This is a genomic window from Flavobacterium sp. J372 (assembly GCF_024699965.1).
Taxonomy (GTDB): Bacteria; Bacteroidota; Bacteroidia; order Flavobacteriales; family Flavobacteriaceae; genus Flavobacterium.
Window position 1 is genome coordinate 2083795 of the sequence record NZ_JAJOMZ010000004.1, and the last position, 57061, is coordinate 2140855.

Genomic DNA, 57061 nt, shown 5'->3' on the forward strand with positions numbered 1-57061 from the left:
AAGCTGTACCGGCATAATGATACCATCGCTTGATGCGTATCTCATCAATAAAATGAACCTGCGGCAGGATATCGTGAGGCTTCCGGTAACAGAGATGGGCTGTGCGGCTGGTATTTCGGGTATTATTTACGCCAAGAACTTCCTGAAGGCCAATCCAGGCAAGAGGGCGGCAGTGATAGCTGTTGAAGCGCCTTCAGCGACATTTCAATTAGATGATTACTCTATGCCTAACATTGTGAGCGCGGCGATTTTCGGTGACGGCTCGGCGTGCTGCCTGCTGTCGTCTTATGAGGATGATAACGGACCTGAGATTATCGATGAGCAGATGTATCATTTTTATGATGCTGAGCACATGATGGGCTTTAAGCTTACTAACAGCGGTTTGCAGATGGTGCTTGATGTGGAAGTACCGGAAAAGATCGCATCGCATTTTGAAGACATCATCCATCCTTTCCTTGAGAAAAACGATTTAAGGATTGATGACGTTGACCACCTGATTTTTCATCCGGGCGGCAAAAAAATCATTAAAACGGTTGAAGAACTTTTTGCAGGCATGGGAAAAAATATTGACGATACAAAAGAAGTGCTTAAATTGTACGGAAATATGTCGAGCGCCACGGTACTTTATGTACTTGAACGAATTATGGACACAAATCCGGCTAAGGGTGAACGAGGCGTGATGCTGAGTTTCGGCCCCGGATTCTCGGCACAGCGGGTGTTATTACAATGGTAAAAACTTTTGAAAATACAGGTTATTGGGCTATTATTTTAGGGGGCAGCAGCGGGCTTGGGCTTGCTTCGGCTAAAAAACTGGCACAGGAAGGCATGAATATCATCATCGTCTACAGAAATGGCCGTGCGGAGATGGAAGCTATTGAAAAGGAGTTTGAAGCAATAAGGCAGGCAAACGTACAATTTGAAGCTTTTAATGCAGATGCCCTCAATCCTGAAAAACGAGAAGAACTGATTTCAACTATAAAATTAACGATTGGCAATAACAAAATCAGATGCCTGCTGCACAGCGTTGCAAAAGGCAGCCTGAAGGCAATGACAGGCGAAAACGCATTATCAACAGAAGACCTGAACATAACCATGAATGCTATGGCTTTCAGCTTTTATGACTGGGCAAAAGCATTACTAAATGCAGAATTATTTGCTGATGATGCACGACTCCTGGCTTTTACAAGTGAAGGCAGCAGTAAAGCATGGCCAAGCTATGGCGCAGTTTCAGCCGCAAAGGCAGCGCTTGAGGCATTGATGAGGAGTATGGCGTTGGAATTTGCTCCGGATGGCTTGCGCAGCAACTGCATTATGGCCGGGATAACTGATACCCAAAGCTTGCGGATGATTCCCGGCAGCGAAGCGCTTGCAAATCATGCCAAAGAACGAAATCCGTTTCAACGAATGACAACGCCTGATGATGTAGCCGATGCAGTATATATGTTGTGCCTTGATGAGGCAGCCTGGATAAACGGGGCGGTAATTCCGGTAAATGGCGGGGAACATCTTCAGTAATATGGAAGCATCAGCAATAATAGCGAAATTACCATATAGCAAACCGTTTTTGTTTGTGGATGAGCTGCTTCATGTAGATGAGAATGGAGCAGAGGGAACGTTTACTTTTGATGAAAGCCTTGACTTTTATAAAGGCCATTTTAAAGATAATCCTATAACGCCCGGCGTGATACTGACAGAGGCTATGGCACAGATTGGTGTAGTTTGCTTAGGGATATATTTGTTGAATGACAACTTAAATTCAGATATCGCAATTGCCTTAACTTCAGCTGAAACAGAGTTTTTAAAACCTGTTTACCCAAATGAAAAAGTCAGGGTAAAATCAGAGAAAATATATTACCGCTTTGGCAAACTGAAGTGTAAGGTTATAATGTATAATGAGACCAACGAAGAAATTTGCCGCGGCAAAATTGCCGGGATGATAATAAGCAAAAATGAGTAACCGCGTAGTGATAACAGGTATGGGAGTGGCGGCGCCGAACGGTGTGGGCCTTGCTGCGTTTGAACATGCCATAAAAAACGGCATATCAGGCATACGGCATGACAAGCGGCTTGAAGAGCTAAACTTTTCGTGCCAGATTGCGGGCGAGCCTGTTATTACCGACGAAATCAAATCAAAATATTTTTCTGAATTAGAACTGCGCGGATTTAACAGCAGCGGTATTATGTATGGCGTTATAGCCGGCATGGAAGCCTGGGAAGATGCCGGATTAGCTATTCCCGATAAAGATGCACCCGACTGGGAAAGCGGTGTTGTGTTCGGGTCATGCACATCAGGTATCGATAAATTTCGTGAAGGCATTTATAAAATTGACGACCTGCAGGTGAAACGGCTGGGGAGCACGCTTGCTATTCAGGTCATGAATAGCGGGATTAGCGCCTACCTGGGCGGGAAACTCGGCCTCGGCAACCAGATTACTACCAATGCATCTGCATGCATTACTGGGACAGAGAGCATCCTTATGGCATATGACCGTATAAAAGCAGGGTATGCAACCCGAATGCTCGCAGGAAGCACAGGCGACAGCGGCCCTTACATTTGGGGCGGGTTTGATGCCATACGGGTGTGTACCTACAAGCATAATGATTCGCCGGAGCAGGGCAGCAGACCAATGAGTGCAAGCGCATCCGGGTTTGTGCCGGGCAGCGGGGCCGGGGCAATGGTGCTGGAAAGCCTTGAGAGCGCCTTAGAACGCGGCGCGAAGATATATGGCGAAATACTTGGCGGGAGCATAAACAGCGGCGGACAGCGAGGCACAGGCAGTATGACAGCGCCTAATAACGACGGTGTTCAGCGTTGTTTCACTTCAGCTTTTAAAAATGCCGGCATTGAGCCAAATAAGATTGATGCTATAAACGGGCATCTCACCGCAACGGCAAAAGACAGTACAGAGATTGCCAACTGGGTTGAAGTTTTGGGTAGAAGAGGGACGGACTTTCCTTATATTAATTCACTTAAATCACTGACCGGCCACTGCCTTAGCGGGGCGGGGAGTATAGAATCTGTGGCAACAGTATTGCAGCTTAAGGGCGGGTACATATTCCCGAACATCAATTGCGAAGACCTTCATCCGGAGATTGAAGCTATGATTGATAAGTCTCGGATAACTAAAACATTACAAATGTCAGATATAAATATTATCGCTAAGGCCAATCTGGGCTTTGGCGATATCAATGCCTGCATCATTTTTAAAAAAATTCAATAATTGATATGGAAAAGACAGAACTTTTAAACAAGCTTAAAACCATAATAAAACCGTATAGCAATGATGAAGCGGCTTTTAACGCCATGACCGAAGACAGCGATTTCATTACTGATCTGAAGGTGAATTCGGCCAACCTGGTTGACATCATACTCGATATTGAGGAAGCGTTTGATATCACTATAGACAATACAGAAATGGAACGGATGATGGATGTGCGCACCGCTGTGGAAATCATAGAAGTTAAAATCGCCTGAAAATGATTGGCAATGATGTGGTGGATATAGAGGCCGCACGGCGCGAGAGCAATATATGGCGCAAAGGTTGGCAGGAAAAGCTTTTTACGGGGTATGAACGCACATTTATTTTAGCGTCAGGTAATCCGGAATTTGCGGTGTGGCTGTTATGGAGCATGAAAGAGGCTGCCTACAAAGCATGGAACAGGCATACAGGAATTCGAATATTTGCCCCGCGCAAGCTGGAATGTACTGTGGATACTTTTACAAACCTAAGCGCTTCCGGTAAGGTCAGGTTTGAAGATTATATGTTCAATACCCAATCTACATTGTCTCAAAGCTTCATTCATACCGTTGCAGCACAAAGTTTGAAAATGCTTGATCATATAGTTTATCTTCCTGAAGATAATGTTGTGAAAGACAGTAATGCAATGCCTTACTTTAAGGAAGATGAAGCCAGGCGTCCTGCATCAAAGAGCCATCATGGCCGGTATAGCATTGCAGTAGGCTTAATCGATATTTAAAAATTTCTTAAAGAACAATATATATAGTTTGCAGTCCGCTATATTTGTATAATTGTGCTATTACTATATATTAAGCTCTCAAATGTCTGCCCCCGATATAAATCCTGAATTGCCAATTGAACCTGATACCGTAAGAGTAGACTGGAAGCCCGGCAATTATAATGAACTGGAGCTTTACAAGAGCCTTGTTGAAGAATCTCCGGTTGCTGCAGGCCTCTACTACAGCCGAAACCTGAATATTGCCATTGCTAATAATGTAATACTCAATATTTGGGGCAAAGACAAGTCGGTTATTGGTATGCCGCTGGCCGAAGCGGTGCCGGAACTTGAAGGCCAGCCATTCCTCGCTATACTCGACAGTATTTTTGACAGCGGAAAAACTTACAACTTTACCGAAATGCCTGCCATACTGCCCATGGGCGGCGTTATGGGAACGTACTATTTCGACTTCACGTATAAACCCATGTTTGATGAGGATGGCAATGTATACGCCATACTTAACAAAGCTGTTGATGTTACCGACAGGGTAAAGGCAAAGCGCCTTCACGATATGAGCGAGAAGCGTTTCAGGCTTATTACAGAGCAAAGCCCAATGGCTATAGGGCTGCTTAAAGGCCGCGATATGATTATTGAACTTGGCAACGACAGGATATTTGAACTTTGGGGCAAACCGGCAACAGTAACCGGACTGCCGTTGGCTGAAGCGCTGCCAGAACTTAAAGGCCAGCCTTTCCTGCAAATACTTGATAAAGTTTATACCACGGGTGAAACCTACAATGGCTATGATGTATTGGCAAAACTCAATTATGATGGTAAGCTTAAAGATGTATATTTCGATTTTACCTATGCGGCCGTTCGCGACGCCGAAGGGAAGATAGACGGCGTAATGGTATTGGCCAATGAAGTCACAGAAAGGATAATATCTACACGGAAGCTTGCAGAAAGTGAAGCAAAATTCAGGACGGTAATGAATGTAGCCCCTGCTGCTATGGCACTGTTTATGGGGCGTGAGCTTAAAATTGAGATGCCAAACCAGGCTTTTAAGGATGTTATAGGCAAAGGAGATGATATTGAGGGTAAAACCCTTGGTGAACTGCTGCCGGAGCTTGAAAGCCAGGCATTCCTTAAAATACTCGACGATGTATTTACATCAGGAAAGCCGCACCAAATGTTTGGGGCGCCTGTAACATTTATAAGGAAAGATGGCCCGCAGATTGAATATTTCAACATAATTTTCACTCCGCTTTTTGATGAAGACAATAAGGTTTACGCGATACTCGACATATCAGTAAATGTAACTGAAGCGATACACAACCAGCAGGCAATAGCCGAAGCTGAAGCAGCTTTACGGGGCGCTATTGAACTTGCCGAACTTGCTACATGGAGCCTGAATCCGGTAACAGGACTTGTTTCATATTCTGAGAGGCTGCAGCAATGGTTTGGATTTGATACCTCAAGCGAACTTCCTGAAAATGTATTCAAGGCTGTACACCCGGCTGACAGGACCAGAATAGAAAAAGCTATCCAAAAAGCTTTACACCCTGAAAGTGATGGTATTTATGATGAAGAATATACCGTTATAAGCCTTAAAACCGGCAGGGAGCGAATTTTGCATGCCCAGGCAAAGGCATTTCTGGACGCTGAAGGCAAACCTTATTTGCTGGCCGGTACTGCACAGGATATTACAAACCAGCGGAAGATACAAACAGCTCTTGAACAGGAAGTTGCCGAGCGTACAATGCAGTTGGAACTAGCCAACAAAGGGCTGGAAGAGGCGAACAGGCAGTTGCTGACATCAAACGAAGAGCTCGCACAATATGCGTATGTAGCCAGCCACGACCTGCAGGAACCGTTGCGGAAAATTACAATGTTCTCTAACCTGCTTCATGAGCGTGACGTTGATAATGCACATACGGCTCTTATTGATAAGATAGTAAACGCTTCAAAGCGCATGTCATCGCTTATTAAAGATTTACTTGAGTTTTCAAGATTATTGAATACTGACGCCCGCTTTACCGAAACTGACATCACTTCAATAGTAAAAGCCATACGTGATGATTTTGAACTGTTGATAGAGGAAAAGCAGGCGGTTATAGAAGTGAATAACCTTCCGGTGCTTGAAGCTGTGCCGCTTCAAATGAACCAGCTGTTCTATAACCTGATCAGCAATGCCCTGAAGTTCATACCGCAGGGCAGGAAACCTGTTGTAAAAATTACCTGTGATATAGCATTGCCACAACTTGTGAATATGCACATTAATAATCCGCAAAATGTTCAGTACTATCTAGTGTCTGTTCATGATAACGGTATAGGCATAGATGAGCAGTACAGCAAACAAATTTTTGATGTTTTCAAAAGGCTTCACGGGCGCGACGAATATTCAGGATCGGGTATAGGCCTTGCCATATGCCGAAGAATCGTTACAAACCACCATGGCGCTATTTACGTTGAATCTGTACCGGGCGAAGGGACAACTTTCAGGATACTCCTGCCGAAGAAGCAAAGCTAGATACCCAGTTTATTTTTTAATTTAAGGAAAACTATAGCAGTTATATAAGCATTACCTGAAGCGGTATGCCTGTCGCTTTTGCGCACTTTAAGTGCATTGCAAAGCTCATCAAGGCTAAGTTGTTTTTCATCAGGAAGATCTTTCCATCGCTGGTAAAGTACGTTGGTATCCATCAGCGGATTGCGTATCCTCCCAAGGTCAAGCCTCTTTAGGGCCTGGTTAAGCATTTCTACATCAAGGTTTATATTATGGCTTACCAGCGTGGCATCTTTAATGAAAGTAAGGAACTGTATTAAAGCTTCCGCTTCAACAATTTTTTCATGCCCGGTTTCATTTATTTCGTCTGCCAGGGCAACAGACCGGGGCGTGAATTTTTCCTGCCTGATAAAAACTTCCAAAAAATCTCCTACTTCAACAGCATTGTTTGCCACTCCAATAGCCCCTATTGAAAGTATAACATCTTCCTTATAATCAAGGCCGGTTGTTTCCATATCAAACACTACATAGCGGCGTGCACCTTTGCTTTCATCTTTGTCGAAAAGCGAAGTATAGTTTTTCCAGAATTGCGGAGTGTTGCCGCCAGTAAGCCAGTCAAACGCCATAATTAGCTGATGTAGGTTAGTGAAAAGCGGTTCTTAATCAAATCCTGAAGGTCACTAATGGGCTGAAAACAGTTCTTAAGCTTTACTTTATCTGATTTAGATAACTCATTAAGATTAAGGTATCTGCCGTTTGAATCATCTTGCAGTCCAACCTCCGTACGGAAGCGTGTGAGCGTATTAAAAGCATCACTGCATTCCTCGTATAATTCTGCGTTTTGCGGCTCAAGTTCTGCCAGCTTCTTAAACCTTTGGAAAGTATTGGTAATTTCAATAAGGTTTTGGCTCAGGGCAAGTAAACGTGCAGCATCAGACAGTGGCTCAAGCGCTCTGCTCTTAATATCAAAGCTGTCTTTATGCTCGCCATCGCTTTCCACCAGAAACTGCCTGAAAAACCCAAGAGGGGCAGGGTTACGAAGGGTGTCAGCAGCAAGGTAAGCAAAGAACTTCTTATTCCGGTTGATGCTTTTGCCAATTGCTTCCTGCAAGGCATCTTCAATCTGCGGCACTCCGTACACATAATCAAAATCAAAGAAAAACAGTACTTAGCTCCACCGCTTTTTCAGCAGGCGTATTAATCCATGTATTGTATTGGTTCATCCAGTCCGATAATGATTTACACCAGTCCGGATTTTTTGCCATAAGCCCGTGCGGGCAATATTCATACCCAACTTTATTCAGGGTATAATTTACACGCTCACCTAATTCAAGAAAATATTTTTTCACGGTCTCATATTGCTCTGCCGGTACATCTTCAAAAACCAATGCATTATCCTGATCGGTAAGCAACAGCTGCTCTTTACGGCCCTGGCTGCCAATATTCATCCATACAAATCGGGCAGGAGGAGGGGTGCCCATGCGCTCAACGGCAATTTCAATGGCACGGCGCACAATAGCTATATTTATCTCTGCAACAATATTTGTAATGTGGGGTATAGGGATATTCTTGTCTATAGAATTCTGTATGAGGTCAGTCAACTTTTCGCGCACATACTTTAATTCCTGCGAACGCACAGCACGGCGTGTTTGTTTCAGCAGAACCCCCGGAGTGTTAGATTGTGCAGCAACAACATCATGCTCAGATATTATTCCTGAAACGGCAGTATTATCTGTACCATCACGCGTTACGCAGAGGTGGCCCACGCCGTGTTTCAACATAATCATTTGTGCTTCGGCAACTGATATATTTTCAGGTACTGTAATAACGGGCGTTGTCATAACGTCTTTTGCTGAAACTTCAATAGAGAAGAGGCCTGTTGCAATTTTGGAGCGCAGGTCGCGGTCGGTTATAATACCCAATGGCAGCTGGTTTTCCTGAATTATAACGCTGCCTATGGCGCTGTTTGCCATAGTTTTGGCAATAAACTTAATGACATCGTCCGGGTTAGCCGTTATAGGGTTGCGGGTATATTTTATCGGCTGAAAATACTGTATATCAGACACCTGTTCATTATTCAGCATATTTTCAGAGATAAGCTTTCCGCTGTGCTCTTTAGCGTGGGGATTGCGAGACTGTGACGCAAAGCTTTCAAGAAGAAATGATAACACCTCAGGATTCTGTGCCACATAGGGCTGAAATATACCTATAGGTACCGCATATATAATCGACTCCTCGCGTGCTTTAGCTGTCATCAGGTAATTATTCTTTGCAAAAAAGGGGCGTAGGCCAAGTATGTCACCTTCACCGCACTTGTCAATAAGGCGTTCTTCAGTATCTGAAGTTAATGACAGGCCGACAGCGCCATCTTTAACAATGTAAAAATCCGGGTGTGTAGCATCACCGCCTTTAAAAAGTGTCTGGTTTTTCTCAAGGTAAATCACCTTAGAATTTTCTGCTATGGTGACAAGATCGTTATAAGTAAGGCTGCTGAATGGCGGATGATAGCTTAAAAATCCGGCTATGCGTTCAGCTACAGGGTTTTTCATAGTTAGCCAATAAAGCTTAAATATAAAATTAATTTTTAAATATTGTACAAGAAATTGCTTACATATAAATCATAAAGATTTGTTAATGTAGGTAATAGCAAAAGGACGTTTGTCACTAAATTTACATTGCAAATTTTAAAATTTAAAAAGAAACCATGAAAGTATTCAAGAAACTAAGCCTGGCATTAATTGCAATAGTTACTATGTCGGCTCATGCACAGGACAAGAAACCATTAAGCCCGGCTGCGACTGCAACAGGAAAAATAAACGGCGCAAATATCACTATCAATTACAGCAGCCCTTCGGTAAAAGGCAGGACAATCTGGGGCGAACTCGTGCCTTATGGAAAAGTTTGGCGTGCGGGTGCGAATGCGCCGACAACTTTTGAAACGGATAAAAAGATAATGGTTGAAGGAAAAGAACTTCCTGCAGGAAAATATGCTTTTTATGTAATTCCGGAAAAAGATAATGCTACAGTAATTTTTGGTAAAGACCCAGCAATAGGTGCTAACAAATATGACATGGCAAACGACCAATTGCGTGTTACTGTAAAGCCTAAAAAATCTAAAACAATTGCAGAAAGCCTTGTATACGCTGTAAATAAAGATAACGTAACGCTTAGTTGGGAGTACTGGGAGATACCACTTAAAATTAAATAATATTGATGGCTGTAGATATACAGCCATTCTTCTAATATATTTTATTTTACATAATATACATTATATGTCATTCTAAAATTATTATGTTTGGTAATTAATCACAACATTTGATTAAAATAGCCGTTGTAAGGTAAATACTATAACTATCATAATGGATCATCCTGTCAAAATCCTCGATAAGAAATTATTATCTGATAATTGGGGAATTCTCGAAAAAGTAAAATACGAATATATATTGCCTAATGGTAATATCCAGGTTAAGGAACGCGAAGTTTACAATCGTGGCAATGGCGCTGTAATTTTATTATACAATAAGCAAAAACAAACTGTGATTTTGACGAGGCAATTCAGGCTGCCAACATGGTTTAACGGAAATGCTGACGGATTGATGATTGAGGCTTGTGCGGGCGTTATTGATGACAATGATCCTGAAGAGTGCATTCGCCGTGAAACTGAAGAAGAAACCGGATATACAATATCTGATGTAGAAAAGATTATGCAGGTTTATATGTCACCGGGTTCTGTTACAGAAACTATTACTTTTTTTGTAGCAGCATATTCTGAAAATATGAAGACCGGAATTGGCGGAGGCCTGGATAAGGAACAGGAAAATATTGAAGTGCTGGAACTTAATTTTACTGAGGCTGTACAAATGATTAAGTCAGGTGAAATTAATGATGCAAAAACGATAATACTCCTGCAGTATGCGCAGCTCAATAACCTGGTATAAGTATTAACAAAAACTTAGGCGAAACACGTTTCTACATTCGGTATTTTTGAAATAAATACCTGAATATGAACTCATTTAGCTTTACAATTTTATTTACTTTTTTTACGATAATCGCATGTAATGCACAAAAGATAAAACCTGAAGTGCCACGATACATAAAGGTTTCGGCAGGTTACCTTATGGTGCTGCGCCAAAATGATGATATACTGAAAGAGATTGAGAATCTTGCAGTTAAAGAAAATATTATGTCGGCCAACTTTACAGGTATGGGATTTGTAAATATGACTTTCGGCTTTTTTGATTTTAAAACAAAAAAATACAATCCTAAAACCTTTAATGATGTTGAGCTGGCCAATATGGTTGGCTCAATTGCCTGGCAGGATGGAAAACCTTCAATACATGCACACGGTACTGTTACCGGCCCTGATTTTATGGCATATGGGGGGCATATCCTGAGCGGAACTGTTGGCACAGGTTCATTAGAAATACTGGTTACAATCCACAATCAAAAACTGGAACGCATAAAGGAAAAAGACCTTGGCGCCAATGTGCTTTGCTTAAGCGGAACTTGCGGAGAGTAAGACTATTTTCTGTTAAATTTGTTTGAAAGCATCACTTACTGTGTTTTCAAATGTATTTTTGTAGAAACTATTTCCCTCAACCTATGAAAAGATCCGGCTCTGCCGACCTCCCATTGCATGGCGGCCGTGTTCCGCCCTGGCTGGCTGACCGTATGGCGAAGCTTGGGCTTGCAATTGTAGAAACGATTGCAATGGAATTTTCTACAGCCGAGGTTATAGCAAAACTAGCTAACCCATTCTGGTTTCAGAGTTTCGGCGCAGTAATGGGTATGGATTTGCATTCGTCAGGAATCACGACATCTGTTCTTGGCGCTCTGAAACGTTCAGTTAATCCGCATTCAAAGGAATTGGGAATATACATAACAGGCGGCAAGGGAAAACATTCATTACAAACTCCTAACGAACTGCTTGAAATTGGTGAGCGTACAGGATTGAATGGTAACGACCTGGCACATTTCAGCAGGCTTACCGCTAAAGTTGACAATACTGCTATACAGGATGGCTTCCAGCTATACCAGCATAATTTTATAGTGACGGTTACAGGAGAATGGTGTGTGGTGCAGCAAGGGCTGAATAATCATACACAAACAGCCAGGCGCTATCACTGGCACTCCGAGAATTTGCAATCATTCGTTAATGAGCCACATACATTCATTTATGGCGAGAATCAAGGCAAAATCCTGAACCTTACTTCATCTGCGGCAGCATCAACGCGTGAAAAATCTTTGATAATTGCCAATGAAGACCCGCAGCGTATCATCAAAGAAATTAATCATCTGAGTATGCCCGGTCATCATGATGTGAAGATGAAAGATGTGAACATGAAGCGCCTTGGTGCAATGCTTTGGGTAGCACATGAAAATAAACCGGAGGACTTTGAACAGCTTCTGCTGCTAAAAGGCATGGGTCCGCGTTCGCTGCAGTCGCTGGCGCTAGTAAGTGAAGTCATTTATGGTACCCCTACCCGCTTTGATGATCCTGCACGTTTTTCATTTGCACATGGCGGTAAAGACGGTGCGCCATTCCCGGTTCCGATAAAAGTCTTTGATGAAACAATTAATACGCTTCAAAATGCCATTAGTCGTGCTAAAATTGGTAATACCGATAAGCAGGACGCTATCAGGAAGCTGCATGACATTGCCAGGAATGCCGAAAAAGATTTTACCCCAAATGATAATTTTGATGCATTGGTTCAAAAGGAACGGGATGAATCATACTTATATGGCGGACGTACAATTTTTGGGCAAGCTAAGCCACCTATTGATAAAGGCGGGCAACTAAAGCTTTTTTAGCTCGATAGGCTGCTCATCTTCTTCATCAGCCTGGTACTTATTGAATATTTTACGGATTAGCGTGTTTAGCCGCGTCTTGTAATCTTCAGTAAGCCACTCTTTATAATTTTTTGTGGTTTTTGCAAGCAGCCGTGCGTACTGCTTTACCCGAAAATCAATATCAGGTCCTAACTCTTTAGCTAATTTTTGGGCTTCGCTAATGCTTTCACTGTTTTCAATGCACATGAACGCATGCTGGCGTATTGATTTTTCTATAACTGATTTAGGCCTTAGCCCCTCCTCTGCTGCCAGGTTATACTCCTGCTCTACATTAAAACTTACATCAAGTGTTTTTTCAAATTTAGCCCTTAGCTCTTCGGGCATTACATACACATGAGTGCTTTCAATTTCAGCATCACCTCTTATCCCCTCAAGGAAGAAGTCAGGTGAACGGAAAATATACTGCCAGTCAACCGGGTCGCTCCACAGCCCGAAACGTTGTGCGTTATTACCTAAGTCTATAACGGTAAATGTGTCTTTGCCCGGAAGTTTACGCGAGCCCCGGCCTATCATCTGGAAATAAAGGGTCAATGATCGTGTTGCCCGGTTAAGTATTATAGTTTCAACCGTAGGCTCATCAAAACCTGTGGTTAATATCGAAACCGATGTAAGGATAGCATCAGGTGTTTTATGAAACCAACTCAATATCTTCTTACGCTCCTGTTCAGGCGTACGGTTATCAAGATGTTTTATCGGGTAACCCGCCGCCCTGAAAGTTTCATAAACATATAGCGAGGTGTTGATACCATTATTGAAGATAAGCGTTTTTTTGCCCTTAGAGCGCTGCTCATATGATTGCAAAAGTAAATCCTGCATCATTGCGCGTGAATACAATTCATCACTCGAGCTTACTGTATAATCGCCGTTAATACCGAGTTTAAGCGAAGTAAGCTCTACATCATAGCCATACATAACAGCCTTAGCAAGATAACCTTTATCTATTAACGACTGAATGGGTTCGCCCGTAATGAGTTCGTCATAGGTTTCATGCATTGGCAGGTCTATATTAGAACTTAATGGTGTCGCTGTTACTCCCAAAAACTGTGAATTCTTAAAGTATGTAAACAGCTTCCTGAAAGAGTTATAATGGGCTTCGTCTACAATTACAAGCCCCACATAATCCATCTGGAACTTTTTATCCTTCAGCCTGTTATTAAGGGTTTCCACCATGGCCACGTAGCATGAATAGTCATTGTGGTAAGGCAGGTCTTTTACGTTACTGTCAATGATTGTGTTTTTTACACCAAATGTCTTTAACATTTTTGATGTTTGCTTGCTAAGTTCAATCCTGTGGGTAAGCACAAGTACCTTACGGTTATATTTCTCAATATACCTTCGGGCTATTTCAGAAAAGATAACAGTCTTCCCACCTCCTGTCGGCAGCTGGTAAAGCAAATGGTAATTGTCAGGCTTATCTTCAAAATGCTGAAAAATAGCATCAATATCTTTGGCTTGATAATCGTAAAGTTCTTTTCTGTCGTCTTCTACAGATTGATCCATCAGAGGGGTAATTAGTTTCCAAAAATATGTATTTACATAGATTTTACTGTTTAGAAAATCTTAATTGTTTCATTGATTTTTTATAAAGCGGAATATTAACATTTACAGATGTAACAGGGCATTGTTATTGATGTCATATATTTTTAGCCAACACCCTGATTTATGCTGAATTATGACAGCTTATCCATACCCGAAGCAACCTCATTGCAAAATGAATTGAGGCACAAAGTTTCATTGCAGACAGAAACGGGTAGCATAGCCACAATTGCCGGCGGTGATATCTCGCACAATAAATTTTCTGATACTGTTTATGCAGGAATAGTTGTATTGAGCTATCCGCAGTTGCAGGTACTCTCCTATTCGCTGGTCACAGCAGAAACCAAATTTCCTTACGTGCCGGGATATCTGGCATTCCGCGAGGTGCCTGCGCTATTGGCTGCCTGGGAGCAAATACCTGTAAAACCTGATGTAATGGTGCTTGACGGCAACGGAATAGTTCATCCCAGGGAGTACGGTATTGCCTGCCATTTTGGAGTGTTGGCCAATCATCCTGCAATTGGCTGCGCCAAAAGCATGCTTTACGGAGGTTATGCCCCTTTGGGATTAGAAAGGTTTAGCGAAAGCGCTATCACTACTCCAAACGGCATTAAAGGTTTTGCATTACGCACAAAAGCAGGAGTTAAACCTGTGTATATTTCGCCGGGGCACAAAATATCAACAAATGACAGCATTGATATTATTAAAAACTGTACTTTGAAGCACCGTATTCCTGAACCAACACGGCTGGCGCACAATTATGTTAACCAGTTTCGTATAGGCAATTTAAAAGCAGGCTACCATGTTGAAAATGTACAGCAGGGCCTTTTTGATTTTTAATTACTCAAAATTATCCCAAACCCGTTCAAAATCTTTCCAGTTTTCCCAACGCTGGGCTTTGGCAGCCTCATAAACAGCGCACATCCTTGCCTTAAACTGCGCATCCATGTTATTTGAAATGATATAATCTGATGCCTGCCTATATGAGCTGAAAATGCTGATGTAAAATGATGCATACCGCATCTGCCGCTTTGCTGTATATTTCTGGGCTGTCTCAATATTATAAAGCATAATGTCTGCAATTATGAAAGGGTCAACACCCAGCAACAAAAATTGCTTGATATATTTCTGAGCAGTTGACCGGCGAAGCTTTGCGCGCTTAGATTTTGTGGGGAAATATTCATTGCTGATTTTCAGTTTCGCCTCCTGCTCCAGTTTATCTTCCTTTGGATTGAATATAAAGTTATAATAAGCTTTTACATCTCCGAATTTTTCATACAGTGCCAGCAACTGTTCTTCCAGTTCTTCTTTGGGCGCAGCGGCAAGAAATTTTTTGAGGTCTCTTTTACTCATAAACTCAAAGATACCTATTGAAATATCATACTGCAATTAAATTTAAAAAAGTTGGGATAAAAACAGATAAGTTCTATTTTTGCATTCCTGAAAACAAGTTCAAAAAACTAAACTCTTATATTGTGGAAAATCCTACTGCGCAAAAACTGATTAACAAGATGCAGACAGACCTTTTTAAGAAAGGCTTTGACGCTGAAACACTAATAGCTGACCTTAAAAAACTGCGCGAATATTCCCTTGAAGAACAAAATCCGGTGCTTACCAAGGCATTACGCCTTACGTATGAGCACCTTGAAGAAAATGGTGCATTCCTTATAGGGATTCCTGATGATGAGCCGATTGATGAGGAAAGTGAGCTAACAGGCGGTGGTGCCAAAACATCTGCGGAGAATAACCTTGAGAGCCTTGAATACCTTCTTTCATTATTTTCAGACCTTAAAAACAAGAACAACTTACTTGACCTGAAAGAATATAACAAAGCACTTTTAGCTTTTTAATATCTTTAATAAGATTTACAAGCCGCAGTGACCCTGCGGCTTTTTTATTGCCTGAAACTTTCAAAAGTGAATGTGCAGGCTTACCTTTGCGCAAATCTCAATCAATTAAATGATACGCTTATTTAAACTCATCGCAACCCTTGAAGGTATTTCCGCAATTATATTGTTTTTTATTGCAATGCCTTTGAAGTATATATGGGATAATCCTGAAATGATTCGTCCTGTAGGCATGGCTCACGGAGTGCTTTTTACCATTTATATCATATATGCCACCTATCTTAAGTTCAAGTTGAACTGGGACTGGAAAATGTACATTATCATCTGCCTCGCATCTATCCCGCCGCTAGGCACATTTTATATTGAATGGAAATATTTCAGGACAGCTAAGGCTTAAGTATCCTGTCTTTTACATATTCAATTTTAGTTTTTCCGTGGGCTGAAGGGCGGCCGAAACTGTCAAGGTTTACCATTGTTATATTATCAACGGTGATGATCTTTTCCTGGGTCATTTTGTTACGCACTTCACTGCGCAGCGTAAGTGATGTTTTCCCAAAGCGTACTACATCAATCCCGATTTCAATGATATCGCCTTGCTTTGCCGATGCCATGAAGTTTATCTCGCTCATGTGTTTGGTAACAATACGCTGATTTTCCAGCTGAATGATACTGTAAAGTGCGGCCTCCTCATCAATCCATGCGAGTAATTTACCGCCAAACAACGTTCCGTTCGGGTTCAGGTCTTCGGGCTTTACCCATTTTCGGGTATGAAATCTCATAGCATTACTTTTTGTAAGGCCAAATTTACGATTTCTGCGTGGTCAAATGCCATTTCAGGCAGCTTTTTAACCGAAAACCATTTCGCTTCATCAGCATCATCAGCTCCAAGAGCTTCAGTATTTTCTTCTACAAAAGCAATATAAGCTATAGATATTGTATGCCCTCTTGGGTCTCGCCCCGGCTTACCAAATGCACCAAGCTGTACCATTGCGTTTGTCACAACACCTGTCTCTTCCAAAAGTTCACGCGCCGCAGCGTCAGGCAGGTTCTCACCTTCATCTACAAATCCGCCCGGCAATGCCCAATTGCCTTTAAACGGGTCATTTTTACGCTTGATGAAAAGTATCTCGCTCTTTTCTTTACTGCCTCTGAAGACAATTGCGTCAACGGTTATTGCTATATTCTGTTTTCTCATTTTTTGTTGATTAATCGATATTTCGACTCCCTCGATAACCTAAAGGACATCAATAGTTAAAATCGAAATATTTGAATATATTTATAAGTATCTTTGTGTTGTAAATATACGATACATAACAATGTCACAAATAAAAATAAGCGTGCTTGACCAAAGCCAGGTTGGACGGAATGAAACGCCGGCACAGGCATTAGAGAATTCAGGGAAGCTTGTTCAGCTGGCCGATGAGCTGGGCTTTGAGCGTTACTGGGTAAGCGAGCATCACAACTTTAAATTGGTAGCTGGTACTGCGCCGGAAGTACTTATCCCCTACCTTGCATCAAAGTCAACACAAATAAGAGTTGGATCAGGCGGAATTATGCTGCCTAATCACAGCGCATTGAAGATGAGTGAGAACTTTGGCCTTCTATCTACGCTTTATCCGGGCCGTATAGATTTTGGTATTGGCCGTGCACCGGGCGGTGACAGGCTTTCGGCACATTTGCTCAACCCTTCAAACACATTCAGCGAAAAAGATTTTTATAACCAGCTGCTCGAAGTTCAGGCTTTCCTGAAAGGTGATGACACGCCTGATACCGTACATGCCAAGGTAAAAGCATATCCTATCCCGGAAACTCTGCCAGAAATGTGGATACTCACGTCAAGCGGGGGCAGTGCACAATTTGCAGCACATTTTGGCATGGCGCTATCATTTGCGCATTTTATAAATCCGAATGGCGGTCCTGAAACAGTTGCTGTTTACCGTGATGCGTTTCACGCTTCGGACTGGCTGGCCGAGCCAAAAGTGAATGTTGGCATTTTTGCTTTTTGTAGTGAAGATGAAGAAAAGGTGGCCGACTGGATCGCCGATTTTGATTACCGTATGCTACATATAGAAATGGGCGCTACAGGTGATATACCATCACTTGAAGAAATAAAGGCTATAAATTATGACATGCACCAACGGGCACGGATAGCGTACAATCGCGGTAGGTTTATTGCCGGCACGCCTGATGTTGTTGAAAAGAAACTACGCAAACTGGCAGAAGATTATAACGTTGATGAGATTATGATAGCCACTTGGGCCAATGATTTTGATGATAGGAAGCATTCTTATGAGTTAATTGCGAAAATGTTAGGGTAGTCAGGGAATAATTTCAACTTCAAACCCTGCGAGATAAACACTTTTGTTTTGCCAATACCAGTCATCACGCTTCCAGAAACCTTCAAACTTATTTCTGGAATACATTTTAAACTTGCAGTCACTGCTTGTCCCTATGCGGTAAAATGCGGGTGCAGTAGGCACTATAGTTTTTTCAGAAATATAATACTCTTTAGGGAAAGAAGAAATTACTATGAATATACCGTCTTCAGGCATCATCATTCCGCCGTCAGGCAAATCAATTACAACATAATCTTTGCCCTTCGCCAGTCTTGCCTCTAACGGTTCACTATATATACTGTCCTGCGGTATTCCCACTTCAGGCATTACCGTCCATAGGTTCACCTGAAAAGGGCTGAATTTTGCTTCGTCAAAAGTCGTAAATTTTCCCGAATCAAGGCTAAGTGTCCTGTAGCCTGTCGGGTGCAGTACAATCTTCTTTAAAAGCTTTTGCTTGGTTATATCCTCATTAGGTATGTAAACACCCATCTCAGTATCAAACTGTATATGATTGCCGGTGCCGGCATTGTGTGGTAAAAGGGTATTCAGGCTACGCTTCGGCAAAATCATTATTTTCTGCCTTACCCCAACAGAAACGTTTTCCAGGGAAATGATATCCGGCTTTAGGAATATAGTGTCGGTTAAAGTGCCGGACCAGCTTTCATATCCCAGATGTGCGATTGATATTTGATCAATATTTTTCGGTAATGTTATCTTGCCTTTTGCATCGGTATAGAAGCCTTTGCCGTTATCACTTTCAATGAAACACTTTTCTATAGGTATTCCCGTTTCGCCATCCACAACTACAATTTTATGCGACTGCGCAAAGCAAGAGATTGTGAATAATTGTAGTGCCAGCCATTTTTGCATACTTATAAAATTGGTATGCGCTAAATTAGCAAAAATGAAAAAGAAAAGCTCCCGGATATTTTTCATAACCGGGAGCTAAGTATAGAGTCGCTGGATGTTAATAACGTTCGTTGGTCTCTTCAAAGTCTTCATCGTCACTTGATATTGACTGGTTTTGGTCTTCATCAAGGTCAACATTATCATGCAGGATATAGTCATCCTGGTTAAAAGCATCAGAAAACACGCTGTTACCACCTTCTTCATTCCACTTATCCTCACCTCCGCTGCTGGTAAAATCAAGCTGGTCGCTGTTAAGTGTTGGGTCTGTTTCCTGTGTATAGGTTACGCCTGGCTGCTCCATCGCAAGATATTTGTCAGTGTCAGACTTATCTTCACTGCTGCTTTCCTCATCACCGGTATCAGGGCGTGCATCATTCAGGCTGTCACTGCCGGTATTGTCAGTATGGAATTGTTCCCTCCCGCTGCCGTTATCTTGTCCGTACGGATCACCCAGCTCACTGTTTTCTGTATTTTTCTTTGTATTATCCATAGCAATAAATTTTAAAGCAGCACTATAGCGCTGAGCTCATTCAGTTTTAAAAGCTTCAGGTTCGTTTTAATAAGATTCTTAAGATACTGGTTGCACGAAAGATCTTGCGGCACTTTAGCCTCATTTTCAAATTGTGCCACAGCCTTTGAATAAGAGGCTGTATTGTTTGCATTAAGCTCTGCGGTATGTGTATAATTGTATTCCATGGCAGTTAAAGTGTTGGTTTAATAGCGAAGTTTAACTATCCCTAAATTACTCACATTTTTCGTAATTAATATCAAACAATATATTAAATTAAAGCTAAAAAATTTATCCTGTATGTAAAGATGCTGATGCTTACACAATTAACACAATATTTAAAATTGTTATGTAAGGTTTTGCTTATTTTTATTCAAAACCTTATTTATGGATATTACATTCACAAACAATCCTAAGTTATCTCTTTATATACCTTTTATATATATAGCCTGGCAGGATAATACAATTTCACGCAATGAATTTAAGCTCATCAATAGCCTGATACATAACCAGGAGTGGCTTACAAAAGCTGAAAAAGATTTTCTGGTGTCGAAGATAAACTATGACACACCTCCCGGACGTTCAGAACTATTTCAATGGAGAGGCGCGATAGATAAAATTCTGGACTCGCAAAGCCCGTCAAGCCTAACGGAATTAGGCATTTTAATTGCAAACCACGAACGGCAGTCACTTGACGAGGAAACGCTAAAAATACTAATTCCGCTTTTTGCAGATACTGAAGCAAGATTTGGCGTAGATGGCCGTGAGGTTATAGCTGATTTAAAACGTAAATCTGATACTTTCACTCATACTCATAAAACGATTGAAAGTTTTGATGTAGCTGCAATGACGTCGCTTCTTGATGGCAATCAGGGTTATACCATTAATAAGGTGAGAGAGCTTATAGGCAGTCCGGATTTTAAACCAGTAAAACAAACTGACACTAAAGCCTACCGTGAGAAAGTACTGCAATGGAGTAAAATTCTTGCAGCTGAAGGCCTCGGGTCATATGCTTACCCAAAACAAGATGGCGGAAAAGACGACATTGAAGGTTACTTCGCTATAATGGAGACACTTAGCTACCATGACCTAAGCCTTGTTATAAAATTTGGCGTACAGTTCGGCCTATGGGGCATGAGCATCCTTTCTTTGGGCACTGATAAGCATTACCGAAAATACCTCCGAAGCGTAGGTTATTTAGAATTGCCCGGTTGTTTTGCCATGACAGAGACACATCACGGCTCTAACGTGAAAGGCCTGCAAACTACTGCGACCTACAATCATGACAATAGGACTTTTACCATACATACACCTACCAAATACGACCGCAAAGAATATATTGGCAATGCAGCTAATCACGGGCAGATGGCGACCGTTTTTGCTAAACTGGTAATTGACGGTAAAGACTATGGCGTTAATGCATTTATAGTACCTATACGGGATGAAAACATGAATGTGATGCCCGGTGTCACTATTGAAGATTGCGGTGAAAAAATGGGACTAAACGGCGTTGACAACGGTATTATTACATTTGAAAATGTAGTTGTTCCTTATGAGAATATGCTCGATAAATTTGCTTCTGTAAATGAAGCAGGCGAATTTGAAAGTCCTATACCAAGCGATAACCGAAGATTTTTCACTATGCTCGGAACATTGGTTGGCGGGCGCATAGGCATTCCGCGTTCGGCGCTGTCAGCTGCTAAAACAGGTTTGGCAATTGCCATAAAATATGGAGATAACCGCAGGCAGTTCGGGCCGGGTGAAGGTATTGAAGTGCCCATCCTTAATTACCGTATGCATCAGTTAAGGCTCATACCGCGCCTGGCTGATGCTTATGCTTTACATTTTGCCTTGCAATATCTTACCAAACGTTTTGTAAACCGTACAGAAGAGCAAATGCAGGAAATTGAAGCGCTTGCTGCCGGAATGAAAGCTTACACAACTTGGTACACACGTGATACTTTGCAGGAATGCCGTGAAGCCTGCGGTGGTAAAGGCTACCTGAGCGAAAACCGGATAGACGACCTGAAAAACGATACTGAAATTTACACCACCTTTGAGGGTGACAATACTGTGCTGATGCAGCTTACAGCTAAAAATCGACTGGGTGAATTCAGAAAAGAATTCGGCGAGATGAATGCATCAGCAATAATAAATTATGTCCTGGGGCAGGCAAAAACTGCCATTACTGAAAAAAACCCTTTTGCAACCCGAAATACCGATGAATCACACCTGAAAGACCCATCGTTTCATTTACAGGCATTTCAATATAGAGAGAGGCATATTCTCAGTTCAGCCGCCCGCCGCTTTAAAAAACTGGTTGATGACGGACTTGATGCTTTTGATGCGGCTAACGTAATGCACCCGCATATGCTTCAGGTATCTGAATCTTATCTTGAACGTGTAATACTGGAACAGTTTGCCGCTGTGGTAAATGTGACTATTGACGAAGGCTTAAAAGAGGTTTTAACGCGCCTTTACAATCTCTTTGCGCTAAATAAGCTTGACAAGCACAAGGACTGGTATCTTGAACAAGGCTATATGGAAGGTGTAAAGACCAAGGCTATACGAAAAATGGTAAGCCAGCTGTGTTGGGAAATACGCCAGGATGCTGTGCCATTGGTTGATGCATTTGCCATACCTGAAAACTGCCTCGCCCCGATTGTGACTACAAAGTCTGCTGAAGCGGGAGAGTAATAACTACGAATTATAACTTCAACAATTTTTAATAGTAATTAATAATACCTTCGGGAGCAAACCGGCAGGTAAGGTGAAGGCGGCCTTGGTTGTATATCCGCCCTGCTCCGGCAGCTCCCGAGAAGGTATTGCAGTAATTAGTATAGTTGGGGGCTAATTATGCTTAGAATTTAAAATTAGGAACTTTGCTCTGTCAATGACATTTATAGCCGACTGTTCTGCATCATTATTAACCATCATCATTATCATAGCGTACACAGCGGCTTCGTCATAAAATTTTTCAACATCAACTCCTTTATCACTCCACTCCTGCTGTTTTCCTTCCCTGAACATAGTTGTCGTTATCATAAGTTAATTGCTTTTGATGTTGTAAAATTCTATAAATGGCACCACCCGGCTATACGTATAAATTCGGAATTTTAATCAGCAGGTGTTTTTACATTCAGTTATCGGGTTCTAAATGTTAAGAAATCGAGTTGTTATTTGGAATTTGTTATTTCCCTGCTCAATCGTTTTAGCATTATCATTCCTTCAATTTTTGGTGCGGGTTTTGCATTATATTTGCACAAAACCATGCTATTGCTATGAATGAGTGTATTTCCGTATTCGATATGCTGAAAATAGGCGTTGGACCGTCAAGTTCCCATACACTGGGGCCATGGCGCGGCGCCGAACGTTTCCTGAATGAACTTCGGGCGGAGGGCTTATTCGAAAAGGTTGAGCGTGTAAAAGTCGATCTTTACGGTTCATTGTCGCTTACAGGTAAAGGGCACGCAACAGATCTTGCTGTAATGCTTGGGCTTAGTGGCGCTGACCCGGAATATGTTCCCATAGATGATATTTCAGGCATAATTGACGATATAGCAATGAACCGCCAGCTTTTTCTTGGGGGTATTAAAGTGATACCTTTTATCATAGGTAAGGATATTGTTTTCAACAAAGATTTCCTTCCATTCCATGCTAACGGATTTACTTTTACAGCATATACCAAAAGCAGCGAACATACTTCTACTTTTTATTCAATAGGTGGTGGTTTTGTAGTTAAGGAAGAGCGGGTTATGGCAAAAATAAAAGCAGAAATAAAATGCGCATTCCCCTACCCAGTTGATAAAGCTGATGAACTTTTAGCTTATACTATTTCACAACAAAAGAAGATATCTGAAATAGTATATGAAAATGAGAAATCAATTCGCACAGAAGATGAAATTCACCACGAATTGATGCGGGTGTGGAATACTATGCTTGAATGTATGTATACAGGCTGCCATACCGAAGGTACGTTACCCGGCGGGCTCAATGTGCGGCGAAGGGCTTATGACATGCACAAAAACCTGATTGGTGAAGCAGATTACAATTCGCCGCAGGAATGGCTGCACACTATACGAAAGACTGAAGTAAAATTCAGGCAAATATTAAAATGGGTAAGCTGTTTTGCCCTCGCGGTAAATGAAGTAAATGCCGCCCTTGGCCGTGTTGTTACTGCCCCAACCAATGGCAGTGCCGGGGTTATACCTGCCGTGCTTATGTATTATATGGTGATAGAAAACCACGAGGCTGACGAGCGGCATATAAAACAATTCCTGATGGTGGCCGGTGAAATTGGTAGTATATTCAAAAGGGAGCTACAATATCAGCTGCAATGGGTGGATGCCAGGCTGAAATTGGCGTATCATCTGCAATGGCTGCTGCAGCGCTTTGTGAAGTAATGGGTGGTACCCCCGAACAATGCCTTATGGCTGCTGAAATTGCAATGGAGCATCATCTTGGCATGACGTGCGACCCGATAGGCGGACTGGTACAGGTGCCTTGTATTGAACGAAATACAATGGGTGCGATTAAAGCCATTAACGCCGCTGAACTTGCGCTGGAAACTGACCCTAAGAATGCTAAAGTGCCACTTGATAAGGTTGTTGACACAATGTGGAAAACCGCTCAGGATATGAACAACAAGTACAAGGAAACATCTGAAGGAGGCCTTGCCGTGACCGTAAACAACGCGGATTGTTAATAGCCCCCCTTTACCCCAAACAGAGAATTCCTATCGTTGTTCCTCCTTCGGGGGCTGGGGGGCTCTCCTCGTATCAACGATATAAATTATCTTCCAGATATTATCTTCTTTATAAAGCATAAACGAATTTACGCCTTTGTGGCTCAGCTTGCCATTGATGTAAAATTCATAAGGTGTCCATACATGCGCCATACTTCCGTCCTGCTGTATGTTGTAGCTAAGCAGCCTCTCCTCTATCTTCATGTCTTTAGGGATTGATGCGATAGATTTATAAAATTCTCTGGTATCATCCTGCGAAAGTTTCTTTTTGAGCCGTCGGCAATTGTTTGCAATATCATTGTTTTGTGCGTAACCGACTGAATTTTTAAAGTATCAGCAGTATGCATTCCTTCAAAAAATGTCTGTATAGATTTTTTAATGTCGCTCTCTTGTGCAAAAGCAAAATTAACTGCAAGTATTGCTGCAAAAAGTGATAGTTTTTTCATGCTTGTTATGTTTTACTTATAAGTGATGAAATATTTATAATTGTTACATGTCATGCTGCAATAAAAGCAGAACACCGGCTGCGGTTATACCCCAATTTATTACTTTTACCTTTCCAAATTATTACAATATGTCTGTCGCAAAAAAGATTACAAGCGTATCACCACCCGGTCACTTATAGAAATGAAAGCCAATGGCGAAAAAATTTCCATGCTTACGGCATATGACTTCACCATGGCAAAAATTGTAGACACTGCCGGTGTAGATGTAATTTTGGTAGGTGATTCAGCATCAAACGTTATGGCGGGGCATGAAACAACGCTGCCTATAACGCTTGACCAGATGATATACCATGCATCGTCAGTTGTGCGTGCCATAAACCGTGCACTTGTAGTGGTAGACCTTCCCTTCGGAAGCTACCAAAGTGACCCTAAAGAAGCCTTGCGTTCATCTATACGCATCATGAAAGAAAGCGGCGGGCATGCTGTAAAACTTGAAGGCGGCAGCGAGATTAAGGACTCAATAAAGAAAATCCTGAACGCAGGTATACCCGTCATGGGCCACTTAGGCCTTACACCACAGTCTATTTATAAATTCGGGACTTATAACGTTCGCGCAAAAGAAGAAGCCGAAGCTGAAAAACTGCTTGAAGATGCGATGATGCTGGAGCGTATCGGTTGCTTTGCCCTTGTGCTTGAAAAGATACCTGCTGCGCTTGCTAAAAAGGTTGCTGACAGTATTTCTATCCCGGTTATAGGCATTGGCGCGGGCGGCGGTGTTGATGGGCAGGTGCTTGTAATACACGATATGCTGGGTATGAACAATGAGTTCAGTCCGCGCTTTCTCCGCCGGTATATGGATTTATATGATGGAATGACAAAAGCCATAGGCCAATATGTAACAGATGTAAAGAGCAGTGATTTCCCGAATGAAAAGGAGCAGTATTAGGAGTGATTGTTAGTATTTTAGTATTTTGGAATATTAGACGTTATGCATAGATTTAAAGATTTAGAGGTATGGAAGCAAAGCAGGATTTTTTGTAGTGATGTATATTCGGTGACGTCATCATTTCCTGAATCAGAAAAATTCGGGCTAACAAATCAGCTTCGTCGTGCTGCTGTTTCAATTCCATCTAATATTGCAGAAGGCGCTTCACGAAGTTCTTCGAAAGATTTTTTCAAGGTTTTTAGAGATTGCTATTGGGTCGGCTTACGAATTGGAAACACAACTTTTAATTGCATCAGATTTAAAATTTATCCAACTTGAAAGTTTAGAATTATTAATTACAAAGATTGATGCGATTGTAAGAATGGCTTCAAGATTGCGTTCTACTTTGCCCGCATAGTCTAAAATTCTAATAATCTAAAATTCTAACAATCTTGAAGACAATCAGCACCAAAGAAAACCTTCAGGTTCTTTATGAAGACAACCACATCATTGCTGTTAATAAGCGTGTTGGCGATATCGTGCAAGGTGATAAAACCGGTGATAAGCCATTAAGTGATGTTGTAAAAGAGTATATTAAGGGCAAATACAATAAGCCTGGCGAGGTTTTTTTGGGTGTGGTACACAGGCTTGACAGGCCTACAACAGGTATTGTAGTTTTTGCACGCACGTCTAAAGCACTGACGAGGCTTAACGAACTTTTCAAAAATCGTGAAACACAAAAAACATATTGGGCTGTAGTTAAAAATAAACCTCCGCAAAATTCTGCTACCCTGACCCACTACCTTAAACGAAATGAAAAGTCAAACACGTCCAAAGCGCATGTAAATGAAGTACCTGACAGTAAAATCGCCAAACTTGACTATAAGGTAATTAAAGAACTTGACAGTTACACGGCTCTCGAGATTAACCTTCACACCGGCCGCCATCACCAAATCCGCGCACAGCTTTCAGCAATTGGCTCGCCTATAAAAGGTGACTTAAAATATGGCGCATCACGAAGCAATCCAGACGGCGGTATACATCTTCATGCAAGGAGACTTTTCTTTATACATCCTGTGTCTAAAGAAGCGATAACAATTATTGCGCCCGTACCTGATGATAAGGTTTGGAGTGCAATATAAATCCGTATAAAATTTTCTTAAATATTGTTTTATTTGTTAACTTTCAGGTAACGAAAACAAATGATATGAAAACACCATTACTATTACTAACTACTATGTTATGCGCAGGTAGCGCCATTGCACAAGAGCACTTTACCGGCATAAGTACCTCGAGAAGGGGTGGCTTGCTAAATGCATCTTTAAACCCGGCAGAGCTTACAAACCAGCAAACGGCATTTGATGTTAATGTATTTAACTTTGGAATTAATGTAGCGAATAATAAAATTTCATTCGGCGACCTTGTAAGCGGCAATGATTTTGACAGGCTTATATTTGAAGGTGGCGAACCCACAAACTTACGCCTTGATGCCAAAATATTAGGCCCGGCACTTTCAGTTAAAAGAGGCAGCTGGGCTTTTGCATTTACAACAGGCGCTAATGTAAAAGCCGATTTTGTTGATGTTGATACAGGTTTGGGTAATGCTGTAACCAATGGCAATATACCGGGAATAACTGAATTTTATAATATCAACGCAGGTTACAATCAGCGAGTTTCAGGTACATCATGGGGTGAGATTGGCCTTACTGTTGCTCACGACTTCTTTAATAATGATTTGCATAAATTCAGCGGAGGTGTTACGGGTAGACTGCTTTTCCCCGGGACTTATGCCAATATAGCATTAGGACAATTTCGTGGGCGTATTGATAACATAAATGATAATGTATATCTTAATGATGCCAGTGCAAATATTAATATTGCTTATTCTGGTTCACTTGCAGAAGATTTTACGGACAGCGGAAACTTTACCGATTTCTTTGCAGGCGGTTTGAATGGGTTTGCAGCTGATATAGGTGTAAATTATCAGTTGAAGGACATTGTTTCAGATGACAGCACAGCTGTTTCGAATTACAGGCTTAATGTTGGGGCATCAGTGCGTAATTTGGGGAGTATGACATTTAAAGATGATAACAACCGCAATACCAATTATGTGTTGGATATACCTAACGGGGTAGCTCCTGCAGGGCTTAACCTTAACCAGTTTGAAGACGTAAGCGATATAAGACAAATTGAAGATATACTTCGCAACTCGGGCTACCTTACAGGCGAAAGTGTTAGCAGAGACTTCAAAGTAAAATTACCTGCTACACTATCATTATATGCTGATGTAAAAGTTATAAGCCGTTTTTACTTTACGGCTTTTACACAACAAAGATTATCTGATGATAGTGATAATGAGCAGATTACAGCCCAAAGAATATGGACATTTACCCCCCGCTACTCTACCAAATGGTTTGAAGCTTACGTTCCTGTAACAAATAGCGATATTTCAGATACTAATGTTGGAATTGGTTTTCGTGTCGGAGGGTTCTTTATTGGGTCGGGATCAGCAATAACAGCGCTTCTTAGCGACGCAACACAGGCAGATGCCTATTTTGGCTTTAGGTTTGGGATTTAACACCTTATTGATTTATAACTGCATATCCGCCACACCAGGCGGATTTTTTTATTTTATTAAAAAAATTTTTACGTTAGTGTAACATATCCAGTATACGGCAGTCATTACTATAAACCGGTTAACCAAGTTGTACAACAAGCATACAGATATAGATATCTTAATTTCTCTTTGCAGGAAGGGAGACCGCAGTGCGCAGTTTGAAGTGTATAACCGGTATTACAAAGCAATGTTCAATACAGCGCATCGCATAGTGAATGATACACATTGGGCTGAAGATGTTATGCAGGAAGCTTTTTTGAAAGCTTTTACAAAACTCGACAGTTATAAAGGTGAGGTTGCATTTGGGGCATGGCTTAAAAAAATTGTGGTAAACCACAGTCTTGACAATTACAAGAAGTTGAACAAGCAAGCCATGGATTGCCTGGACGACATTTTGTATAAAGTTGAAGATAATGAAAGTGCTGAAGCAGAAGCAAAAATTGATTTTGAACAAACACAGGTGCAACAGGTTACAGCGGCAATTCAGCAGCTTAACGAGAATTACAGGCTCATACTCAACCTACATTATATTGAGGGTTATGACCAGGAAGAGATTTGCACTATACTTAATATAACAGCAGGCAATTGCCGCACAACAATAAGCAGGGCCAGGACAAGCCTTCTTCAAAAACTGAAAGGATGATGAACATGAACGAGAAAAAAATTGATGAACTTTTTAGCCGCCTGCACGGCCAATGGGATGAACATGAACCTGAAGACGGGCACCAGCTGCGTTTTCTTGACAAACTTCAGCCAAAGGTTCAGGTTAAGAAAAAAGCCAAAATCTGGCCGGCACTTTCTATAGCTGCAACGATAATTTTATTGCTTGGCATATTCTTTATCTATGAGCAGGGTACACAAAACGTTTCATCACAAGAAGCTTTAGCAGGAATATCACCAAAAGCCCGTGAAGCACAAGACTATTTTGCTTCAGTAATACAAAGTGAACTTGCTAAAGTTGAGAAAGAAAAATCACCTGAAGCAAGACGTATTGTAAAGGATGCCCTTTTCAGGATGCAAAAGCTGGAGAAAGATTATGATGAGCTTGCCCAGCAACTAATAAAAGATGGCGAAAACAGGCAATTGCTTAGCGCCATGATTACCAACCTGCAGACAAGGATATCATTTTTGCAGGATGTGATGACACAAATTGAAAACACTAAAAAGCTAAAACAACAGCAAAATGAAACTAATCAACTGTAAACTAATTATTATAGCCCTTTTGTTCCTGCCTTATGGAATGTGGGCTAATGATAATGGAAAGTTTAAAAAAGAAAAACAATACGCAAGGCTTATAATGTAAGCGGGAATGTACTTATGGATATTGGCCATAAATATGGCATGATAACAGTTACCACCTGGGACCAGAACAGGGCAGAAATAGATGTTCTTGTAAGAGTTACAGGAAATAATGAAAAAGAGGTAAACGAAAGATTTGATAAAATCGGGGTGGACTTCAAAACAGGTAATAATTCTGTGATTGCACGTTCATCAATGGGAGGTTACGCTTGTAATCAAAATATTACCACTCAAGTTAACTTTATAGTAAAGATGCCTAAAAGCGGGCGCGTAAAACTTGACAACGAATACGGCCATATAAGGCTTAGTGAGGTGGATGGCCCAAGCACGATAACCTGCAGGTACGGGCAGATAAATGTCGACGCCCTTAATAATACTGCGAATACAGTTAAAATTGAATACTCCGGCGGGTGCAGGATAGGTTATATGAAAGGTGGCAGCCTTACCGCACAATATTCAGATATTATGCTTGCCAATTCTGAAAAAGTTACAGTTACAGGGGAATACAGCAATGTAAAGATGAAAAATGTTGATGACATGAAGTATAAGTGCAGCTATGGTGAGATTAATGTTGAGAATGCTGATATTGTTACCGGCCGTGGAGATTATGCAACATCACGATTTACCGTTATAAAAAAGCTGGCTAACCTTACTGCTGATTATGGCCACATAAATATTGGCAACGTAGAAAGAACTGTGAAAAATATTGCCATCACATCAACCTATACATCGGTTAACATAGGCTATGATGACGATTATCCGTTTGATTTTGAAGTTTACCTAAAATATAATGGCCTACAAGCACAGGGATTAAAATATACAACCAGTATTGAAAAAAATGAAAACTCCTATTATAAAGGTTATAATAAAAACAGCGGCATAAATAAGATCTTCATCAAATCTGAATATGCTCCTGTAAAATTTATCAGAAAGTAAAATCACATACAACCATTTCAAATTTAATTACGTCTTAATATAAATCATCAATCAAAAATCAATCATCATGAAAAAAGCAATTTTTTTATTAGCTGTGCTATGCTGCACACTAACCGGTGCGGCGCAGCAGAAATCTGACGTTACTCTTGGCAACGGCCATCTTGAACGTAAATCACGCGATGTACAAAACTTTACAAAGCTTAAGGTATCAGGACCTTTTCACATAAACCTGATACCTGACGAAAAGCCTAAAGTTACCATTGATGCCGAATCAAACCTCCAAGATTTGGTTGAAACGGAAATTGACAACGGTACACTTGTTATTAAACCAATTGACGGCAAGCTTTACAGAGCCAGCAATGGCAACAAGATTACAATCAAAGTATATTATTCTAATCTTGAAGAAATTGCAATGCTTGGTTCCGGTAGCCTTAAATCGTCAAAACCATTAAAAGGTGATATGAAAATAACACTTGACGGTTCGGGAAACGCAGACCTAAAGTTGGAGTGCAAAAACGTACAAGCTAATATTTTAGGTTCAGGAAACATCAGCCTTTATGGTTCAACAGAAAATTTTAAATGTAAAGTTGTTGGTTCGGGCGAAGTTAAAGCAGAAAGCCTTGATGCACAGACAGTAGTAGCAGTTGTGTCAGGCTCCGGCAACGCAAAAGTAAAGAGCCGCAAGGCATTAGACGGTACAATATCCGGTTCAGGTAATATAGCGTTTTCAGGCGAGCCTGAACAAAAAGACCTGAAGCGTACAGGTACGGGAGAGTTTAAGGTTATGTAGCTTTTCCACTTCGAAGGAAAGCCGTCTCAGTTGAGGCGGCTTTTTTCGTTTTGCATATTTTGAAATAAAAAAACTCCGGATATAATCCGGAGTTCAATTTTATTTATATTGGAGCTTATTTTATGAATTCAATTTTTTGTGCCTCTTCAAGGTTCACACTGTCAAAAAAGCCCTGTTCATTCATCCACTCATCGCTAAATACTTTGCTCATATAACGCGAACCATGGTCAGGGAAGATAAGTACAACGTTACTGTTAGCATCAAATTCACCTGCTTCAGCATATTGCTTTACAGCCTGTAATGCAGCTCCGCTTGTATAACCTACAAAAAGGCCTTCGGTTTTAGCAATGCTTCTTGCTGCATGGGCGCTGTCTTCGTCATTAACTTTAATGAATTTGTCAATCGCGTCAAAATCTGTTGCTGTAGGTATAAGGTTTTTACCAAGGCCCTCTATCCTGTATGGGTAAATCTCCTCACTATCAAATTCTTTGGTTTCATGGTATTTTTTAAGTACCGAACCAAAGGCATCAACACCAAGAATTTTGATGTTTGGATTTTTCTCTTTAAGAAAACGCGCCGCTCCTGATATTGTGCCGCCCGTACCACTGCAGGCTACAAGATGTGTGATCTTGCCATTTGTCTGTTCCCAAATTTCAGGGCCTGTGGTTTTATAATGAGCGTCTATATTAAGGTCATTAAAATACTGGTTAATGTATACCGAGCCTTTTATTTCTTCATGAAGCCTTTTGGCAACACTGTAGTAAGAACGGGCATCATCTGCAGATACATTTGCAGGGCACACATAAACTTTTGCACCCATAGCACGTAACATATCAATCTTATCTTTTGATGATTTAGAACTTACAGCAAGTATGCAGTCATAACCCTTAATAATACTTACCATAGCCACACTAAAGCCTGTATTACCCGAGGTTGTCTCGATAATTGTGTCGCCTGGTTTAAGGATTCCCCTTCTTTCAGCTTCTTCAATTATATATAGTGCAATCCTGTCTTTAGTAGAATGGCCCGGATTAAAAGCTTCTACTTTTGCGTAGAAATTCCCTTTTAAACCTTCAGTAACCTTATTGAGCTTAATTAGTGGTGTATTTCCAATTAATTCCAATACATTATTATAGGCTTTTATTTCTTCTTTCATAAAAAATAAGTTAGTCAAGGCGCTCTGCGTTGGTTTGGTTAGCAACCTTAAGACCTTGCAAAGCTAACAAAAAAAATCAATTAGTTTTTAATTCCTTCCAAATCGAGTAAAAAACTGTACTCTTTTGCAACCTCTTTTAATGCCTCAAATCGCCCTGAAGCACCGCCATGCCCTGCGTCCATGTTTGTATCCAGGAAAAGCAGGTTATTATCAGTCTTCATGGTTCTTAGCTTAGCAACCCATTTAGCCGGCTCCCAGTACTGCACCTGAGAATCATGAAGGCCTGTAGTTACAAGCATGTTAGGGTATTTTTGAGCTTTTACATTATCATATGGCGAATATGACTTCATATACTCATAATACTGCTTATCATTCGGGTTGCCCCATTCGTCATACTCCCCCGTAGTAAGCGGTATGCTGTCATCAAGCATTGTCGTGATTACATCAACAAACGGTACCTGTGCAATAACACCACGGTACAGTTCAGGAGCCATATTCACCACAGCGCCCATAAGCAATCCGCCGGCACTGCCGCCTTCAGCATATAAGTGCTCAGGCGAGGTATAATTTTCAGCTATTACAAATTTCGAGCAATCAATGAAATCGGTAAATGTATTTTTCTTTTTAAGGAGCTTACCATTTTCATACCATTCGCGTCCCAGGTCTTCCCCACCCCTTATGTGTGCTATAGCATAAATAAAGCCCCTGTCAAGCAGGCTTAGTCTTATCGATGAAAAATATGCATCCATAGATGCTCCGTAAGATCCGTAAGCATAAAGCAGTAATGGATTTTTACCATCTTTCTTAATGCCTTTGCGATATACCATAGAAATCGGAATCTTCGTACCATCCTGTGCAGTAGCCCAAACACGCTCTTCAACATAATTGTTTTTGTCGAATTTACCCCCAAGTACTTCCTGCTCTTTCAATATAGTCTTTTCTTTTGTCTTCATGTTGAAGTCAATAACTGATGATGGCGTGGCAAGTGACTGGTAGCTATAACGCACAATATCCGTGTCGAAATCTACATTCGTAGTTGTACCGGCCGAATATGTCTCGCTGTCAAACGGCAGGTAGTACTCCCCTTTTCCGTTCCATGGCATTATGCGCAGTTTGTAAAGGCCGTTGTTTCTTTCGGTTACAACAAGGTAATTTTTAAAGATTTCAATATCTTCAAGCAATACATCTTTACGGTGAGATATAAGGTCTTTCCAGTTTTCTTTAGTTGTAGCTGTTTCGGGCGCGGTCATCAGCTTAAAGTTGGTAGCCTTATCTTTGTTAGTCACTATGTACCATTTGTCGCCATAGTGCGCAATGCTATACTCCAATCCGCGGGTACGTGGCTGGAAAACTTTAAATTCACCATCAGGCTTTTTAGCATCAAGTATACGGTATTCAGAGGTTAATGTGCTGCCGGAGCCGATAACTAAGTATTTCTTTGATTTTTCTTTATAAACAAAAGTATTATAGGTGTCATCTTTTTCATGAAATACCAATACATCGTTTTTTACATCAGTCCCTAATTTGTGCTTATAAATTTTATCTGAACGCAGCGTAACAGCATCTTTACGTGTATAGAAAAGTGTTTTATTGTCTCCTGCCCATGTAGAGCCTCCTGTTGTATTCTCAATCTTTAGCGGGAGTACCTCATTGGTTTCAAGATTCTTTACCTGTATGGTATATTGCCTGCGCGATACAGTGTCTATGCCAAAGGCAGCCCACTTGTTATCTTCGCTTATATTCATTCCGCCGAGATGGAAATAAGCATGTCCCTTTGCAAGTTCATTACAGTCGAAAAGAATTTCTTCTTTTGCGCTCATACTGCCCTTTTTTCGTGAATATATAGGATAATCTTTTCCTTTTTCAAATCGGGTTATATAGTAATATCCATTATAAAAATAAGGTACAGATGAGTCGTCTTCCTTTATCCTTGCTTTCATTTCCTGAAAAAGATCTGCCTTCAGCTTGTCGGTGTGGGCCGTCATCTTTTTGTAGTACTCATTTTCTTTATTCAGGTAATCAATTACTTCTTTATTTTCGCGCTCATTGAGCCAATAGTAATTATCTGTACGCACATCACCGTGCTTTTCAAGTGTTTTAGGCTTTATAGCAGCCTTAGGCGGAGTAATGTTTACGCTCATTTGAGGTTTGCTGGTTTGGGCATTTGTGGCAAAAATAACACAAACGCAACTTACAAAAAGGTGTTTTTTCATTCTTTTAAGAATTGGGATATAACTTTGCAATTTAATACATTTGTAAATATATATTAACAATAAATTCTGTAAAAATGTTCGGAGATATCATGGGTATGATGGGTAAACTGCAGGAAACCCAGAAAAAAATTGAAGAGACTAAAAAAGGCTTGATACCGTACTTGTTGATGAGCAAAGCACTGATGGCCTCATGAAGGTTACGTTAACTGCAAATCGCGAAATAAAATCTGTAAATATTGACGATTCTCTGCTTGAAGATAAAGAACAGCTTGAAGATTATTTGGTGCTCGTGCTTAATAAAGCCATAGCTAAAGCAACATCTGTAAATGAAGCCGAGCTTGGCGCTGTTGCAAAAGACGGGATGCCGAATATTCCGGGGCTTGATCTTTTTAAATAATAAATTAAACCAAATAAAATTGTGAAAAAGTTAAGTAAAATCTGCCTTCTGGCAATCCTCGGATTATTGTCCTGTAATGATGATGACAGCGGCACTCCTGCACCAAATGAGCCTGTACAACTTACTGAAAATGTAGAAGTGTATAATGGCGCTCTTATTGATGACAGCTATGCCTTAGCTATAGAACTGGGGCAAAAAAAGTGTATTTGCTCAACAAGCAGGGCGAGAAAAAACGCGAATGGAATTTTGACCTCAATACCGGTAATGATGTTGAGCTTCTGGATAACGGGAAACTAATGGCTATGTTCCGCTCACCTAACACAGCGTTTTCTTTTGGAGGATTCGGAGGCGTTTTAAAAGTAATTAACCCTGACGGAACTACTGACTGGGAAATGACTTATGCTGATGAAAACAAGCTTGCCCACCATGATTTTGAGCGATTACCAAACGGCAACTTTCTTTTAATCGCGTGGGAAAAAGTATCTGCGGATGTGGCACAGCAAAACGGTGCAAATACACAAAACCCTATTTATCCTGAAACAATTGTTGAAATCAACCCTGCAACTATGCAGGTTGTATGGGAGTGGCACAGTTTTGACCATATAGTGCAAGATCATGACAGTACAAAAGATAATTTCGGTGTGGTTGCAAATAATCCGCAACTGATCAATATAAATTACCAAATGGCCGAAAATGGCAATATTATGCATGCCAACGGTATTGATTATGATGCCCAGCGTGATGTTATTTACCTCTCTGTAAATTTCTTTAGCGAAGTTTGGGTTATAGACCATAGCACCACAACAGCTCAGGCAGCATCACATTCCGGCGGTAATTACAATAAAGGCGGAGATTTGCTATACCGATTTGGCAATCCGGAGGCTTATAACAATACCCATGGTACACGTATGTTCTACAGCGTTCACCATCCTAATTTACTCGGTACAAATGTGCCCGGAAGCGGAAACATACTTATTTATAACAATGGCAGTAATATTTCACAGTCAAAAGTATACGAATTGAAAATGCCCACCACTTTTAACCTACTGCCAAACACAAATAATGAACCTCAGGTAATATGGAGTTTTACCGACCCTGAACTTTTCTATGACAGGGTTTCCGGTGCTGTAAGGCTAAAAAATGGCAACACACTTATTTGTGAAGGCGGTTATGGCTTTTGGGAAGTTGCACCCGACGGTACTGTAGTTTGGAAATACAAAGGCGAAGTGCCGTTTTGGCGAGTATACGGTATTGAGAAAAATTCTCCGGGCATACAGGCTTTAGGATTGTAATTAACCTCGAGTTAGAAAAATTTAAAACGCCCGGGAGAATTAATTTCTGTCGGGCGTTTTTTATGGATTTATAGTGTAAGTTTACTAAACGTTTCCAGCACATACTGGTGCATTACTTCCTTATAGTCCAGATGGGTAACAATACGCATTTTGCCGTGGCCCATTGTGCTTATATGGATGTTCTTCTGCTTCAGCTTTTCTATCAGCGCTTTTTCATTGTATTGTGGTTGTATTGCAAAAATAAGTATGTTGGTCTCAACGGGTTCTACGCTTGCAATCCAAGGCAATTGCTCAAGGAAATGTGCAATTTCTTTGGCCCTTCGATGATCTTCTTCAAGTCGGCTTACGTTGTTTTGAAGGGCATATAATCCGGCTGCGGCAAGATAGCCTGCCTGCCTCATACCACCACCCAAAATTTTGCGAATGCGCAACGCCTTATCCATATCCTTTTTGTCGCCTATAAGCAGCGAACCTACCGGCGCACCAAGTCCTTTACTCAGGCAGACTGATATTGTATCAAATAACTCCCCAAACTGTTTAGGGTGCTGCCTTTTGGCCACAATCGCATTCCAGATCCTGGCGCCGTCAAGGTGGTATTTCAGGTTGTTTTGTTTGCAGACTTCGCGAATCTGCTTCATCGCTTCAATATCATAGCAAGCTCCCCCACCCTTGTTGGTAGTGTTTTCCAGGCTTACAAGAGATGTAAGCGGGCTGTGGTAAAAATCAGGAGGGTTTATAGCTACAGCTACCTGTTGGGCCGTGATCATGCCCCTGTGGCCGTCTACAAGCGCACAAGATACACCGCTGTTAAAAGATGCACCACCCCCTTCATAATGAAAAATGTGCGCCCATTTATCGCAAATAACCTGCTCACCCGGGTTGGTATGCAGCTTTATAGCAGTTTGGTTGGCCATGGTACCCGATGGAAAAAATAAAGCAGCCTCACGCCCGAATAGTGATGCTACGGTTTCTTCAAGCTCATTTACGGTTGGGTCGCTCTTGTACACATCATCACCCACTTTTGCCCTGAACATATGCTGCAGCATTTCGTGCCCGGGACGTGTTACCGTATCGCTTACTAAATTTATTTCCATACTTTTTGAAAAGGATAGCTTACTTTTGCAATACAAAACTACATTAATTTATGACAAATACCGAACAAATAAAAGGTATTATAGAGCGCCTTGGTGCGCTGAGGAGGTATCTTTGACATCGATAGAAAGCTCATTGAGATAACCAACGAAGAAGAGAAAACCTACGCCCCTGATTTTTGGAACAATGCCAAAGAGGCTGAGCTAATCATGCAGGGCCTGCGCTCAAAAAAGAAGTGGGTAGAAGATTACAATAAAGCCAATAACCTGGCAGAAGAGCTACAGATTGTATACGAGTTTTTTAAGGAAGGCGATGCCACCGAAGAAGAACTTGATAGCCAGTATGAGCAGACTGTGGAGCACCTTGAAAACCTTGAATTCCGCAATATGCTTAGCGATGAGGGCGACAGCATGAGCGCGGTATTGCAGATTACTGCAGGAGCCGGGGGCACTGAGAGTTGTGACTGGGCCAGTATGCTTATGCGCATGTACATGATGTGGGGCGAAAAACAAGGCTACAAGATTAAAGAGCTAAACTACCAGGCGGGTGACGTGGCGGGAATAAAAACCGTAACGCTTGAGTTTGAGGGAGAATATTCTTTCGGCTGGCTTAAGGGCGAAAATGGCGTACACAGGCTGGTACGCATATCTCCGTTTGACAGCAATGCCAAGCGCCATACTTCGTTTGCATCTGTGTATGTCTACCCGTTGGCTGATGATACAATCGAAATTGAAATTAGCCCGGCAGACATTTCCTGGGAAACCATGCGAAGCAGCGGCGCCGGAGGTCAGAACGTAAACAAGGTGGAAACTGCAGTACGGCTGCGCCACCACCCTACCGGAATTATTATTGAAAACTCTGAAACACGCTCACAGCTTGATAATAAAACTAAGGCAATGCAGCTCTTAAAATCTCAGTTATATGAGATTGAACTTAAGAAACGGCAGGCCATGCGTGATGAAATAGAGGCTAACAAGATGAAGATTGAGTGGGGTTCACAGATACGTAACTATGTTATGCATCCCTACAAATTAGTAAAAGATGTACGGACACAATATGAAACCAGCGATGCTGAAGGAGTAATGAACGGAAATCTTGACGGCTTCCTGAAAGCATATCTTATGATGATGGGGCAGCGGACAGAAGATTAAGTACATTAACCATATAATCCGTACAAAAACTTATATTGTACGGATTATTGTTTTTAAAGGTTATGTTTTATCACCTGTTAGGTTACAACATTTTGCCATTTAACAGTTTATTACAAATAATGTGTTAATTTCGTACTACACCACTTTTAGGAGTTGTAAACCTCTTTATGCCGTATAAGCAAATAGTATCTTTAATCCCGGAAAATGATGCCGCCAGGCTAGAAAAGCTCTATGAGTATCGTATACTTGATACACACAGCGAAGATACTTTTGATAAAATAGCCCTTATGGCTGCCCAGATATTTGACGCCCAAAGCGCATTTATTGTTTTTGTGGATAAAGAGCGTGTTTTTATTAAATCAAATTTAAGCGCACTCCCTTTGTCTGAAGTGCCGCGGAACGAAAGTCTTTCGTCGGTAACAATATTACGTGACGAGCCAACCGTTATTAACGACACAACTAAAGAGAATTTCCTAATCAATAACCCTATTATCGCCCTTGAGGGAGGTATCCGCTTTTTTGCAGGTGTGCCTCTAAAAACTCCTGAAGGATATAATGTGGGCGTAATATGTGTATGTGATTCAGAACCACGTGATGCTTCTGAAAAACAGCTTGACATGCTTGGGTCTCTGTCAAGAATAGTGATTGACAAGCTTGAAAACCGCCTGCGCTACCGTAAAACTGTTGAGTCTCATGTTGACCTGATGAACATAGCGCTGCACGAGATAAAAAATCCGTTGGCATCCATAAACCTTGCGAATGATATCATGGCTAAAGATGCCACATCTGTAATACGCATGACCGATATGATAAAATCGGCAGTCGGGAGGATACAAAGTAAGTTAACCAGCTTACTGAAACATCATGAGCATGAAGAAACGGAGCTTAAACTCTCTATTGAGGAAATTGACCTTAAAAAATGTTTGTGAGGCTAATACATAATTTTGAATTACTTGCTTTTCGTAAAAATCAGCGTATAATTCTTGATTGTGAAGATGACGTACCACTTATATCTGCCGACTGGGGCAAAATAAGTGATGTTATGCATAACCTTCTCAGCAATGCGATAAAATACTCATATCCTGATTCAACCATACATATTATCTGCCGCAATGATGATGACAGGGTTTATATTGAGGTAAAAGATGAAGGACAGGGATTAAGTAGTGACGACCTGGAGAGGCTTTTTACAAAATTTGCAAAACTAAGTTCTAAACCAACAGGCAGGGAAACCTCAAACGGCCTGGGGCTTTCAATAACAAAGTCTTTGGTTGAGCTGCACAACGGGTCTATCGAAGCTATTAGTGAAGGTAAAGGCAGAGGTACATCTTTTATTGTAAGGCTGCCGTACCAGTATCATAAAATATCTAACATGGCCGGGGTGGCTTAAATTTAAATCTGTATCTTTAGGATAAAATAAAAAACTGATTGGGCACTAAAAGCGACATACAATATATAAAGCCGAAATCTATCATTCCTGAAAATGAAAAAGAAAGGCTTGAAAAGCTACGCGATTATGACGTGCTTGATACATTTCCGGAAGAGGTGTTCGACAATCTTGGCCGGCTCGCAGCACAGGTTTTTGATACACCAAGCGCATTTATAACCTTTGTAGATGAAAACCGGGTTTACTTCAAATGCAATATAAGCCCATTACAGGCCAGTGAAGTACAGCGCGGCGACAGCCTTTGTTCACTTGCTATATTACAGGATAATGTGATGGCCTTTAATGATACACATGATGTACCTGAGCTGATGGAAAACCCATATGTGGCTGCTGAAGGCGGTATACGTTTTTATGCCGGGGCTCCACTTAAAACGCCTGAAGGCTATAATGTTGGTACTATTTGCGTTACAGACTCTGTTGAACGTACAGCGACACCAGCACAGCTGGAAATGCTTTCAACCCTTTCACAGATAATTATTGACAAGCTGGAGAACCGCCTGCGTTACCGAAAAAGTATTGCCGTACAAAACAATCTTATGAATATTGTGCTGCACGAAATAAGGAATCCGCTGGCATCAATAAATCTTGCAAATGACATTATAAGGGCTAAAAATCGTGCTTCTGAAAAAATGACGCTGTCTATAAAACAATCTGTTAACCGTATACAAAAGAAATTATCAGGGCTTTTAAGGCAGGCAGAACTTGATGCTACGCAAGAATTGCTATTTGAAGATATTTCGCTAAAAGAACTGCTGGTACATATCATGGCCAATTTTGAACTGCTTGCTTCAAGAAAACAACAAAAGTTTGATTTAAGCCTTACTACTGATATTGTACTATATGCTGACAGGGCAAAAATGACCGATATACTCAACAACCTTATCAGTAACGCAATAAAATATTCATACAAAGGCTCTGTGATTCATATATCAGCTGAAGAAAATGATAAAGAAATTATCATTGAAGTACGAGATGACGGCCAGGGCCTTGAAGATGCTGATGTGCCAATACTTTTTAAAAAATTTGCCAAGCTCAGCTCCCGGCCTACAGACAAAGAATCATCATACGGGCTGGGACTTAATGTAACAAAATCATTGGTTGAGCTTCATAGCGGCACAATCGAGGCTGCAAGTGAAGGTAAAGGCAAAGGTACAGCCTTTATAATAAGGCTTCCTAAGCTACATAAAACAGAATAAAAAAACTGCTGATTACAATCAGCAGTTTTATTTTCTCTGTAAGGAAAATTATCAGGTAGATTCTTAAAACAAACTTATCAATGAGTATACCAAGGCTGCAATAACAGCTGATACCGGTATTGTAAGTACCCATGCCCAAAGCAGGCTTATGGTTACCCCCCATCTTACTGCAGAAACCCTTTTAGTGATACCCACACCGATGATAGAACCGGTAATGGTATGCGTTGTTGAAACAGGTATACCTAAATGCTCTGATGTATAAAGGGTTATAGCGCCCGCTGTTTCGGCAGCAACACCCTCAAGCGAAGTCACTTTTGTAATTTTTGACCCCATGGTTTTTACAATCTTCCAGCCACCGCTCATTGTGCCAAGTCCAATCATAAGGAAACTTACCAGTGGCACCCAGCCCCAATGCGACACAAAATATTTAAATGGATCTTCCGCATTAAGATAATTAGGGTCAACATCAATATTTGTATGATAGTAAATAACTGCCGCCCCAATAATACCCATCACCTTTTGGGCATCATTAGCGCCATGCCCAAGGCTGAATAGCGCTGACGATACAAGCTGCAGCCTTTTAAACCATTTATCCGCTTTTGACGGAACCGCTTTCCGGCATATATGCAATATTATAACCGTCAGAAAATAAGCAACAAACATACCAATGAGCGGTGCACAAAATATAAAAAGTATGATAGGGATTACCTTTGCGTAGTTAATTACAGTATCAAGATCTCCCCCTATTTTTATGGCATGAGCAAGTGCAGCACCCATAAACCCACCGATGAGCGTATGGGATGATGATGATGGTATACCCAGTTTCCAGGTTGCAAGGTTCCACGTAATAGCAGCAATAAGCCCGGCAAATATAACTTCAAGCGTGATAAAATCAACACTTACTGTTTTAGCTATAGTGTTACCAATCTTAAACTCACCAATCCAATACTTTGAAATAAAATACGCAACAAAGTTAAAGAATGCAGCCCAAAGCACTGCCTGAAACGGCGTAAGTACTTTTGTTGCTACAATGGTTGCAATAGAGTTTGCCGCATCATGGAAGCCATTTATGTAGTCAAAAATGAGGGCAAGGACAATGATTATGATAAGAAGCGTCATATATAGTCAGGTAGATTAGCTTCTTTATGAATGTTTTACAGCTATAGATTCAAGCACATTTGCAACGCTTTTGCACTTGTCAGTTGCTGTTTCAAGAGCCGAAAGCACTTCTTTATACTTGATGATGTTTTTTGCGTCAGTCTCATTTTCAAATATATCGGCAACAGCTTTATCAAAAACGTTATCAGATTTATTTTCAAGCTTGTAAATCCTTTTACTTGCATCGGCAATACCTTTAAGGTTTTTCATGTCTTTAAGGTCAACAATAGCCATCTGTATCAGCTGTACAGCTTCAAGATTAATCTCTGTCATTTTCCTGATAGATTTCGTAATCTTTTCTACCTGGTACAGGCGCATACGGCTCGCGGCACCATACATATAGTCAGCCACATCGTCAATTGCCGAAATTAAGGCGTGTACATCTTCCCTGTCAAACGGCGTGATAAAGTTTTTACTAAGCTCAATGTTGGTTTTATGGGCAATTTCTTCAATTACGCTTTCAAGTTCCTCTATTTTCAGGTAATATGCATCCCTCTCCTTTTTTGGCGCATTTACAGCTTCATGCAGAGTAATAGCCATATCGGTAAGGTTTTTAGTAGCTTCTTCAAATAGCGGGAAGAACTTTTTATCTTTAGGGACAAGAAATTGAAAAATACTGTTTAATGATGCCATTAGTATGTTTTTAAGCGGCAAAGGTATTCAGGCTATGTTAAGAAATAGTTAAGCAATTATAAACAACAAGTTATCAAATAAATTAGTGCAAACAGTAATAAAGATTGCATTAATTTACGGCATTCTTGTATTATCAATCGATTTCGTATTTTAGCAGGCAAATTGCCTTTAACCCAGCAAATGTATAACCAATTATGGATATTAACTTCAATAAAAACGAAGACCACAACAAACTTCTTCTTTCAGAAATGAAACAAAAACTTACCAGGGTAAAACTTGGCGGAGGAGAAAAAAGAATAGAAAAACTTCATGGAGAGGGGAAAATGACTGCCCGCGAGCGTATAGAATACCTCCTCGACAAAAACAGTAAAAGTATTGAAATCGGAGCTTTTGCAGGTGACGGAATGTATGCCGAACATGGCGGATGCCCATCTGGCGGCGTGGTGGTTAAGATTGGATACATCCGCGGTAAGCAATGTATAGTTGTTGCAAATGACGCTACCGTAAAAGCTGGGGCATGGTTCCCTATTACAGGTAAAAAAAATCTGCGGGCACAGGAAATTGCCATGGAGAACCGCCTTCCAATAATTTATCTGGTTGACAGCGCCGGGGTATACCTGCCAATGCAAGATGAAATTTTTCCTGACAAAGAGCATTTTGGACGTATATTCCGTAACAATGCCATAATGAGCAGTAAAGGCATAACTCAGATTGCCGCTGTTATGGGCAGTTGTGTGGCAGGAGGGGCATACCTGCCAATAATGAGTGATGAAGCTCTTATTGTAGATAAAACTGGGAGTATTTTTCTTGCAGGAAGTTATCTTGTAAAAGCCGCGATAGGTGAAAGCATAGATAATGAAACGCTTGGCGGCGCCACAACGCATTGTGAAATATCAGGCGTTACCGATTATAAAGCCAAAGATGACAAGGATGCTCTTGACACAATTAAAAATATTGTAGACAAAATCGGTGATTTTGATAAAGCCGGATACAGCCGTATAAAACCTGAAAAACCTGCATTGCCGGAGGCTGATATTTATGGGATATTGCCTAAATCACGTGCAGAGCAATACGACATGATGGAGATTATTACCCGCCTTGTTGACAATAGTGAGTTTGAAGAATATAAAGCCGGATATGGACAGACAATAATTACCGGCTACGCCCGTATTGACGGATGGGCGGTAGGCATTGTGGCCAACCAGCGCAAGGTTGTAAAATCTAAAAAGGGCGAAATGCAGTTTGGAGGGGTTATCTACAGTGACAGTGCCGACAAGGCTACCCGTTTTATAGCCAACTGCAACCAAAAGAAAATTCCGCTTGTATTCCTTCAGGATGTTACCGGATTTATGGTAGGCTCAAAAAGCGAACACGGCGGCATAATTAAAGACGGCGCCAAGATGGTAAATGCCGTGAGCAATTCGGTAGTGCCTAAATTTACAGTAGTTGTGGGCAATTCTTACGGAGCCGGCAACTATGCCATGTGCGGTAAAGCTTATGACCCTCGGCTTATCTTTGCATGGCCAAGCGCAGAGCTTGCCGTAATGGGCGGTACGCAGGCAGCTAAAGTCCTGATGCAGATTGAAGCATCATCACTGAAAGCAAAAGGCGAAGAAATCACCCCTGAAAAAGAAGAAGAATTATTCAATAAAATTAAAGTACGCTATGATGCACAGGTGTCGCCTTATTACGCTGCATCGCGTATATGGACAGATGCTATAATAGATCCGCTTGATACCCGCAAGTGGATATCTATGGGTATTGAAGCTGCTAACCACGCACCCATTGAAAAGCAATTTAATCTTGGTGTGATACAGGTATAATTATGAAAAAGATATATTTACTATTGGTTATTGCAATTTCTGCTTTTACTACTGATGTATCAGCGCAGGCAAAAGGGACGATAATAAAACTTGAGAATGTTAAGTCAAAGCATGTTGCGCCACGCAATGTAGAAATATACCTGCCCTCCGTTTATTTTACTGAACCCAAACGCAGGTTTCCGGTTCTATACATGCAAGACGGGCAGAATGTATTTAATTCTGAAACCGCCGGGTATGGAATCGCGTGGGAAGCAGGCAGGGCGGCCGACAGTTTGATTAATTCCGGCAAAGTTCAGCCCTTTATAATTGTTGCAGCATGGAATACAATTAATACTAGGTATATGGAGTATTTTCCTGAAAAGGCTTTTAACTACTTCAAGCCTGAAGATAAAAAAACCATAGATGACCTTGCAATAAGCATGGGTGTTGAACCAAACTGGCTGGCTGATGAATACCTGAAATTTATTGTTGAAGAGCTAAAGCCTTATATTGACCAAAGCTATAACACACTTACCGACCAGATAAATACCGCTATTTGTGGGAGTTCAATGGGTGGATTAATATCCATGTATGCCATAAGTGAATATCCCGGCGTTTTTGGACAGGCAGCTTGTATATCAACACACTGGCCTGTTCTTTTTGATAATACAAACATGGGCCCGTCGCAAGCTGTACGAGATTATATGGCTAAAAAACTGCCATCACCAAAAAATCACCGCATATGGTTTGACTATGGTACTGCCACACTTGACCAATACTATGAAGTCCACCAAAAAATGGTTGATGAAATGATGAAAAACAAAGGCTATAAATTTGGCCTGAACTGGGAAACCCGGAAATATGAAGGTGCGGAGCATAATGAAAAAGCATGGCAGAAAAGATTCGGTGACATACTAACATTTCTGTACGCGAAAAACAAGTAAAATGAAATTTACAGAAGCTGAACTGCAGCAACTTGCAAAACAACTGCGATGCCCTGACGAAAATGATGGGTTAAAGGTCGCAGAAATGATGAATGTTACAAATGCAAACATGATATCAAAAGCTATAGCTTCTTTAAATCTTCAACCAGGAGATGCAGTACTTGAGTTAGGTCCCGGCAATGGAAAACATATTGAGGAAATATTTAAGATTGACAATATAAAATACTTTGGGGCAGATATTTCTGAAACTATGGTAGCTGAATGCAATAGACGGTTTAAAGTATTTAACAACGTAAATGTAGTATTAGCTGATGGCCTGACACTCCCCTTTCCTGACAGTTCTTTCAACAAGATTTATACAGTAAATACCATCTATTTTTGGCAAGATGCTAGTAGTTACACTTCGGAAATTTTCCGTGTTCTGAAATCAGGGGGATTGCTCAGTATTGCTTATATACCTGAACGAATTATGCAAAACATACCTTTCGCTAAATATGGGTTTAACCATTATAGTGAAAGCCGGCTGAAAAGCTTACTTCTGGAATCGGGCTTTATAATCCGGGATGAAATGATAGAAAATGAATTAATTACAGGTAATACCGGTCAGCAGATTCAGCGTGAATTTGTAATAATCACAGCATCTAAAGGTTAGCACGTAACTTTTTAGTATTTTTCATGACCAATACTCAAACAACACCTCATGAAAAAATTTATACTGGCAGCGGTCATTATACTCCCAATGCTTTTATCGGCACAAAGCATTACACGCCGTGACACCCTGCAGGGTGGCCTTCGCCCCGAACGTACAAGTTTTGACGTACAGCGATATGACCTTAATATTACCATTGATCCTGATAAGCGCTACATTTCAGGATATAACGATATCACATTTGGTGTTGTTGAAAAAACACAGAAAATACAGCTTGACCTCTTTGAAAACATGAAGGTTGACAGTATTGTTTTTGAAGGTAAGAGGCTTACGTACAAACGTGATAATGATGCGGTTTTTATAACTTTCCCAAAACAACTTAAGAAAGGTAATGAATATGCATTGCGGTTTCATTATTCAGGCAAGCCGCTGGTAGCAAAGCGCGCACCTTGGGATGGCGGCTTCGTGTTCAGCAAAGACGGCAACGGAAAGCCGTGGATTGCAGTAGCAGTACAAGGCACAGGCGCAAGCCTTTGGTATCCGGTAAAAGACCACCAGACTGATGAGCCAGACCGTGGAGCAAGCATTAAAGTGGCTGTGCCAAACGGGCTTATGAATGTGAGCAACGGCCGCCTGAAAGGCAGTACCGACCTTAAAAATGGTTATACACGCTGGGACTGGGAGGTGAAAAATCCTATAAATAATTATTGTATTACTGTAAATATTGCAGATTACGCTCACATTCACGAAAGCCATAACGGACTTGATCTTGATTATTATGTATTGAAAGCCAATGAGGAAACTGCCCGCAAACACTTTGAGGAAGTTAAGCCGATGATGGATTGTTTCCAGAAACATTTTGGGCAGTACCCATTTTATGAAGACGGATATAAACTGGTGGAAACACCATATTTGGGTATGGAACACCAAAGTGCCGTAGCTTATGGTAATAAGTACAAGAAAGGCTATATGGGATATGATGCCACAATGACGGGCATCGGGATGAAGTTTGATTACATCACCATACACGAAACCGGGCATGAGTGGTTCGGCAACAGTATCACTTCAAAAGACATTGCCGATATGTGGATACACGAAGGCTTTACCACGTATAGCGAATCAGTTTTTGTGGAATGCCGTTTTGGATATGACGAAGCCATGAAATACATCAACGGACAGCGTAACAGCGTAAGCAATGATAAGCCTGTAATTGGCATTTTCGGTGTAAATAAGCATGGCTCCGGCGATATGTATTACAAGGGCGCGCTAATGCTGAATACACTTCGGCATATAATTAATGATGATGCCAAATGGTGGGCTATGATATTAAAATACAGCGAAACTTTCCGCAAAAAAATAATTGACACCGAAACTGTTGTTGAATTTTTCAATAAAGAAAGCGGTATGAACCTTACACCCGTTTTCAATCAGTATCTGCGTTACAAAGATATTCCTGTACTTGAACTAAGAATGTGCAAAGGCCTTCTTTGTAGTCGCTGGAAAACTGACGTAAAAGACTTTGCAATGCCTGTAGATGTAATGGTTGATGGCAAACAAATAAGGCTATACCCAACAACCACAGGTTGGGAAGAAAAATTTTTAAAAGATGTAGACAGTACTGATGATGTTGAAGTTATGACAAAAAAATTCTTTATAAAAGTTGAAAAAACCTAATTAGCAACATTCTCTTCACGGATTATCTTACCGGAAGTTGTTTCGGCAAACTGAGGAACAAATAGTATTTCTTTGGGTTTTTCAAACTTACTTAGCTTTGAAAAAATAGCCTTGTCAACATCAAAAGGCTCTCCTTCAATAACTAGTATCAGTTTTTCGCCCAGTTCCTCATCCGGCATCCCTTTCATGAAAAACCTCCGACTAATTTTGCCGGCCAGCTTCTCCTCTATCTGTTCAGGAAAAAGCTTTACACCTCCGCTGTTCACCACATTGTCATACCTCCCCAGCCAGATAAATTCATTTTCATTAAGCACCTGAACCACATCATTGGTAACTACCGGCTCGTCACAAATTGCTTCAGCATCAACAACAAGGCAATGCCTGTCATCTTCTTGTATTTTTACATGAGGCAGTGTTTTAAAGGCCTCCTCGCCTACTCTTTTGCTGCAATATGCGTAATGGTCTCTGTCATGCCATACGTTTCGTATATCTCACTATTCACAGCCTGCAGCTGTCCTGCCAGTGCAGCGCTTACTTTTGCCCCGCCTAAAATCAGTTTTTTTTACAAAGCTTAATTTTTCGATACTGTGCTGTGCCTGAAGAGGTACCATCGCTGCAAAATCGTACTGGGTATCAATCCGCTCCAGGGGCGTTGATGAAGGTGCAACAAGGTCAAGCTCCCACCCCAGGATAAAGGCACGAACCAGCATCATCTTTCCGGCGACATACTGTGTTGGAAGGCAGTGCAGCGCTTTTATTCCTGCCTCAAGATCAAAGAAAGCGCCGGTGGCTAAAGCAGAGTTTACCATAGCCTGCTTATCAATCCTGATGGTTTTAGGCGCTCCTGTTGTGCCTGATGTCTGCATCTCGATAGATGTATCAGCATCAAACCAGTACATAAGGAAATCACCTACTGCCTTTTCGAAAGGTTCACCTTCTTTTATAAAACTGTAAGCAATACGCAGCAGGTCATCTTTTGTGAGATGGAAACCGTTGAGTTTAAAGGCGGGGTGTACAAAATTGTAATCAGGATTGGTCATATCTCTGTGTTGTTTGGTATAGTGTTGTTTGCAGGACTTTCAAGTTTACCGGTCAGTTTTTCGTTCCATGAGTGCCATTTATATTTTCTGCTGAAAATAAAGAGGATGATTGGATATATTACCAGCAACGGAACAAATATATCCCAGCTTGCGGTAGGTTCAGAAACATCTTTAAATACTGATGGTGTACGGAAGGCAGTCCAGTCGGCAGTAACCATAAGTGCTGCGGTAAGGTTATTTGCGGCGTGAAATCCCAATGCCAGTTCTGTACCTTCATCCATCAGCGTCATAATTCCTAATGCCAGGCCTGTGCCAACATAATAAAATGTAACTACATAGCCCATTTTCCCCACTTCAGGATTAGCAAGATGCATACCGCCGAAAATAAGCGAAGTCATTATAAGCGGAAACCACTTGTTTTTAGCCAATAAACCAAAGCCCTGCATTAAATAACCACGGAAAACAAGCTCTTCCACAGAGGTTTGTACGGGAATAAGTGGCACAGCAATGAGGGCGAGTATTAAAAATTTATCCCAGTTAAACTGGTAAATATATTTGCCGGGCTCAGCATAATATGCAAGCAAAAGAGAACCAACAGAAAATATTGTCCACAGAACAAAAGCAAACATGATTCTGCCCCAGTCGGTTTTCGGCCTTGCAGTAACAATGTCTTTAAAAGGCTGTTTGTGAAGCTTTTTCACAACAATAATTAACCCAACCATTGCAAACGCAAAAGATATAAGTATCAGGAAAAGCGTAAGGTTCATGTCGAGAAAACCCATCATGGCGTCTTGCGTGGTTGGCATAGGCCTTCCGGAAGACATAGTTTCAGCGGCGATTGCAAACATAAGTGGCACTTGCCCGAAAAAGGATGCCATTATAACAATAAATGAGCCTAAAAGATACTTCCAAAATCTGTTTTCAGGAATAAAGCCTTGTTTTATAAACATTGTATTTGCTGATGTTTTATGTATTTCTTAGCACTAAGTTACTTTAAATTTCAGATAATAATGGCTTTCTTTGCAAAAAGAATTTGATGATAACCATTTATCACAACCCGCGTTGCAGCAAATCACGTGAAGGCCTGGAGTTACTTGAAAAAACTGGCAAAGAATATTCTGTTGTGAAATATCTTGACACGCCTCTTACCAAAATTGAGATTAAAGATTTGCTGAAAAAACTGGGAATAAAACCCTTAGAGCTTGTAAGGCAGAAAGAAGATATCTGGAAGGAGCATTTCGCTGCTAAAAAGCTAACTTCTGTACAGATAATTAATGCTTTGGCAAAGTACCCTCAGCTTATTGAACGGCCAATTATTGTAAATGGAGACAAAGCTGTTATTGCCCGACCTGCTGAGAAAGCTAAAGAAATATTTTAACAAACATTTAAGATTATCGAGTTAAACTAAAATCCAACTTTTGCGTCTAACACATCATTACATACTACAAATACTTTCATGAAAAACATTTTAAACGCCTTATTACTTATTCTATTCGTTTCAACAACTGCATTTGCACAGGGAAATAAAATTAAAATTACAGGAAAGGTAACTGAGCAGGGTTCTAACCAGCCGCTTGAATTTGCTACAGTAAGTGCATTATCTACGGCGGGTACCGTTGCAGGCGGCGGGCTTACCGATGCCCAGGGTAACTATGATTTTGAAGTAGCTCCCGGACCTACAGCATACAAATAGATTTCATATCATTCAAATCAACTGTAATACCGGCAAAGTCGTATACCGAAAATACAAATCTTGGCGCATCTGCTCTGGCTCCTGATGCCGAGCTGCTGCAAGCAGTAGAAATTGTTGGCGAACGCACCACGGTAGATATAAAGCTTGATAAACGTGTATATACAATCGGTAATGACATGATGGTGAAGGGCGGTACCGTAAGCGATGTGCTTGACAATGTACCGTCGCTCTCAGTTGACAGTGAGGGTAACGTGGCGCTTCGTGGCAACCAGGGTGTAACTATACTTATTGATGGCCGCCCTTCTACACTTGCGGGATCTAATGTGGCTGAAGTATTGAGGCTGCTACCGGCAGATTCTGTTGACAAAGTCGAAGTTATAACCAACCCGTCAGCGCGATATGATGCTGAGGGTGGCGGTGGTATAGTGAATATCATCCTTAAAAAAGGTAAAGCAGACGGCTTTAATGGTTCGATTACTGCAAATACCGGGACACCTGATAATCATGGCTTTGCAGCAAACCTTAACTTGCGCAGCACAAACTTTAATTTTTTCAGCAATCTTGGTTATAACTATCGACTAAATCCGGGTAACTCGTTCACCAATAGTCGTTACCTCAATGAGGACACAAATGAGACAGAAAGTTTCACAAACGAAACCCGTGATAATGAGCGCCTTCGTAAAGGCTATAACGCAAGCTTTGGCCTGGAATGGTTTCTTGACAAGACAATCACATGGACAAACTCAGTAAACTTCCGCAGGAACACAGGGGGTAATAAAGTTGATACTTACTTCGATAATTTTAATGCCGATGGAAGTTTTATAAACAGGATATACAGATATAATAACCAGGACGATCGTGATGTTAACGTAAATTTCTCGTCAAGCCTTACCAAGAAATTTAATGACAACGGCCATGAACTTAGAGTTGATGCCTCGGTGTCAAAAAGCATTGATGATGAAAATGCAGTTATAAACAACACAACGCTTGCCGGTGCAGGATCTGCTGACACTTTTGAGCATACAGTGAATGATGAAAAGCAGGACAGGCAATTGCTGCAGGCCGACTATGTATTGCCTATTGGAGAGAACACCCGCTTTGAAGCCGGTTATCGCGGAAGTTTTACCACACTTGAAACTGATGCACAGGCTGAAAGGCTTAACCCTACAACCGGGGTTTGGGAAGACAACCTTAACTTTACCAACTTTCTACAATATAAAGAAAATGTAAATGCGCTATATGCCCAATATGGCTCTAAGATCAATAAGTTTTCGTATATGTTTGGCCTGCGTTGGGAAGATTCAAATATTGATGTGAATTTAATTGACAGGAATGAGTACAACAATAAACGTTATAATAACTTCTTCCCTAGCGCATTTTTAAATTATGAATTTAGCGAGAGCAGCAACGTGAGCCTCAGCTATAGCCGCCGCATAAACAGGCCGCGCGGAAGGTTCCTGAATCCCTTCTCAGGGCTTGAAAGTAACATAAACGTTTTCCGCGGTAACCCGGACCTTGACCCAAGTATGACTAACGCTTTTGACTTAGGATACTTAAAGCGCTGGGGTAAAGTTACGCTGAATACATCTGCTTACTTAAATATAACTACTGACAGCTACCAGTTTATAAGGCGCCAAAACGGTGAATTTGTAACACAGATAGTAGGAGGTGAAGATATTGTTGACCCGGATACGGGGGAAATTACCCCAGTTGATGAGCTGGACGTGCGCACACCGGTAACTACTACCACCCCGATAAACCTTGCTAAAGAATATCGCTTTGGGCTTGAGTTCAATATAAACTACAACCCGTTCAGGTGGTGGAGGATAAACAGCAACTTCAACTTCTTCCGTAACCAGACCGATGGTGACTATACATTTACTTACATTAATGAGAACAATGAAATAGTTAACGATTACCAAAACTTTGACTTCACGGCATACGCCTGGACTACGCGTATAAACAGTAAAATTAACCTTCCGTGGAAAATAGACTGGCAGTTGAACGGAAATTATGAAGGCACACAAAAAACCGCACAGGGAAGCCGCCGCGGCGTAGCGAGCGCTAATACAGCGCTAAGTAAAGACTTCCTGAAAGATAAGGCTACCATAGCTTTGAACGTGCAGGATATCTTCAACTCCAGGAAAATGAAGATCGAAACCTATATACCATACAATGTACAATCATATGGCGAAATGCAATGGAGAGAGCGCCAGATAACACTTTCATTCACCTACCGCTTTAACATGACAAAAGCCGACAGGCAGAAAGAACAGCAGCAAAACCGCCAGCAGCAGGATGACGGCGGCGAATATATGGGAGGATAAAACAAAAGAAGCTTTCGGGCTCCTTTTTTGTTGGGTTTCCATTTCGAGCGAAGCTTGCGGAGTCGAGAATCTCAACTCTTAAATTTTAAATAGAAATTTCTCAGTTCCGCTACGCTGCATCCGAAATGGAACTTCAGTGTAAATCTAAACCTCTGTGTCGCTCTGTGTGTTCTTTGTTAACCTCTGTGAAAAAATTATGTAACTCACAATCTTTATCACTCTCCCCTCCCCGCTGCTTCAAAAGCTGCACGGTCAATTTTGGGTGAATAATCTTTAGTGCCGTCTACCAAATTACGGATGAGCACAAATGTACCAATACCTGCCATGGCTGCGCCAACAGCTGCATCACCGCGATTGCATTGGTTATCGTAATAGTTCCAGATTGGGTCGGGCAATGCATTGGGAATATTCTGAGTGCCGTTGCTATAAAATCGGTCATCTGAGCTTACATATATTTCACGGCTTTTAAAAGCCATGGTATCAAACGTATATTGCTCACGCCCGAAAATCTTAAAGTAATTTGTTGAATAATAGGACAGGTTCGCCGAAGGTAATGATACTTGTACAGAAAAAGAATTTTCTTTCAGCGCAGTTGATAAATTTGGGCTTATATCTTGCGCAAATCCACAAACCCCTGTAAACATCAAAAAGGTATAGAGTACATTTTTCATAAGTGGCTGATTTGATGGTTACTCAAATATAATAAAAAAGGCGCTCGTAATGAGCGCCTTTAAAAATAACTTATATATCCATTAAGGGAAAATACCCCTTTGTTTGTAAGCCAGTTCTATGCGTGTAAGGGCTACAATGTAAGCGGCAGTCCTCCAGTCAGTCTTGTACTGTACCGAAGCGCTTATAACTTTGCTGAAAGCTTCTTCAAGCTTTTTACGAAGCTTGATAATCACATCATCCATGTTCCATATCTCACCGTTACGGTTCTGAAGCCATTCGAAGTAGCTGCCAATAACACCGCCAGAGTTACAAAGAATATCAGGGATTATATCAATGCCGTTCTTAAGCAGTATTGTTTCACCTTCAGTATCGGTAGGGCCATTGGCGCCTTCAGCTATAACCTGTGCTTTTATGGTAGCAGCATTTTCCTCAGTAATCTGGTTGCCAAGTGCAGCAGGTATCACGATATCACAGTCAATCCCGAAGAACTCTTCAGAAGCATAGTCCTGAGAGTTTTTGAAACCTGTGATAGTAGCATTATCAGCCTGGAAACGAAGCAATGCTTCAGGGTCTATACCTTCAGGGTTATAGATAGTTCCAGTAGCATCTTGTACGCCTACCAGTATAGCGCCATTCTTGTTCATAAAGTGTGCCGCCCAATAGCCTACGTTACCAAAGCCCTGCACTATATAGCGTTTGCCTTCAAGGCTTGTGCCGCGAAGTTTAGCCCATGCCTCAAGTGTAACCACAACGCCAAAGCCCGTGGCACGGTCACGCCCTTCAAGCCCGCCGCTGCCTACCGGCTTACCGGTAACAACATGCTGGTTTTTAGAACGTTCAGACGGAGATTTTGTCGACATATACGTATCGGCAATCCATGCCATCATCTGTGCATTTGTATTCACGTCCGGGGCAGGGATATCATGCTCAGGGCCGATGTTGTCTCCAAGAGCAAAAGTGAAGCGGCGTGTTATACGCTCCAGCTCACCCTGCGAGTATTTTTTAGGGTCAATTTGTATACCGCCTTTACCACCGCCATAAGGCAGCCCTGCAAGCGATGTTTTCCATGTCATCCAGGTAGCCAGTGCGCGTGCAGCATCAATGTCTACAGTTGGGTGGTAGCGCAGGCCGCCTTTGTACGGGCCAAGCGCGTTATTATGCTGTACGCGGTAGCCGGTAAACACTTCTACCTGGCCATTGTCCATCTTCACCGGGAAGTGTACAACAATTTCATTATTAGTAATTGAAAGAATTTTTTTAACGCTTTCATCAAGGCCCATAACGTAAGCAGCTTTCTCAAACTGGTTTTTTACGTTTTCATACATGCCCAGGCGGGGCTTTGTCGCTGTTGCCATTGCTATTTAATTTACAACCTGTTATTTAATATTAAGCGCTCATTTAAAAAAAGCGTACAAATATATGTTGTTGCCGTTAAATGCTGAAACCTTTTCATTAATAATTTCTTAGAAATTTCAAGTTAAAATAACCTATACGGCAAAATAAGAACATCAAAAGGCATACCGAATTGCATATGTGATAATTTTAATAAATCAACATCTATGTAATCATCTAATAGTCAGTCTTATAAATTGTGGTGTAACTAAAACGTTTTTTCTTGCAAAATTCTCTGTTGCTAAATATATTATCTTAGTGGCAAAACTATCAGATTTGGAAGCAGTTTTAGGCTATATAGGCGCATTTATAATCGGACTAATTCTCGGGCTCATGGGCGGCGGCGGCTCTATACTTACCGTGCCCCTGCTTGTTTACGCATTGGGTGTATCACCTGTTATTGCAACCGCCTACTCACTATTTATTGTAGGAACAACATCTGCTTTTGGCGCTGCGCAGAATTATTATAAAGACAATTTAGCTGTAAAAACAGGCCTGATGATTGCTTTGCCATCATTTATTGCAGTATATCTTACACGAAGATACATTGTTCCTGCCCTTCCCGAAATATTGACCTATGTTGGCAGTGAACCTGTGTACCGCGACCCGTTTATCATGGTGCTTTTTGCCCTGATAATGACAGGTGCTGCAATATCACTTATTTTTAAGAAAAGTGATGAATCTGCATCTGTAAAAAAATTAAGCTACATTTATGTATTGCCTTTAGTCATACTTATTGGTGCAATAATGGGGCTCGTAGGCTCCGGCGGAGGCTTTATGTTTATACCCATGCTTGTTTTCTTTGGTGGATTGCCTATGAAAAAAGCTGTCGGCACCTCGTTGTTGATAATAGCTCTAAATTCACTTACAGGCTTTATTGGCGATTTGCAGAACATTAGTATCAACTGGTCTTTTCTCCTGTCCTTTTCTGTGGTCTCAGTTTTTGGTATATTTGCAGGAAGCTACCTGCACAGGTACATCAATGAAAACCAGCTCAAGCGTGGTTTTGGTTGGTTTATACTGCTAATGGCAGCCTTTATACTGGCAAAAGAATTTATAGGGTTTTAACCCAACTCACAAAACAAAAACATTATGAAAATAGAACAAATATATACCGGATGTATAGCACAGGCCGCTTATTACCTTGAAAGCAATGGCGAGGCCGCAATCTTTGATCCTTTACGTGAGGTTCAGCCTTATATTGACAAAGCTGCCAAAGACGGTGCAGAAATTAAATATATTTTTGAAACTCATTTTCATGCCGATTTTGTCTCGGGACATTTAGACCTTTCACAAAAAACGGGTGCGCAAATTGTTTACGGCCCAACGGCAAAGCCGGGTTTCAGCGCGCATATTGCCACAGACGGCGAAGAATTCAAAGTCGGGAAGTATACTGTAAGGGCTATCCACACCCCGGGGCACACAATGGAAAGCACCTGTTACCTGCTGATTGATGAAAATAATAATATACACGGAATTATAACCGGCGATACATTGTTTATAGGCGATGTAGGAAGGCCTGACCTCGCGCAGGGACTTACCCTAGAACTGACACAGGAAGTGCTTGCAGGCCATTTATATGATTCGCTGCGTAATAAAATAATGCCGTTGCCGGATGATATTACAGTATATCCAAGCCACGGCGCAGGCAGTGCTTGCGGCAAAAACATGAGCAAAGAAACGACTGATACATTGGGTAACCAGAAAAAAGTGAATTATGCCCTGCGTGCAGACATGACTAAAGAAGAATTCACCAAAGAACTTCTTGACGGCCTCGGCGCTCCCCCGGCCTATTTTCCTCAAAACGTGATGCTGAACATAAACGGTTACCAAAGCCTTGATAAAATTATTGAGCGCGGCAGCAGGGCACTTTCTCCTGAGGAATTTAAACAAAAAGCAGGTGACACAGAAGCTATAATTCTTGATG

General features: G+C 41.2%; 64 protein-coding genes and 2 pseudogenes (2 of these 66 running past the window's edge). 42 read left to right on the forward strand and 24 right to left on the reverse strand.

Annotation, left to right across the window (positions count from 1 at the left end):
• The 7 genes from LRS05_RS10270 to LRS05_RS10300 form a co-directional block, all read left to right on the forward strand.
• On the forward strand, positions 1–733 hold the 3' portion of the coding sequence (locus LRS05_RS10270) for a type III polyketide synthase (RefSeq protein ID WP_257868247.1). Its footprint begins 320 nt before the window's first position; the window shows 733 of its 1053 coding nt (coding positions 321–1053); the start codon falls outside the window, past its left edge; its stop codon occupies positions 731–733.
• Complete coding sequence (locus LRS05_RS10275) at positions 727–1515, forward strand: enoyl-ACP reductase (protein ID WP_257868248.1); 789 nt, start codon at positions 727–729, stop codon at positions 1513–1515. Before LRS05_RS10270 ends, LRS05_RS10275 begins: the two co-directional genes overlap by 7 nt.
• Position 1516: 1 nt before the next feature.
• Positions 1517–1957 (forward strand): 3-hydroxyacyl-ACP dehydratase FabZ family protein, encoded by a 441-nt coding sequence (locus LRS05_RS10280; RefSeq protein ID WP_257869265.1) that lies wholly within the window; start codon positions 1517–1519, stop codon positions 1955–1957.
• Entirely contained in the window at positions 1950–3221 is a 1272-nt protein-coding gene (locus LRS05_RS10285; RefSeq protein ID WP_257868249.1) for a beta-ketoacyl synthase, read from the forward strand. Before LRS05_RS10280 ends, LRS05_RS10285 begins: the two co-directional genes overlap by 8 nt.
• 5 nt (positions 3222–3226) lie before the next feature.
• Positions 3227–3475 carry an acyl carrier protein gene (locus LRS05_RS10290; RefSeq protein ID WP_257868250.1) on the forward strand — a complete coding sequence of 83 codons (249 nt, stop codon included), beginning with the start codon at positions 3227–3229 and terminating at the stop codon, positions 3473–3475.
• Between the two features lie 2 nt (positions 3476–3477).
• Positions 3478–3978 (forward strand): 4'-phosphopantetheinyl transferase superfamily protein, encoded by a 501-nt coding sequence (locus LRS05_RS10295; protein WP_257868251.1) that lies wholly within the window; start codon positions 3478–3480, stop codon positions 3976–3978.
• 82 nt (positions 3979–4060) lie between these two features.
• Positions 4061–6487 (forward strand): PAS domain-containing protein, encoded by a 2427-nt coding sequence (locus tag LRS05_RS10300; RefSeq protein WP_257868252.1) that lies wholly within the window; start codon positions 4061–4063, stop codon positions 6485–6487.
• On the opposite strand, the gene LRS05_RS10305 is transcribed toward LRS05_RS10300, so the two are convergent.
• From LRS05_RS10305 to LRS05_RS10310, 3 genes are read right to left on the reverse strand one after another with little or no spacing between them, the layout of a single operon-like run.
• Positions 6484–7089: a PolC-type DNA polymerase III gene (locus tag LRS05_RS10305; protein WP_257868253.1), complete on the reverse strand. Its 606-nt coding sequence runs from the start codon at positions 7087–7089 to the stop codon at positions 6484–6486. The two genes, LRS05_RS10300 and LRS05_RS10305, sit on opposite strands and share 4 nt — an antisense overlap.
• A 2-nt stretch (positions 7090–7091) precedes the next feature.
• Positions 7092–7595 (reverse strand): putative nucleotidyltransferase substrate binding domain-containing protein, encoded by a 504-nt coding sequence (locus LRS05_RS17285; RefSeq protein ID WP_308224870.1) that lies wholly within the window; start codon positions 7593–7595, stop codon positions 7092–7094.
• Between the two features lie 19 nt (positions 7596–7614).
• Complete coding sequence (locus LRS05_RS10310) at positions 7615–9012, reverse strand: DUF294 nucleotidyltransferase-like domain-containing protein (RefSeq protein WP_308224872.1); 1398 nt, start codon at positions 9010–9012, stop codon at positions 7615–7617.
• Positions 9013–9167: 155 nt separating this feature from the next.
• On the opposite strand from LRS05_RS10310, the gene LRS05_RS10315 reads away from it, so the two are divergent.
• The 4 genes from LRS05_RS10315 to LRS05_RS10330 all read left to right on the forward strand — a co-directional run bounded on the left by LRS05_RS10315 (position 9168) and on the right by LRS05_RS10330 (position 12274).
• Positions 9168–9671: a DUF2911 domain-containing protein gene (locus LRS05_RS10315; RefSeq protein WP_257868254.1), complete on the forward strand. Its 504-nt coding sequence runs from the start codon at positions 9168–9170 to the stop codon at positions 9669–9671.
• 151 nt (positions 9672–9822) lie between these two features.
• Positions 9823–10401, forward strand: coding sequence for a GDP-mannose pyrophosphatase NudK (gene nudK / locus LRS05_RS10320; protein WP_257868255.1), 579 nt, complete (start codon positions 9823–9825; stop codon positions 10399–10401).
• A 65-nt stretch (positions 10402–10466) separates the two neighbouring features.
• Positions 10467–10982: a PPC domain-containing DNA-binding protein gene (locus tag LRS05_RS10325; RefSeq protein WP_257868256.1), complete on the forward strand. Its 516-nt coding sequence runs from the start codon at positions 10467–10469 to the stop codon at positions 10980–10982.
• An 83-nt stretch (positions 10983–11065) separates the two neighbouring features.
• A complete protein-coding gene (locus LRS05_RS10330; protein ID WP_257868257.1) occupies positions 11066–12274 on the forward strand; it encodes a DUF763 domain-containing protein in 1209 nt (402 codons plus the stop codon).
• Here LRS05_RS10330 and LRS05_RS10335 read toward each other — a convergent pair.
• Positions 12260–13813 (reverse strand): DEAD/DEAH box helicase, encoded by a 1554-nt coding sequence (locus tag LRS05_RS10335; protein WP_257868258.1) that lies wholly within the window; start codon positions 13811–13813, stop codon positions 12260–12262. The two genes, LRS05_RS10330 and LRS05_RS10335, sit on opposite strands and share 15 nt — an antisense overlap.
• 162 nt (positions 13814–13975) lie before the next feature.
• On the opposite strand from LRS05_RS10335, the gene LRS05_RS10340 reads away from it, so the two are divergent.
• On the forward strand, positions 13976–14689 hold the full coding sequence (locus LRS05_RS10340; protein WP_257868259.1) for an endonuclease V: 714 nt from the start codon (positions 13976–13978) through the stop codon (positions 14687–14689).
• Here the strand turns inward: LRS05_RS10340 and LRS05_RS10345 are convergent, their stop codons facing one another.
• Positions 14690–15202: a DUF6155 family protein gene (locus LRS05_RS10345; protein WP_257868260.1), complete on the reverse strand. Its 513-nt coding sequence runs from the start codon at positions 15200–15202 to the stop codon at positions 14690–14692.
• Between the two features lie 122 nt (positions 15203–15324).
• Here LRS05_RS10345 and LRS05_RS10350 point away from each other — a divergent pair, with 122 nt between their 5' ends.
• Both LRS05_RS10350 and LRS05_RS10355 read left to right on the forward strand, forming a co-directional pair.
• A complete protein-coding gene (locus tag LRS05_RS10350) occupies positions 15325–15699 on the forward strand; it encodes a hypothetical protein (RefSeq protein ID WP_257868261.1) in 375 nt (124 codons plus the stop codon).
• A 109-nt stretch (positions 15700–15808) separates the two neighbouring features.
• A complete protein-coding gene (locus LRS05_RS10355) occupies positions 15809–16093 on the forward strand; it encodes a DUF3817 domain-containing protein (protein WP_257868262.1) in 285 nt (94 codons plus the stop codon).
• Here the strand turns inward: LRS05_RS10355 and LRS05_RS10360 are convergent.
• Together LRS05_RS10360 and LRS05_RS10365 are read right to left on the reverse strand one after the other, a co-directional pair.
• Positions 16083–16475 carry an acyl-CoA thioesterase gene (locus LRS05_RS10360; protein WP_257868263.1) on the reverse strand — a complete coding sequence of 131 codons (393 nt, stop codon included), beginning with the start codon at positions 16473–16475 and terminating at the stop codon, positions 16083–16085. The two genes, LRS05_RS10355 and LRS05_RS10360, sit on opposite strands and share 11 nt — an antisense overlap.
• The gene (locus tag LRS05_RS10365; protein WP_257868264.1) at positions 16472–16891 is read right to left on the reverse strand and encodes an NUDIX hydrolase; all 420 of its coding nucleotides are present in this window, start codon (positions 16889–16891) and stop codon (positions 16472–16474) included. The genes LRS05_RS10360 and LRS05_RS10365 overlap by 4 nt, the downstream gene beginning before the upstream one ends.
• Before the next feature lie 121 nt (positions 16892–17012).
• On the opposite strand from LRS05_RS10365, the gene LRS05_RS10370 reads away from it, so the two are divergent.
• The gene (locus LRS05_RS10370; RefSeq protein ID WP_257868265.1) at positions 17013–18014 is read left to right on the forward strand and encodes an LLM class flavin-dependent oxidoreductase; all 1002 of its coding nucleotides are present in this window, start codon (positions 17013–17015) and stop codon (positions 18012–18014) included.
• Here the strand turns inward: LRS05_RS10370 and LRS05_RS10375 are convergent, their stop codons facing one another.
• The 3 genes from LRS05_RS10375 to LRS05_RS10385 all read right to left on the reverse strand — a co-directional run bounded on the left by LRS05_RS10375 (position 18015) and on the right by LRS05_RS10385 (position 19637).
• Complete coding sequence (locus LRS05_RS10375; RefSeq protein WP_257868266.1) at positions 18015–18902, reverse strand: hypothetical protein; 888 nt, start codon at positions 18900–18902, stop codon at positions 18015–18017.
• Between the two features lie 97 nt (positions 18903–18999).
• Positions 19000–19431 (reverse strand): hypothetical protein, encoded by a 432-nt coding sequence (locus LRS05_RS10380; RefSeq protein WP_257868267.1) that lies wholly within the window; start codon positions 19429–19431, stop codon positions 19000–19002.
• An 11-nt stretch (positions 19432–19442) separates the two neighbouring features.
• Complete coding sequence (locus tag LRS05_RS10385; RefSeq protein ID WP_257868268.1) at positions 19443–19637, reverse strand: hypothetical protein; 195 nt, start codon at positions 19635–19637, stop codon at positions 19443–19445.
• Positions 19638–19836: 199 nt separating this feature from the next.
• Between LRS05_RS10385 and LRS05_RS10390 the strand changes: the two genes are divergently transcribed.
• On the forward strand, positions 19837–22146 hold the full coding sequence (locus LRS05_RS10390) for an acyl-CoA dehydrogenase (RefSeq protein ID WP_257868269.1): 2310 nt from the start codon (positions 19837–19839) through the stop codon (positions 22144–22146).
• Positions 22147–22299: 153 nt separating this feature from the next.
• Here LRS05_RS10390 and LRS05_RS10395 read toward each other — a convergent pair whose 3' ends face one another.
• The gene (locus tag LRS05_RS10395) at positions 22300–22494 is read right to left on the reverse strand and encodes a hypothetical protein (RefSeq protein WP_257868270.1); all 195 of its coding nucleotides are present in this window, start codon (positions 22492–22494) and stop codon (positions 22300–22302) included.
• A gap of 236 nt (positions 22495–22730) precedes the next feature.
• Here LRS05_RS10395 and LRS05_RS10400 point away from each other — a divergent pair.
• Positions 22731–24154, forward strand: a pseudogene (locus LRS05_RS10400) (L-serine ammonia-lyase).
• Between the two features lie 30 nt (positions 24155–24184).
• On the opposite strand, the gene LRS05_RS10405 reads toward LRS05_RS10400, so the two are convergent.
• Positions 24185–24397 (reverse strand): hypothetical protein, encoded by a 213-nt coding sequence (locus tag LRS05_RS10405; RefSeq protein WP_257868271.1) that lies wholly within the window; start codon positions 24395–24397, stop codon positions 24185–24187.
• A complete protein-coding gene (locus LRS05_RS10410; protein ID WP_257868272.1) occupies positions 24394–24639 on the reverse strand; it encodes a nuclear transport factor 2 family protein in 246 nt (81 codons plus the stop codon). The genes LRS05_RS10405 and LRS05_RS10410 overlap by 4 nt, the downstream gene beginning before the upstream one ends.
• A gap of 94 nt (positions 24640–24733) precedes the next feature.
• On the opposite strand from LRS05_RS10410, the gene panB reads away from it, so the two are divergent.
• From panB to LRS05_RS10450, 9 genes are all read left to right on the forward strand, one after another.
• Positions 24734–25585 carry a 3-methyl-2-oxobutanoate hydroxymethyltransferase gene (gene panB, locus LRS05_RS10415; RefSeq protein ID WP_257869266.1) on the forward strand — a complete coding sequence of 284 codons (852 nt, stop codon included), beginning with the start codon at positions 24734–24736 and terminating at the stop codon, positions 25583–25585.
• 42 nt (positions 25586–25627) lie between these two features.
• A complete protein-coding gene (locus tag LRS05_RS10420) occupies positions 25628–25903 on the forward strand; it encodes a four helix bundle protein (protein ID WP_308224874.1) in 276 nt (91 codons plus the stop codon).
• Positions 25854–25982: a hypothetical protein gene (locus LRS05_RS17290; RefSeq protein WP_308224876.1), complete on the forward strand. Its 129-nt coding sequence runs from the start codon at positions 25854–25856 to the stop codon at positions 25980–25982. Before LRS05_RS10420 ends, LRS05_RS17290 begins: the two co-directional genes overlap by 50 nt.
• A 34-nt stretch (positions 25983–26016) precedes the next feature.
• Positions 26017–26706 (forward strand): RluA family pseudouridine synthase, encoded by a 690-nt coding sequence (locus LRS05_RS10425; protein WP_257868273.1) that lies wholly within the window; start codon positions 26017–26019, stop codon positions 26704–26706.
• A 65-nt stretch (positions 26707–26771) separates the two neighbouring features.
• On the forward strand, positions 26772–28142 hold the full coding sequence (locus LRS05_RS10430) for a DUF5723 family protein (protein ID WP_257868274.1): 1371 nt from the start codon (positions 26772–26774) through the stop codon (positions 28140–28142).
• Positions 28143–28269: 127 nt separating this feature from the next.
• Complete coding sequence (locus tag LRS05_RS10435; protein WP_257868275.1) at positions 28270–28824, forward strand: RNA polymerase sigma factor; 555 nt, start codon at positions 28270–28272, stop codon at positions 28822–28824.
• A complete protein-coding gene (locus tag LRS05_RS10440; protein ID WP_257868276.1) occupies positions 28767–29384 on the forward strand; it encodes a hypothetical protein in 618 nt (205 codons plus the stop codon). Before LRS05_RS10435 ends, LRS05_RS10440 begins: the two co-directional genes overlap by 58 nt.
• A 138-nt stretch (positions 29385–29522) precedes the next feature.
• Positions 29523–30416 carry a hypothetical protein gene (locus LRS05_RS10445; protein ID WP_257868277.1) on the forward strand — a complete coding sequence of 298 codons (894 nt, stop codon included), beginning with the start codon at positions 29523–29525 and terminating at the stop codon, positions 30414–30416.
• A gap of 67 nt (positions 30417–30483) precedes the next feature.
• Positions 30484–31206 (forward strand): head GIN domain-containing protein, encoded by a 723-nt coding sequence (locus LRS05_RS10450; RefSeq protein WP_257868278.1) that lies wholly within the window; start codon positions 30484–30486, stop codon positions 31204–31206.
• 115 nt (positions 31207–31321) lie between these two features.
• Here the strand turns inward: LRS05_RS10450 and LRS05_RS10455 are convergent, their stop codons facing one another.
• Both LRS05_RS10455 and LRS05_RS10460 read right to left on the reverse strand, forming a co-directional pair.
• Positions 31322–32362: a PLP-dependent cysteine synthase family protein gene (locus LRS05_RS10455; RefSeq protein WP_257868279.1), complete on the reverse strand. Its 1041-nt coding sequence runs from the start codon at positions 32360–32362 to the stop codon at positions 31322–31324.
• An 80-nt stretch (positions 32363–32442) separates the two neighbouring features.
• Positions 32443–34575, reverse strand: coding sequence for a S9 family peptidase (locus LRS05_RS10460; protein ID WP_257868280.1), 2133 nt, complete (start codon positions 34573–34575; stop codon positions 32443–32445).
• A gap of 74 nt (positions 34576–34649) precedes the next feature.
• Between LRS05_RS10460 and LRS05_RS10465 the strand changes: the two are divergent.
• The 3 genes and pseudogenes from LRS05_RS10465 (at position 34650) to LRS05_RS10475 (ending at position 36264) form a co-directional block, all read left to right on the forward strand.
• Positions 34650–34972: pseudogene (locus tag LRS05_RS10465) on the forward strand (YbaB/EbfC family nucleoid-associated protein).
• 21 nt (positions 34973–34993) lie between these two features.
• Entirely contained in the window at positions 34994–35269 is a 276-nt protein-coding gene (locus LRS05_RS10470; RefSeq protein ID WP_257868281.1) for a hypothetical protein, read from the forward strand.
• Positions 35179–36264, forward strand: a complete 1086-nt coding sequence (locus LRS05_RS10475; protein WP_257868282.1) for an aryl-sulfate sulfotransferase — start codon at positions 35179–35181, stop codon at positions 36262–36264. Before LRS05_RS10470 ends, LRS05_RS10475 begins: the two co-directional genes overlap by 91 nt.
• 68 nt (positions 36265–36332) lie before the next feature.
• Here LRS05_RS10475 and LRS05_RS10480 read toward each other — a convergent pair whose 3' ends face one another.
• Entirely contained in the window at positions 36333–37358 is a 1026-nt protein-coding gene (locus LRS05_RS10480) for a low specificity L-threonine aldolase (RefSeq protein WP_257868283.1), read from the reverse strand.
• Positions 37359–37408: 50 nt separating this feature from the next.
• Here LRS05_RS10480 and prfB point away from each other — a divergent pair.
• The 4 genes from prfB to LRS05_RS10500 all read left to right on the forward strand — a co-directional run bounded on the left by prfB (position 37409) and on the right by LRS05_RS10500 (position 41150).
• Positions 37409–38507, forward strand: a protein-coding gene (prfB, locus tag LRS05_RS10485; protein ID WP_257868284.1) for a peptide chain release factor 2 whose coding sequence is annotated in 2 segments (ribosomal slippage) — positions 37409–37471 and positions 37473–38507 — 1098 coding nt in all. Because the reading frame shifts where the segments join, the coding sequence is not laid out codon by codon here.
• Positions 38508–38674: 167 nt separating this feature from the next.
• Entirely contained in the window at positions 38675–39436 is a 762-nt protein-coding gene (locus LRS05_RS10490; RefSeq protein WP_257868285.1) for a GAF domain-containing protein, read from the forward strand.
• The gene (locus tag LRS05_RS10495) at positions 39433–39897 is read left to right on the forward strand and encodes a sensor histidine kinase KdpD (protein ID WP_257868286.1); all 465 of its coding nucleotides are present in this window, start codon (positions 39433–39435) and stop codon (positions 39895–39897) included. The genes LRS05_RS10490 and LRS05_RS10495 overlap by 4 nt, the downstream gene beginning before the upstream one ends.
• A gap of 38 nt (positions 39898–39935) precedes the next feature.
• Entirely contained in the window at positions 39936–41150 is a 1215-nt protein-coding gene (locus tag LRS05_RS10500) for a GAF domain-containing sensor histidine kinase (RefSeq protein ID WP_257868287.1), read from the forward strand.
• A 63-nt stretch (positions 41151–41213) separates the two neighbouring features.
• Here the strand turns inward: LRS05_RS10500 and LRS05_RS10505 are convergent, their stop codons facing one another.
• Positions 41214–42269 (reverse strand): inorganic phosphate transporter, encoded by a 1056-nt coding sequence (locus tag LRS05_RS10505; RefSeq protein WP_257868288.1) that lies wholly within the window; start codon positions 42267–42269, stop codon positions 41214–41216.
• Positions 42270–42293: 24 nt separating this feature from the next.
• Complete coding sequence (locus LRS05_RS10510) at positions 42294–42941, reverse strand: DUF47 domain-containing protein (RefSeq protein ID WP_257868289.1); 648 nt, start codon at positions 42939–42941, stop codon at positions 42294–42296.
• A gap of 194 nt (positions 42942–43135) precedes the next feature.
• Between LRS05_RS10510 and LRS05_RS10515 the strand changes: the two genes are divergently transcribed.
• The 4 genes from LRS05_RS10515 to LRS05_RS10530 are packed head-to-tail and all read left to right on the forward strand — an operon-like array spanning position 43136 to position 48010.
• The gene (locus LRS05_RS10515) at positions 43136–44764 is read left to right on the forward strand and encodes an acyl-CoA carboxylase subunit beta (protein ID WP_257868290.1); all 1629 of its coding nucleotides are present in this window, start codon (positions 43136–43138) and stop codon (positions 44762–44764) included.
• 2 nt (positions 44765–44766) lie between these two features.
• Entirely contained in the window at positions 44767–45687 is a 921-nt protein-coding gene (locus LRS05_RS10520; RefSeq protein ID WP_257868291.1) for an alpha/beta hydrolase, read from the forward strand.
• 1 nt (position 45688) lies between these two features.
• Positions 45689–46339, forward strand: coding sequence for a class I SAM-dependent methyltransferase (locus LRS05_RS10525; RefSeq protein ID WP_257868292.1), 651 nt, complete (start codon positions 45689–45691; stop codon positions 46337–46339).
• A 48-nt stretch (positions 46340–46387) separates the two neighbouring features.
• On the forward strand, positions 46388–48010 hold the full coding sequence (locus tag LRS05_RS10530; protein ID WP_257868293.1) for a M1 family metallopeptidase: 1623 nt from the start codon (positions 46388–46390) through the stop codon (positions 48008–48010).
• Here the strand turns inward: LRS05_RS10530 and LRS05_RS17295 are convergent.
• The 3 genes from LRS05_RS17295 to LRS05_RS10540 form a co-directional block, all read right to left on the reverse strand.
• Entirely contained in the window at positions 48007–48324 is a 318-nt protein-coding gene (locus LRS05_RS17295) for a hypothetical protein (protein WP_308224878.1), read from the reverse strand. The two genes, LRS05_RS10530 and LRS05_RS17295, sit on opposite strands and share 4 nt — an antisense overlap.
• Before the next feature lie 180 nt (positions 48325–48504).
• On the reverse strand, positions 48505–49050 hold the full coding sequence (locus LRS05_RS17300; protein ID WP_308224880.1) for a hypothetical protein: 546 nt from the start codon (positions 49048–49050) through the stop codon (positions 48505–48507).
• Entirely contained in the window at positions 49047–49898 is an 852-nt protein-coding gene (locus LRS05_RS10540; RefSeq protein WP_308224882.1) for a CPBP family intramembrane glutamic endopeptidase, read from the reverse strand. The genes LRS05_RS17300 and LRS05_RS10540 overlap by 4 nt, the downstream gene beginning before the upstream one ends.
• A gap of 188 nt (positions 49899–50086) precedes the next feature.
• On the opposite strand from LRS05_RS10540, the gene arsC reads away from it, so the two are divergent.
• On the forward strand, positions 50087–50428 hold the full coding sequence (gene arsC / locus LRS05_RS10545; protein WP_257868295.1) for an arsenate reductase (glutaredoxin): 342 nt from the start codon (positions 50087–50089) through the stop codon (positions 50426–50428).
• Between the two features lie 78 nt (positions 50429–50506).
• The gene (locus LRS05_RS17305; protein ID WP_308224884.1) at positions 50507–50743 is read left to right on the forward strand and encodes a carboxypeptidase regulatory-like domain-containing protein; all 237 of its coding nucleotides are present in this window, start codon (positions 50507–50509) and stop codon (positions 50741–50743) included.
• On the opposite strand, the gene LRS05_RS17310 is transcribed toward LRS05_RS17305, so the two are convergent.
• Positions 50727–50921 carry a hypothetical protein gene (locus LRS05_RS17310; protein WP_308224886.1) on the reverse strand — a complete coding sequence of 65 codons (195 nt, stop codon included), beginning with the start codon at positions 50919–50921 and terminating at the stop codon, positions 50727–50729. The genes LRS05_RS17305 and LRS05_RS17310 overlap by 17 nt on opposite strands.
• Here LRS05_RS17310 and LRS05_RS10550 point away from each other — a divergent pair.
• Entirely contained in the window at positions 50920–53070 is a 2151-nt protein-coding gene (locus LRS05_RS10550) for a TonB-dependent receptor domain-containing protein (RefSeq protein WP_308224888.1), read from the forward strand. The two genes, LRS05_RS17310 and LRS05_RS10550, sit on opposite strands and share 2 nt — an antisense overlap.
• A 215-nt stretch (positions 53071–53285) precedes the next feature.
• Here LRS05_RS10550 and LRS05_RS10555 read toward each other — a convergent pair whose 3' ends face one another.
• A complete protein-coding gene (locus tag LRS05_RS10555) occupies positions 53286–53741 on the reverse strand; it encodes a hypothetical protein (RefSeq protein ID WP_257868296.1) in 456 nt (151 codons plus the stop codon).
• Between the two features lie 81 nt (positions 53742–53822).
• Positions 53823–55097, reverse strand: a complete 1275-nt coding sequence (locus tag LRS05_RS10560) for a Glu/Leu/Phe/Val dehydrogenase (RefSeq protein ID WP_257868297.1) — start codon at positions 55095–55097, stop codon at positions 53823–53825.
• Between the two features lie 313 nt (positions 55098–55410).
• Between LRS05_RS10560 and LRS05_RS10565 the strand changes: the two genes are divergently transcribed.
• Together LRS05_RS10565 and LRS05_RS10570 are read left to right on the forward strand one after the other, a co-directional pair.
• The gene (locus LRS05_RS10565) at positions 55411–56202 is read left to right on the forward strand and encodes a sulfite exporter TauE/SafE family protein (protein ID WP_257868298.1); all 792 of its coding nucleotides are present in this window, start codon (positions 55411–55413) and stop codon (positions 56200–56202) included.
• Positions 56203–56226: 24 nt separating this feature from the next.
• On the forward strand, positions 56227–57061 hold the 5' portion of the coding sequence (locus tag LRS05_RS10570; protein WP_257868299.1) for a rhodanese-like domain-containing protein. The gene runs 572 nt beyond the window's last position; only the first 835 of its 1407 coding nucleotides appear in the window; it begins with the start codon at positions 56227–56229; its stop codon lies beyond the right edge, outside the window.

Excerpts from the sequence above, each read along its gene's own strand:
- LRS05_RS10275 (WP_257868248.1), top strand. The coding sequence starts at position 727 with ATGGTAAAAACTTTTGAAAATACAGGTTATTGGGCTATTATTTTAGGG.
- LRS05_RS10280 (WP_257869265.1), top strand. The coding sequence starts at position 1,517 with ATGGAAGCATCAGCAATAATAGCGAAATTACCATATAGCAAACCGTTT.
- LRS05_RS10285 (WP_257868249.1), top strand. The coding sequence starts at position 1,950 with ATGAGTAACCGCGTAGTGATAACAGGTATGGGAGTGGCGGCGCCGAAC.
- LRS05_RS10290 (WP_257868250.1), top strand. The coding sequence starts at position 3,227 with ATGGAAAAGACAGAACTTTTAAACAAGCTTAAAACCATAATAAAACCG.
- LRS05_RS10295 (WP_257868251.1), top strand. The coding sequence starts at position 3,478 with ATGATTGGCAATGATGTGGTGGATATAGAGGCCGCACGGCGCGAGAGC.
- LRS05_RS10300 (WP_257868252.1), top strand. The coding sequence starts at position 4,061 with ATGTCTGCCCCCGATATAAATCCTGAATTGCCAATTGAACCTGATACC.
- LRS05_RS10305 (WP_257868253.1), bottom strand. The coding sequence starts at position 7,089 with ATGGCGTTTGACTGGCTTACTGGCGGCAACACTCCGCAATTCTGGAAA.
- LRS05_RS10310 (WP_308224872.1), bottom strand. The coding sequence starts at position 9,012 with ATGAAAAACCCTGTAGCTGAACGCATAGCCGGATTTTTAAGCTATCAT.
- LRS05_RS10315 (WP_257868254.1), top strand. The coding sequence starts at position 9,168 with ATGAAAGTATTCAAGAAACTAAGCCTGGCATTAATTGCAATAGTTACT.
- nudK (WP_257868255.1), top strand. The coding sequence starts at position 9,823 with ATGGATCATCCTGTCAAAATCCTCGATAAGAAATTATTATCTGATAAT.
- LRS05_RS10325 (WP_257868256.1), top strand. The coding sequence starts at position 10,467 with ATGAACTCATTTAGCTTTACAATTTTATTTACTTTTTTTACGATAATC.
- LRS05_RS10330 (WP_257868257.1), top strand. The coding sequence starts at position 11,066 with ATGAAAAGATCCGGCTCTGCCGACCTCCCATTGCATGGCGGCCGTGTT.
- LRS05_RS10335 (WP_257868258.1), bottom strand. The coding sequence starts at position 13,813 with ATGGATCAATCTGTAGAAGACGACAGAAAAGAACTTTACGATTATCAA.
- LRS05_RS10340 (WP_257868259.1), top strand. The coding sequence starts at position 13,976 with ATGCTGAATTATGACAGCTTATCCATACCCGAAGCAACCTCATTGCAA.
- LRS05_RS10345 (WP_257868260.1), bottom strand. The coding sequence starts at position 15,202 with ATGAGTAAAAGAGACCTCAAAAAATTTCTTGCCGCTGCGCCCAAAGAA.
- LRS05_RS10355 (WP_257868262.1), top strand. The coding sequence starts at position 15,809 with ATGATACGCTTATTTAAACTCATCGCAACCCTTGAAGGTATTTCCGCA.
- LRS05_RS10360 (WP_257868263.1), bottom strand. The coding sequence starts at position 16,475 with ATGAGATTTCATACCCGAAAATGGGTAAAGCCCGAAGACCTGAACCCG.
- LRS05_RS10365 (WP_257868264.1), bottom strand. The coding sequence starts at position 16,891 with ATGAGAAAACAGAATATAGCAATAACCGTTGACGCAATTGTCTTCAGA.
- LRS05_RS10370 (WP_257868265.1), top strand. The coding sequence starts at position 17,013 with ATGTCACAAATAAAAATAAGCGTGCTTGACCAAAGCCAGGTTGGACGG.
- LRS05_RS10375 (WP_257868266.1), bottom strand. The coding sequence starts at position 18,902 with ATGCAAAAATGGCTGGCACTACAATTATTCACAATCTCTTGCTTTGCG.
- LRS05_RS10380 (WP_257868267.1), bottom strand. The coding sequence starts at position 19,431 with ATGGATAATACAAAGAAAAATACAGAAAACAGTGAGCTGGGTGATCCG.
- LRS05_RS10385 (WP_257868268.1), bottom strand. The coding sequence starts at position 19,637 with ATGGAATACAATTATACACATACCGCAGAGCTTAATGCAAACAATACA.
- LRS05_RS10390 (WP_257868269.1), top strand. The coding sequence starts at position 19,837 with ATGGATATTACATTCACAAACAATCCTAAGTTATCTCTTTATATACCT.
- LRS05_RS10395 (WP_257868270.1), bottom strand. The coding sequence starts at position 22,494 with ATGATAACGACAACTATGTTCAGGGAAGGAAAACAGCAGGAGTGGAGT.
- LRS05_RS10405 (WP_257868271.1), bottom strand. The coding sequence starts at position 24,397 with ATGAAGATAGAGGAGAGGCTGCTTAGCTACAACATACAGCAGGACGGA.
- LRS05_RS10410 (WP_257868272.1), bottom strand. The coding sequence starts at position 24,639 with ATGAAAAAACTATCACTTTTTGCAGCAATACTTGCAGTTAATTTTGCT.
- LRS05_RS10420 (WP_308224874.1), top strand. The coding sequence starts at position 25,628 with ATGCATAGATTTAAAGATTTAGAGGTATGGAAGCAAAGCAGGATTTTT.
- LRS05_RS10430 (WP_257868274.1), top strand. The coding sequence starts at position 26,772 with ATGAAAACACCATTACTATTACTAACTACTATGTTATGCGCAGGTAGC.
- LRS05_RS10445 (WP_257868277.1), top strand. The coding sequence starts at position 29,523 with ATGATAACAGTTACCACCTGGGACCAGAACAGGGCAGAAATAGATGTT.
- LRS05_RS10450 (WP_257868278.1), top strand. The coding sequence starts at position 30,484 with ATGAAAAAAGCAATTTTTTTATTAGCTGTGCTATGCTGCACACTAACC.
- LRS05_RS10455 (WP_257868279.1), bottom strand. The coding sequence starts at position 32,362 with ATGAAAGAAGAAATAAAAGCCTATAATAATGTATTGGAATTAATTGGA.
- LRS05_RS10460 (WP_257868280.1), bottom strand. The coding sequence starts at position 34,575 with ATGAAAAAACACCTTTTTGTAAGTTGCGTTTGTGTTATTTTTGCCACA.
- LRS05_RS10480 (WP_257868283.1), bottom strand. The coding sequence starts at position 37,358 with ATGGAAATAAATTTAGTAAGCGATACGGTAACACGTCCCGGGCACGAA.
- LRS05_RS10490 (WP_257868285.1), top strand. The coding sequence starts at position 38,675 with ATGCCGTATAAGCAAATAGTATCTTTAATCCCGGAAAATGATGCCGCC.
- LRS05_RS10505 (WP_257868288.1), bottom strand. The coding sequence starts at position 42,269 with ATGACGCTTCTTATCATAATCATTGTCCTTGCCCTCATTTTTGACTAC.
- LRS05_RS10510 (WP_257868289.1), bottom strand. The coding sequence starts at position 42,941 with ATGGCATCATTAAACAGTATTTTTCAATTTCTTGTCCCTAAAGATAAA.
- LRS05_RS10515 (WP_257868290.1), top strand. The coding sequence starts at position 43,136 with ATGGATATTAACTTCAATAAAAACGAAGACCACAACAAACTTCTTCTT.
- LRS05_RS10520 (WP_257868291.1), top strand. The coding sequence starts at position 44,767 with ATGAAAAAGATATATTTACTATTGGTTATTGCAATTTCTGCTTTTACT.
- LRS05_RS10525 (WP_257868292.1), top strand. The coding sequence starts at position 45,689 with ATGAAATTTACAGAAGCTGAACTGCAGCAACTTGCAAAACAACTGCGA.
- LRS05_RS10530 (WP_257868293.1), top strand. The coding sequence starts at position 46,388 with ATGAAAAAATTTATACTGGCAGCGGTCATTATACTCCCAATGCTTTTA.
- LRS05_RS17300 (WP_308224880.1), bottom strand. The coding sequence starts at position 49,050 with ATGACCAATCCTGATTACAATTTTGTACACCCCGCCTTTAAACTCAAC.
- LRS05_RS10540 (WP_308224882.1), bottom strand. The coding sequence starts at position 49,898 with ATGTTTGCAATCGCCGCTGAAACTATGTCTTCCGGAAGGCCTATGCCA.
- arsC (WP_257868295.1), top strand. The coding sequence starts at position 50,087 with ATGATAACCATTTATCACAACCCGCGTTGCAGCAAATCACGTGAAGGC.
- LRS05_RS17305 (WP_308224884.1), top strand. The coding sequence starts at position 50,507 with ATGAAAAACATTTTAAACGCCTTATTACTTATTCTATTCGTTTCAACA.
- LRS05_RS10550 (WP_308224888.1), top strand. The coding sequence starts at position 50,920 with ATGATGGTGAAGGGCGGTACCGTAAGCGATGTGCTTGACAATGTACCG.
- LRS05_RS17310 (WP_308224886.1), bottom strand. The coding sequence starts at position 50,921 with ATGTCATTACCGATTGTATATACACGTTTATCAAGCTTTATATCTACC.
- LRS05_RS10555 (WP_257868296.1), bottom strand. The coding sequence starts at position 53,741 with ATGAAAAATGTACTCTATACCTTTTTGATGTTTACAGGGGTTTGTGGA.
- LRS05_RS10560 (WP_257868297.1), bottom strand. The coding sequence starts at position 55,097 with ATGGCAACAGCGACAAAGCCCCGCCTGGGCATGTATGAAAACGTAAAA.